The following is a 57,671-nucleotide window of genomic DNA, read 5'->3' as shown; positions in this document are numbered from 1 at the left end:
CCTTGATAAAGGAAGGGGTTATGTTTCTACAGTTCTTGTACAGGGTGGTACGCTTAAACTGGGAGACTACGTTCTTGCAGGTAAGCATCACGGTAAAATTAAAGCAATGCATGATGAACGTGGCCATAATGTGAAGGTTGCAGGTCCATCTACACCTATATCTATATTAGGTCTTGATGGCGCTCCTACAGCAGGTGACAAGTTCAGTGTGTTTGAAGACGAAAGAGAAGCAAAACAAATTGCGGCTAAACGTACACAGTTAATGCGTGAGCAGTCTGTGCGTACACAAAGACACATTACGCTTGCAGAGATTGGAAGAAGGATTGCGCTTGGACAATTTAAAGAACTTAACATTATCCTTAAAGGTGACGTGGATGGTTCGGTTGAAGCATTATCAGATTCGTTCTCTAAACTTTCTACAGAAGAGATCCAGATCAACATCATACATAAAGGAGTAGGTGCAATTACCGAATCTGACGTGTTGCTTGCTTCGGCATCTGATGCGATCATTATCGGATTTAACGTTCGTCCTTCTGCAAGTGCAAGAACTCTTGCTGATAAAGAAGAAATTGATATCAGGAACTACTCTATCATCTATGATGCAATTGATGATCTTAAGGATGCAATGGAAGGAATGCTTTCGCCTGAGCTTAAGGAAGAGATTACAGGTACAGCAGAAATCCGTGAGACATTCAAGATTTCTAAAGTTGGTACGATTGCAGGATGTATGATTACTGACGGTAAGATCTTCAGAAGTTCAAGAATCAGGCTTATCAGAGACGGTGTGGTTATATACACGGGAGAGCTTACAGCCCTTAAACGTTTCAAAGATGATGTTAAAGAGGTGTCTAAAGGCTATGACTGTGGTATACAGATCAAAAACTACAACGACATCCAGCAGCTTGATATAATAGAAGCGTATCAGGAAGTTGAAGTGAAAAAGAAACTTAAGTAATTAGGTTTACCTTATAAATAAATCCCGGCTGTTTTAACAGCCGGGATTTTTGTTTTAAAGCAGTTAGGTTTTTGTTTAAAATAAATATATTTTTGATTGGTTTGTAAACTGTGATGCCTGCTTATATATTATGAAGATGGTAGAGTGCTGAATTGATCTTTTGGTGTGCTTAAATAAAAAAGGATGATTGACATTGAAAAAGTAAAAAACTTTATACTCAATAAGCAGGAGAACGAATTTCCTGATGGTTTGTATTATCACAATGTTGAGCACGTAACCGATGTGTATGAGGCCGTGATAAGGCATATTACCGCAGCACAAATTGGGGATCAGGATGCATTGCTTCTTAAAACAGCTGCCTTGTTTCATGATTCGGGTTTTATTCTAAGGGCTAAAGGGCATGAAGAGGTTTCGTGTGATTTTGCAAAAGAATATCTTCCGGGTTTTGGATATGGCGCTGTGCAGATAGAAAAAATCTGCGGAATGATAATGGCAACAAGGATACCCCAGTCTCCCTCTAATTATCTTGAAGAAATCTTGGCAGATGCCGATCTTGATTACCTTGGCAGGGATGATTTTTTTACCATTTCTGCGAGGCTTTACAAAGAGTTAAGTGAAGCGGGAGTCATAACGGGCGAAGGTCAATGGGATAAAGTGCAGGTAGAGTTTTTTACTAATCATCATTATTTTACAAACGAAGCAAAACAATGGAGGCAGTATAAAAAAGATGCGCATCTGAAAATTTTAAAATCAAAACTAACCGACAATAATTAATGAGTACCACAACTACTAAAATCAGCATTAAAGATTCTGTTACCGACTACCTGTTTATAATAGCAGGAATTTTATGCCTGAATTTTGCGCTAAAGGGGCTTCTTGTTCCTAATCATTTTTTTGATGGAGGTGTTACAGGTCTGTCGCTTCTGCTTCATGAAACGTATCATATTAATATAGCATTGCTGATAATTGGGATTAATATACCATTGATCATTTTGGGATCAAGGATAATAGGGAGGAAGTTCGTTATAAAAACATCCATATCTATTATCGTTTTGGGTATGTGCCTTCTCTGGCTGCCGGTACCCATGATTACACACGATAAGCTGATTGTGTCTGCTTTCGGAGGATTGTTTATAGGCTTAGGTGTTGGCTTTGGTATGCGTGGCGGCTGTGCATTAGACGGTATCGAAGTGCTTGCTGTATATACCGGAAAAAAAGTTGGTTTCACTATGAGTGAGATCATACTTGGGCTTAATATAATTATCTTCTCTATAGCAGCTATTTTCTTTGGCTTAGAAAAGGCTTTTTATTCGATGCTAACCTATTTTGTAGCATCAAAAACTATAAATTATGTGGTGGAAGGTATTCAGGAATTTACCGGCGTTACCATTATTTCGGCCAAGAGTGAAGAAGTAAAATCATACCTTGTGCTGCAAATGGGTAAGGGTATTACTGTTTACAAAGGAGAGAGGGGCTTTATGAAAGATAGTTTTGAAGTGAGTACAGAATGCGATATAATATATACTGTTGTTACGCGTCTTGAGGTGAGAAGGCTTAAGGCAGCGGTACATGAAATTGATGTAAAAGCGTTCATATTTTCAGGTCCGATTAAAGAGACAGCAGGAGGCGTTCTTAAAAAGAAAGCCGAACATTAAAAAAAATCCCGCAATTGCGGGATTTTTTGTGTTTGTATGCTACTTATTTGGCTTAATTAATAGTGCGTAAGGATATTTTTTCTTGATGTCAACAAGTCGTTTTTCGGCGTCAATTTTCGATTTGAAATTGCCAACCCAAACCTTATAAGTCGGGCTTTCATATATAATTGTTCCGTCAAGGTTTTTAAATTCTTTTTTAAAATCCGCTAACGTTTTGCGGGCAGCGCTATTGTCCCCATAAAATATCTGCACTTTATAGCGGTCATTTACAGTGATAGATGGATTTATTTTACGTTTTTCCTTTAAAAGCTGCTCAAACTTTGGGTCCTGAGAGACAGAAACATTGCCCTCCTGGGCAAGGCAGGAAAGGCTAGCTAACGTAAGGAATAAGAAGGTTGTTTTGTAAGGTTTTAGGTTTAAAATTCTCATAATGAACTGTGTTTAATGCAAAAGTACAACATATTATTTTACTGGGATTAGCTGGATTTATTTAGAATCTTTATAAATTATGTATTAAGGTTTATTTAAGGTTTGAGAATAATTCTTAAGTCGTATTTTTGTGGAGGTTTTTAAAAAGGCATGGTGTGTCTGCACTATACTTTAAAAACCATACCAAATTAAGTCGATAATCATTTTTAATATGAAAAAAGTGGGTAACCATACTTCGTTTTCAAGAATTTTATTGTTCTGTCTGGCGTTATCGCTGTCATTTTCCGTTGCTTCTTATGCTCAGGAAGCTGCTGCTCCGGCAGCGGCCGAACCAGCTGCGGCAGCCGCTCCTGCTGAAGGTGCCGGCGACCCTGCAAAGGGTAAAGAGTTATTCAATACTCTTTGTGCTGCATGTCACAAGCTTGATGCAAGATCTACCGGTCCTGCGTTAAGAGGTGTTGCTGATAAGCATGACCGTGCATGGATCTACAAGTGGGTAGCGAACAGTAGTGCAATGATCAAATCAGGAGATCCTGAGGCTGTTAAGCTTTTTGCAGAGAATAACAATGCAGTGATGACTCCGTTTCCTCAATTATCAACAGGTGATATAGATAATATCATGGCGTACACTTCGGCGCCTGCTCCTGTTGCTGAAAAGCCTGCTGGTGCTGTTGCCGGTGCTGCTGGTGCTTCAGATTCAGGTACTTCTAATAACGTGGTTTTAGGGCTTCTTATTGTGGTGCTTGGTGTGCTTATCTTTATGCTTGTTTTAGTGAACAAGACGTTGAGAAAAGTTTCTGCGGCTAATGGAATAGAGGTTCCGGGTAAAGATTCTGGTGTTTCTTTATGGAAAGCATACGCTAAAAACCAGTTCCTTGTCTTGGTTACTGTTATTCTTTTAATGCTTGCTTCTTCATATTTCCTTTATGGTTATCTGATGCAGGTGGGTGTTGATAAAGATTATCAGCCAATACAGCCAATCCACTTCTCGCACAAAATTCACGCAGGCGATAATGGTATTGATTGTAAATACTGTCACTCTTCTGCAAGGGTAAGTAAAACTTCGGGTATACCGTCTCTTAACGTGTGTATGAACTGTCACAAGAATATCAATGAATTCCAGGGGGATAAAGATTCTACGTATGTAGATCACTCTAAAGAATTCTATTCTGGTGAGATCAAGAAATTATATGATGCTGTAGGATGGGATGCTACAGCTCAAAAATATACCGGAAAACAAAAACCAGTTAAATGGGTGAGAATTCATAACCTTCCGGATTTCGTTTACTTTAATCACTCTCAGCACGTTTCTGTAGCAGGAGTCGAGTGTCAGAAATGTCACGGTCCTGTAGAGACTTTTGAAGTTATGAAACAGCATGCTCCATTAACAATGGGATGGTGTATTAACTGTCACCGTGAGACTGATGTTAAGGTTGAAGGAAATGACTACTACAAGAAAATCCACGATGAACTTGCCAAGAAATATGGTGTAGTTAAGCTTACTGCTGCTAACATGGGTGGTACTGAGTGTGGTAAATGTCACTATTAATAAATTTTTAAGAAGCTAATATCTATATACAACATGGCATCAAACAAAAAATACTGGCAAAGTGTTGAAGAGCTGAACGAAAACAGCTCTATTGTTGAGACGCTAAGAAACAATGAGTTTGTTGAGCAGATTCCTACGGATGAATTTCTTGGCGACAAGGAAGCTCTTGCCTCTTCATCAACAAGCCGTCGTGACTTTTTGAAATATGTTGGGTTCAGTACAGCAGCTGCATCGCTTGCTGCTTGTGAGGGCCCGGTTATCAAGTCTATTCCTTACGTAGTTCAGCCGGAAGAGATCATCCCGGGTGTTGCAGATTACTATGCAACTACCATGAATGATGGTTTTGATTTCGCAAATATATTAATTAAGACGCGCGAAGGCCGTCCTATTAAAGTTGAGAACAATGTTCTTGCGGGTGCAAAAGTTGCAGCTAATGCAAGGGTTCATGCTTCTGTATTGTCTTTATATGACAGTATGCGTCTTAAGCAGCCGGTGATTGCAGGCAAGCCTGCGTCATGGGAAGAAGTAGATGCAAAAGTTAAGGCAGGCCTTGCTTCGGCGGGTGCTTCTCAGGTTGTTGTTCTTACAAGCACGACAGCTAGCCCGTCTACAGATAAACTTATTGCTGAGTTTGGTGCTAAATACCCGGGCTTTAAGCATGTAGTTTATGATGCTGTTTCTTCATCTGAGGCGCTGGATGCTTTCCAGGCTGTGTATGGTGAAAGAGCTCTTGCTGATTACGACTTTGGTAAAGCGGATGTTATCCTTTCTGTTGGCGCTGATTTCCTTGGCGACTGGCAAGGTGGAGGATTTGACGGCGGTTATACTAACGGCCGTATTCCTAAGCAGGGTAAAATGTCTAAGCATATCCAGATAGAGTCTAATATGTCGCTTTCGGGTGCTAATGCTGATAAACGTATTCCGTTGACTGTTACAGAGCAAAAATATGCTCTTGTTGCTATATATAATGCTATTACAGGTAATGCGGTAAGTGTTCCTGCAATTGCAAACAAAGCATATGCTGATGCTGTTGCTAATGCAGCTGCACAGGTTAAGGCTGCGGGTTCAAGAGGTGTAGTTGTTACAGGTCTTGATGATGTTAATGCTCAATTATTAGTAATTGCAATTAACAACGCTCTTCAGTCTGCTGCTTTCAATCCTGCAGGTGCGCGCCTTGTTCGTAAAGGTGATGCTAAAGCAGTTGCTCAGCTTGTTGCTGACATGAAAGCAGGAAGTGTTCACGCTCTTATCATGAATGGTGTAAATCCAATTTACACACTTGCTAACAGTGCTGACTTTGCTGAAGGTCTTAAGAAAGTAAAACTATCAGTTTCTTTCTCTCTTAAAGAAGATGAAACTGCTTCATTAACAACGATTGCTGCTGCGGCTCCTCACTACCTTGAGTCTTGGGGTGATGTAAGTATTGCAAAAGGATTCTATGCTGTAACGCAGCCTACTATCCGTCCGTTGTTTAATACAAAACAATTCCAGGATGCATTACTATCATGGTCTGGAAATGCTCAGGACTATTATGGTTACCTAAAAGGTGCTTCTGTTGCTTACACAGCCGGGAAAACCTGGAACCAATTAGTTCATGATGGTGTTGCTGTATCTGAAGTGGCTCCTGTAGCTGCTGCCGGAGCAGATTTCGCCGGAGCTGCTTCTAAACTTGCTGCTGCCAAAGCTGCAGGTGGTTTAGAGCTTGTTCTTTATACTAAAACAGGTATGGGAGATGGCCAGCAGGCTAACAACCCATGGCTTCAGGAGTTCCCTGACCCTATCACAAGGGTGTCTTGGGATAACTATGTAACAGTTGCTAAAGCTGATGCTGAAAAGCTTAACCTTGAAAACTGGAACGTGGCAAACGGTGGTCTTAATGGTAGCTATGTTACTATTGAGGTTAACGGTAAAAAACTCGAAAATGTACCTGTTATCATTCAGCCGGGTCAGGCTAAAGGTACAATTGGTCTTGCTTTAGGTTACGGCCGTAAAGCTGCCATGAAAAAAGAAATGGTTGTAGGTGTTAATGCTTACACATTATATAATAACCTTAACTCGTTCCAGTCTGCTAAGCTGACTAAAGAAGGTGGAGAGCATGAATTTGCATGTGTTCAGCTTCAGAGGACATTAATGGGTAGGGGAGATATCGTTAAGGAAGCTACGCTTAAAGAATTCAACGAGAAAGAAGTTTCTGAGTGGAATCCAATGCCGCAGGTTTCTTACGACCACAAAGAGGTAGCCGCTGCTTCAATTGACCTTTGGGAATCTTTTGACAGGACTACAGGGCACCACTTTAACTTATCAATTGATCTTAATGCATGTACAGGTTGTGGCGCTTGTGTTATCGCTTGTCATGCTGAGAATAACGTACCTGTTGTAGGTAAGTCAGAAATCAGAAGAAGCCGTGATATGCACTGGTTGCGTATTGACAGATATTATTCTTCTGAAGATACTTTTGCCGGAGATGTTGCGAAGAAAGATAGTGCTTCAGGATTATTAGAATCTAAGAGTACTTTTGAAAATCTTGAAGATCCTTCAGAGAATCCTCAGGTAGTATTCCAACCGATAATGTGTCAGCACTGTAACCACGCACCATGTGAAACCGTATGTCCTGTGGCTGCAACGTCTCACGGTCGCCAGGGTCAGAACCATATGGCATATAACCGTTGTGTGGGTACTCGTTACTGTGCAAACAACTGTCCTTATAAAGTACGTCGTTTCAACTGGTTCCTTTACAACAAAAACAGTGATTTTGATTACAACATGAATGACGATTTAGGCCGTATGGTTCTTAATCCTGATGTTGTTGTTCGTTCACGTGGGGTTATGGAGAAATGTTCATTCTGTATCCAGTCTACCCAGGCGGTTATCCTTAAAGCTAAACGCGAAGGAAGAACTGTTGCTAAAGGTGAATTCAACGATGCCTGTGCTTGTTCTGCAGCTTGCTCGAGCGGTGCTATGGTATTTGGTGATGTTAATGAGAAGGAAGATGCGATCGTTGCTCTTAAAGAGGACGAAAGGGCTTACCACCTTCTTGACCAGATTGGTACACAGCCAAATGTATTCTACCATGTAAAAGTTAGAAATACATAATAAGAAGTAATATTAATAAGAAACACTATAAAGGATTATGTCGTCTCATTACGAAGCACCCATTAGAAAACCTTTAATTATAGGTGACAAAAATTACCATGATGTTACCGTTGACGTTGCTGCTCCTGTTGAAGGAAGGGCTAACAAACAATGGTGGATCGCGTTTTCAATTGCGCTTGCCGCTTTCCTTTGGGGAGTAGCGTGTGTTAGCTATACAGTTGGAACTGGTATCGGTACATGGGGTTCAAATAAAACAATTGGCTGGGCCTGGGATATCACCAACTTCGTTTGGTGGGTAGGTATCGGTCACGCAGGAACACTTATTTCTGCAGTACTTTTATTATTCCGCCAAAAATGGAGAATGGCGATCAACCGTTCTGCGGAAGCGATGACCATCTTCTCGGTAATTCAGGCGGCTATGTTCCCTGTATTCCACATGGGTCGACCTTGGTTAGCGTACTGGGTTATGCCAATTCCGAATCAGTTTGGTTCACTTTGGGTAAACTTTAATTCACCGCTTCTTTGGGACGTATTCGCGATCTCTACCTATCTTTCGGTATCGTTAGTGTTTTGGTGGACTGGTCTTCTTCCTGACTTTGCGATGCTTCGTGACAGGGCTATTACTCCTTTTACTAAAAAAGTATATTCAGTTCTAAGTTTCGGTTGGAGCGGAAGAGCAAAAGACTGGCAGCGTTTTGAAGAGGTTTCTCTTGTACTTGCAGGTCTTGCTACTCCACTTGTACTTTCTGTACACACGATCGTATCTTTTGACTTTGCTACCTCGGTTATCCCTGGATGGCACACAACAATCCTTCCGCCATACTTCGTTGCGGGAGCTATCTTCTCTGGATTTGCAATGGTAAACACCCTTCTTATCATCATGAGAAAACTTTCTAATCTTGAAGCTTATATTACAATACAGCATATCGAGTTGATGAACATCATCATCATGATTACAGGTTCGATTGTAGGTGTTGCTTATATTACTGAGCTATTTATTGCATGGTATTCAGGTGTTGAATATGAGCAGTATGCTTTCCTTAACAGGGCTACAGGACCTTACTGGTGGGCTTACTTGTTGATGATGACTTGTAACGTTGTTTCTCCACAGGTGATGTGGTTCAAGAAAATCAGAACAAGTATCTACGTTTCTTTCGTAATTTCTATCGTGGTAAATATTGGTATGTGGTTTGAGCGTTTCGTAATTATCGTTACGTCACTTCACAGAGATTACCTTCCATCTTCTTGGACAATGTTCCAACCTACTTTTGTAGATGCTGGTTTCTTCATTGGTACTATTGGTTTCTTCTTTGTACTGTTCCTTCTTTATTCAAGGAGTTTCCCTGTAATTGCACAGGCAGAGGTTAAATCTATCATGAAGACTTCAAGCGAAACTTACAAAAAGTTAAGAGAGCAGGGAGGACACGACAATCATTCACATTCAGAAAATAATCATCACTAAGATCATGAGTAATAAAGTTATACATGTACTGTACAATGACGATGATATCCTTATGGATGCAGTAAGGCAAACACGTGCTGCGCATCATTACATTGAAGAAATTTATACGCCATTCCCGGTTCACGGACTAGATAAGGCAATGGGACTTGCTCCAACAAGACTTGCTATCTGTTCTTTCCTTTATGGTTTAGTGGGATTATCTGTTGCAACTGCAATGATGAACTTCATTATGATCCATGACTGGCCACAGGATATCGGTGGTAAGCCAAGTTTTAGCTATATCCAGAATATGCCGGCTTTTGTACCGGTAATGTTTGAGATGACAGTATTCTTTGCGGCCCACTTAATGGTTATCACTTTTTATATGAGAAGTAAATTATGGCCGTTTAAGAGCGCTGAAAATCCTGATGTAAGGACTACAGATGACCACTTCCTTATGGAAGTGCCTGTTCACGGCGATGAGAACGAGCTTGTTTCTTTCTTTGAGAATACAGGTGCTGTGGAAGTTAAAGTAATTGAAAAGCATTAAAAGAAGTATGAAAGCGTTATATAAAATAGCATTACTGGCAGTGGCGTCTACGTCGCTTACTGCCTGCTTTAACAAATCAGAGCCTAACTATCAGTACATGCCTAATATGTATGAGTCTGTAGGGTATGAAACGTATACTGAATCGGGTGCATTTGCAAACGGTAAAGAAGGTCAGCTTCCGGCTAAAGGTTCTGTTCCAAGAGGATTCACTCCTGAGGAATACGAAAACTCTACTGCAGGATATGAGCTTGCTAAAGCAAACCTTAAATCTCCTCTTGCTCCTGAACAGATTGACGAGGCAAAAGGAAAAGAACTTTTCACTATTTACTGTGCTATCTGCCATGGTGATAAAGGTGACGGAAAAGGAAACCTTGTTAAAAGGGAAAAATTCCTTGGTGTACCTAATTACAAAGACAGGCCTATTACAGAAGGTAGCATTTACCATGTAATAACTTACGGACTTAACTCAATGGGTTCTCATGCTAATCAGCTTTCTCAAACTGAGCGCTGGCAGGTTGTTAACTATGTGTTGAAACTAAAGAGTGAATAATAATTGTAGAACACTGAAAGCATAAATATATGTACACATTTTCAAGTAGATTAAAAACAATTGCATTCGTCCTGATGATCTTAGGTGTCCTTGGGATTGGCTATAGTTTTTTGACTGCACCAAAAACCGTTGAAGACGTTGAGAAAATACTAGAAGCTGACAGCCATCACGGTGGAGGTCATGCTGATGCAGCTCACCATGAAGGTGCTGCTTCTCATGATGCTCACGCTACTGCAACCGTAGAAGAAGCTCACGCCGCTCCTGCTGTTGAAGAGGCTCACGCTGAACCTGCACACGATACCGCTCATGCGGTAGTTGCTGCTGAGGCAGCTCATGAGAATCATGATACAGTTCAGGTTGTGGCTACTGTAGATGCAGCTCATGAAACTCACGCTGCTGAAGCTCACGCAGAAGCCGGTCATGATGCTCATGCAGCTCATGGCGAAGAAGTTCACGATGCACATGCAGAACACCAACACCATTTAGAACACGTTCTTGGCCAGTTACAAAACAAGCCTTGGTCTGCTGTTTATGTTGCTGCATTATTCTTTATGCTTATATCTTTAGGAGCTCTTGCTTTCTATGCTATCCAGAATGCCGCTCAGGCGGGATGGTCTCCTGTATTATTCAGGGTTATGGAAGGTATTTCAAGCTACCTTATACCTGGTGCTGTAATCGTATTCCTTTTATTAGTTGCTGGTACTTTAGATCTTCACAAAATCTTCATCTGGATGGATGCCAAGGTTGTTGCGGAAGATCACCTTATACAAGCTAAATCAGGTTACCTTAATAAAGTATTTTTCCTTATAAGGGCGGTTATCTTTATGGGTGGATGGATACTGTACCGTCAATATGCAAGAAAAAATTCTCTTGCTCAGGATGAGGCTACAGATAACAGCTATTACAAGAAAAACTTTAAAGGGTCTGCTGCATTCCTTGTATTCTTTATTGTGTCTGAATCTATCATGTCTTGGGACTGGATCATGTCTGTTGACCCGCACTGGTACAGCACACTATTCGGATGGTATGTATTTGCTAGTTTCTTCGTAAGCGGTATCACTGTAATTGCATTGGTAACACTTTACTTAAAATCTCTTGGCCACTTAGAATATGTTAATACGAGCCACATACACGATTTAGCTAAATTCATGTTTGGTATAAGTGTATTCTGGACATACCTTTGGTTCTCTCAGTTCATGCTTATATGGTATGCTGATATTCCTGAAGAGATCGTTTACTTTAAAATGCGTATAGAAAATTATAACCTTCCTTTCTTTGGTATGGTTGCAATGAACTTTGTATTCCCTGTATTGATCCTTATAAATACTGATTTCAAACGTCTGTCATGGATTATTGTTATGGCTGGTATAGTTATCCTTTGCGGTCACTATGTAGACTTCTTTAACATGATCATGCCGGCTACGGTAGGTGACCAGTGGTTTATCGGTGCAGGTGAAATAGGTGCGATATTATTCTTCCTTGGATTATTTATATTTGTTATTTTCACAGCCCTTACTAAAGCGCCGTTGTTAGCTAAACGTAATCCACTTGTTGAAGAAAGTAAGCATTTTCATTATTAATATTTAAAGAAATAAACAAATGACAAGTTTATTGATAATAGTAGTTTTAGTTTTATTAGGCATTGCAATATGGCAATTAACTAAAATATTTGACTTAACACAGGTTGGTGCTAACCGAACTGATGATGGAGATAGCGAAGTAGCTAATGACAGGGATAATAATGTTAATGGTTACCTGATGTTCGGCTTCCTTGGGTTTATCTACGTATTTACGATTTATTCTTTATGGAAATGGGGAGGACTTGTTTTAGGTACTCCGGCTTCTGAACATGGACCTCAATATGATAACCTTATGGCTATCTCTATGTGGCTTATCTTCATTACACAAACTATAACTCAGTTCCTTCTACACTATTTCAGCTTTAAATATAGAGGTGAAAAAGGCAAAGTAGCATTTTATTATGCTGATAACGATAAACTTGAATTTATCTGGACTATTATCCCGGTAATCGTTCTTGCAGGCCTTATCCTTTACGGACTTTATGCCTGGACAAACATCATGTTCATCGATGAGGAAAAAGAAGACAGTATACTTGTTGAAGTTTATGCAAAACAATTTAGCTGGGAAGTACGTTATGCCGGAGAAGACGGCGTACTAGGAAAAGCTAACGTAAGATATATTGAAGGTGTTAACACTTTAGGTGTTGATATGTCTGATCCAAATGCTCAGGATGATATCCAGGCATCTGAACTTCACCTTCCAAAAGGTAAACAGGTGATATTTAAATTCCGTTCTCAGGATGTATTGCACTCTGCTTATTTTCCTCATTTCAGGGCGCAGATGAACGTAGTTCCTGGTATGGTTACAGAATTTGCTTTTGTACCTACAGTTACTACAGATGAAATGCGTCAGGATGGCAAGATCATGAAAAAAGTGGCTCATATTAATGAGATCAGATCTAAAAAGAGCGCTGAACTTGTGGCAGAAGGTAAAACGGCTTTAGACCCTTATACATTTGACTACCTGCTTTTATGTAACAAGATATGTGGTATGTCTCACTACAATATGCAAATGAAAGTTGTTGTTGAAGACGATGCAGATTTTAAAAAATGGCTAAGCGGAAAAGAAAAATTATCTGCAGCTGTAAAAAAAGCAAAGGATGAAGCAGCAGCGGCAGCAGCTCCTGCTTCGGAAGCAGCACCTTCTAAACCGGCAGATTCGGCAGCAGCAAAAACCGATTCTACAACGGTAGCACAGGTTGAAAAAAAATAATTCTTTTTAAATATATTCAAATTAAAGAAATATGTCAGCAGTAGGACACGACGAAGTACACGGTCACGCAGATCACGGTCACCACGATGCTCACGAACATCACCATAAGGATACTTTTATAACTAAGTATATCTTTAGTATTGACCATAAGATGATCGCTAAGCAATACCTTATTACAGGTATTTTCATGGGAGTTATAGGGGTAATTATGTCTCTGTTATTCCGTATGCAAATTGCATGGCCGGAAGAGTCTTTCACAATATTTAAAGTTCTTTTAGGTGATAAATTTGCTCCGGACGGAGTAATGAAAAATGATATTTACCTGGCGCTTGTAACGATACACGGTACCATCATGGTATTCTTTGTATTGACTGCCGGATTGAGCGGTACGTTTAGTAACCTTCTTATTCCGTTACAAATTGGTGCAAGGGATATGGCATCAGGTTTTATGAACATGGTTTCATACTGGTTGTTCTTCCTTTCTGCTGTAATCATGATCGCATCTCTTTTTGTTGAAGCAGGTCCTGCATCTGCCGGATGGACAATTTATCCTCCTTTGAGTGCATTACCTCAGGCAATAGGTGGTTCTGGTACAGGTATGACGCTTTGGTTAGTTTCTATGGCTATCTTCATTGCATCATCGCTTATGGGATCTCTTAACTATGTTGTAACTGTAATTAACCTTAGGACCAAAGGTATGTCTATGACAAGACTGCCTCTTACTATCTGGGCTTTATTCATTACAGCTGTTATTGGTATCGTATCGTTCCCGGTACTACTTTCTGCAGCATTACTATTGATTTTTGACAGAAGTTTTGGTACTTCATTCTACCTTTCTGATATATTCATTTCAGGTGAGGTTCTTCACTACCAGGGAGGTTCTCCGGTATTGTTTGAGCACTTATTCTGGTTTTTAGGCCACCCTGAGGTTTACATTGTAATCCTTCCTGCGATGGGTCTTGTATCTGAAATCATGACATCAAATGCGCGTAAGCCAATCTTTGGTTACCGTGCGATGATCGCTTCTATATTAGCTATTGCATTCTTATCAACTATCGTTTGGGGTCACCACATGTTCATCTCTGGTATGAATCCATTCCTTGGTTCGGTATTTACATTTACGACATTACTTATTGCGATACCATCTGCTGTAAAAGCGTTCAACTGGATTACAACTCTTTGGAGAGGTAACCTTCAGCTTAACCCTGCGATGCTTTTCTCAATAGGATTCGTATCTACGTTCATTACAGGTGGTCTTACAGGTATTATCCTTGGAGACAGTACGCTTGACATCAACGTTCACGATACATATTTCGTTATTGCTCACTTCCACCTTGTAATGGGTATATCTGCCCTTTACGGAATGTTTGCAGGTATCTACCACTGGTACCCAAAATTATTCGGAAGGATGTTGAACAAAAACCTTGGTTATATCCACTTTTGGGTAACTGCAGTGTGTGCTTATGGGGTATTCTTTCCAATGCACTTTATCGGTATGGCAGGTCTTCCAAGACGTTACTATACAAACACCGCATTCCCATTATTTGATGACCTTGCAGACGTTAACGTAATCATCACAATGTTTGCCCTTGTAGGTGCAGCATTCCAGTTATTCTTCCTTTGGAACTTCTTCTACAGCATATTCAAAGGTAAGAGAGCGCCGCAAAACCCATGGAGAGCTAACACGCTTGAGTGGACTACTCCGGTAGAACACATCCACGGTAACTGGCCTGGAGAAATTCCTGAAGTGTACAGATGGCCTTATGACTATAGCAAACCGGGTCACGACGATGACTTTGTTCCGCAAACAGTTCCAATGAAAGAAGGAGAAGAAGAACTACATCACTAAGACTAATTCTCTCATACATACAAAAAAGAGGATGCCACATCGGTATCCTCTTTTTGTATATATGAAATTTATGACTGGTATCTCTAACCACCATAAGCGAAATACACCTACACTATTAAGTAAAGACTTAGGACTAATTGGTGCCGTGTTACAGATTATTGTTGCGTTACTGTTTATTGTTGGGGCGGGATTGCATAGGTTTTGGAAACAGTTGTAAAAACAAAAGGATGAACAACGTAGTCCATCCTAATTATTAAGTAATTATTTTCAACCTTAACAATTAATCTAAGTATTCCCTAATGGTTGAAATGTATATTTTGTTACTAACATCAAATTTTTTCATTAATAACATAGTTTCCCGCAGGGTCATTAAAAGACACATAGAACTTATTTTTAGAAAAAGTGTAAAGAACTGACATTTGTATATTTTTTTGTAAATTATTCTTCAGCACCCAATAATTTTCAGTATTATCACAAAAAGTCTTCTTTAATTCCGTTGTTGAATAATTAACGATATGTTTGTCCAATTTAAAAACGATACATCGTTCTTCATATTTCTTCAATATCGTTGCGTCTATTTTTAACTCATTGCTATATAATAAGCATACGAAATCTTCAAAACTAAAATCATTTTTATAATTGTTAAAATATATGTGTTGGAGCACGACATTATTAACTTGCATCATTTCTCCATTTTCCAAACTTATAAAGAAAATTAGAAATGCATTTGCTGGTGGTAAATCTGCATTTAATCCTTTAGAAAATGCTTTTAAATAATTTTGTGATTCCAAACATTTTTGTGACTCTGTTTTACAGCTAATCATACAAATAACTATAAAAATAAATACATATAATCTCTTCATAATTAGTCTTTAATCTCATTTTTATTTCTAACTTCAGGTTTGTACTGCCCATCAAAGGCATTTCCATTATTTGGTGGATTATCTAATTTATTAGGGTCTATTTCCTGTCCACCATATTTAGTTCTTTTAGGCAAGTCAAGAATTTTATTCATCCTATTTTGTGTCCAGACCGCTCTTATTTCTGCTGGGTCACCTGCTGTTGCCCCCTTTTTATCATTACTCATATTTCTAGTGTCCCAATCATACTGATGACGCATTTCGTGTGCTACGGTAGACATAGATTCTTCTTCGCTTTTATCTCCTGAAAAATCAAAATTCGCAATAGTTCCAACAGCATCATCTTTTCCAATTCCATACGGGTATGGGTCTACATCAGAACCTTGGCCTGCTATACCTTCTTGCATGAAATGCTTATTTTTAATTTTTTCCAAGGTTCTTAATTGATGCTTTAAAACGTCATCATCCGAAGCCTCAATAGCCCTATAGGCAGACAAGACAGTATACATTGTTTTACTCAAACCCTCTTTACCAGGATTATACCTTTTACCATTGCCATGATAAAAATTACCTCTTTTATAAGTTAATGTTTTTACTGCATTTCCTTTGTTATCTCTTATTACAAATATAAGTTCTTCACCATTTGGGTCAATCGCAATTGTTGGCATATTACCGACATATGCATACGGTGACCAATTTTTGTATTTTTCAGCTTTTGGGTCAATATTAAACCATCTTCCTATTGCAGGGTCATAATTCCTTGCTCCATAGTCATAAATGTTAAGCCCCAACTCGTCTTGCAGCTCTTTACCATTGTACTTAATCTTTTATTCCTTCGGCTTCGTTAAATAATACACAGGAATACCTGCAAGCATGATTAGCACGCCCCACCCGCAGGTGCTTGTTCGGTCCTTAAGCAGGAAGAAGCAAAAAGTAGCCGCCAGGATTATATAGATCATTGGTAATACTGGGTATCCAAAAGCTTTGTAAGGTCGTTCCGCGTTAGGTGTTTTTTTTCTTAGAATGAATATTCCGTAAATAGTCAGGATGTAAAAAATAACAACGATTATCATAACAAAGTCCAGCAGGTCGCCATATTTTCCGGTAAGGCATAAAGCCGATGCCCAAAAACACTGAAACCATAATCCCCATCCCGGTACGCTTGCCTTATTTAGGTGAGCGGCTTTTTTAAAGAAAAGGCCATCTTTTGCCATAGTGTAGTATACCCTCGCCCCAGCCATTATGAGTCCGTTATTGCACCCGAAGGTGGATATCATGATCATAATTGCTATTACGTAAGTGCCAACGCTTCCAAATATAGGATGCGAAGCCGCGATGGCTACTCGGTCTGATGCTGCAAATGCAATGGCATCGTCAGGCAGTACTGCTACATACATGATGTTAGCTGATATGTATATTATAGTTACTATAAGCGTGCCTAAGAAAAGACTGAGCCCTACATTACGTTGTGGATTTTTTATCTCCCCGGATATAAAAGTAACGCCGTTCCAGGCATCGCTCGAAAATAGTGAACCCACCATTGAGGCGGCAATTGCCGACATCAGCACGGTTCCGCCAATAGGAACCCATGAGTTGGTGTCTTTATTAAACGATTGTGCATTCCATGCATCTGTCCAGTTGGCGTTCCAGATATCTCCTTTTGCAGCAAGTACAAGTCCAAATACTATTAGACCGAACAGTGATGCAATTTTTGTGATCGTAAAGATGGTTTGTATATACTTTCCGTTCTTCACGCCCCTGCTATTGATATAACTAAGCAGTATGATTGTAGCAATTGAAACCAACTGTGCTGCATTCAGTTTAAAAGAGCCCAGATCCCACAGGATATTCTGGTCACTGAATGGCGGATAAATGTAGGCTGTAAATTTGGCGAATGCCACGCCTACAGCGGCTATTGTGCCTGTTTGTATTACAGCAAAAAAGCTCCATCCGTAAAGAAACGCGATGAGTTTATTGTAGGCCTCTTTAAGGTATACATATTGTCCGCCGGCTTTTGGGAACATGGCACTCAGTTCTCCGTAACTTACAGCGGCTATTATTGTCATAAGCCCCGATAATATCCATATCAGGATAAGCCAGCCTGTACTGCCTACATTACGCATCATATCGGCACTAACTATAAATATGCCGGATCCTATCATTGATCCTACTACCAGCATGGTGCCGTCAAGCAGGCCGAGTTCGCGTTTTAAATGGTTGTCTTCGTTATGTTCTTCCATGGTTGATGTTTGGTTTATGTCTGCTAAAGATATTTAAAATATTGTTTTTAAGACAGTAGTGGTAAATTATTGCCGACTGATAATGTATTGCCAACACTGATTTGGTATTTGCGTTATTAATTATACCTTTATTAAAAACCATACTATGAAAAATAACGGCGACAGCAATTTTAAGGTAAATGAGGAGGGAAGCCAGTTTGAGCTTCATGTACCGGGAGGTATTGCCTTTGTAGAATATTACCGTGAAGGTGAAAAGATCTTTCTTACGCATACCGAAACTCCCGAACAGCTTCGCGGAAAAGGAATTGCTGGGCGGCTTATTGAAAGGACGCTTCAGTGCATTAAAGATAATGGACTGACCCTTGTACCCCTTTGTTCTTTTGTTGCAAATTATATAAATGAACATGATGAATGGAATGATATTTTATCTGAAGGTTATCAGATGTAATACAATCCAAATTCGTTTATCTTTGCCGTATGAATGAGAATTTAGATCCTACCAACTCAAATTTTAATGCCGAAGAGCTGGACCTTGAAAAAAAATTAAGGCCACTCTCGTTTGATGATTTTACAGGACAGGCGCAGGTGCTTGAAAATCTTTTGGTGTTTGTGCAGGCTGCCAATATGCGTGGCGAAGCGCTCGACCATACGCTTTTTCACGGCCCTCCGGGTCTGGGTAAGACAACATTGGCAAATATACTTGCTAACGAGCTTGGAGTGGGAATAAAGATCACTTCGGGGCCGGTGCTCGACAAGCCCGGTGACCTGGCAGGACTGCTTACCAATCTTGACGAAAGGGATATCCTGTTTATTGACGAGATACACCGCCTTAGCCCTGTAGTAGAAGAGTACCTTTATTCGGCTATGGAAGATTTCAAAATTGATATCATGATAGAATCAGGGCCTAATGCCCGTTCGGTTCAGATAGGGCTTAACCCGTTTACATTAGTTGGCGCTACAACACGTTCAGGCTTGCTTACTGCTCCTATGCGTGCGCGTTTCGGGATATCAAGCCGACTACAATATTACACCACAGAACTGCTTACCACGATTGTAGAACGGAGCTCTGCCATATTAAAAATGCCTATTACTTTAGACGCAGCGATAGAAATTGCAGGCCGAAGCCGAGGTACACCTCGTATTGCCAATGCGCTTCTTCGCCGTGTACGTGACTTTGCCCAGATAAAAGGAAACGGCAGTATAGATGTGGAGATTGCACGTTACTCGCTTAAGGCACTGCACGTTGATGCCCATGGCCTTGACGAAATGGATAACAAGATACTAACGACCATTATCGACAAATTTAAAGGCGGCCCCGTAGGATTATCTACACTGGCAACTGCCGTATCTGAAAGTGGCGAGACGATAGAAGAGGTGTACGAACCATTCCTTATACAGGAAGGTTTTATCATCAGGACACCAAGAGGAAGGGAAGTTACCGAGAAAGCCTATAAACATTTAGGTAGGATGAAACTTGGCCCGCAGGGTGATTTGTTCGGATAATAAGATATTTAAAGTATATAGTTAGCTGTAAGTGATGAACTTACAGCTTTTTTTGTTTATCGAATTAACAGAATATTGACAGTGTGAACTGGTATGATCTCTACATTTGTAATACAAACAAAAGCAACAATTATGAGTAATGGAACCAAGATCGTAAACACCCGTCAGGAAAAAAACTGGTGGTAACGCATACTTTTGATGCTCCGGTGCAGGAAGTATGGCAGGCATGGACAGATAGTTCTTTATTAGATAAATGGTGGGCGCCCAAGCCTTATAGGGCAGATACTAAAGAACTTGACTTTAAAGTGGGAGGCAGATGGCTATATGCTATGGTTAGCCCGGAAGGAGATAAACACTGGGGCAGCGTAAAATTTACTGCAATTGAAAACGGCAGGAGCTTTAGGGCAGACAGTATTTTTAGTGATGAACGCGGAAATAAATTAGATGATTCCTCTGTAGGGCACTGGACAAATAGGTTTGAAGAAAACGACGGCAGGACGGATGCAATTATAGAACTTGCTTTTGACAATGAACAAGACCTGGAAAAAATAGTTGCAATGGGCTTTAAAGAAGGGTTTACTATGGGGCTCTCTAACCTGGACGAATTGCTCTCTCAATCGTAATCCGGATTTTAAATATACCGCTCCGCTATGGAGCGGCTTTGTTTTACAGAAGTTGCCTACCTTTGCAAAATATAGCGATGGGCGACGAGAGTGATAAACAACAAAGAAAAATATACTGCATTTATTAAGGCTGAGGCAAAACGCCTTGGTTTTATGTCGTGCGGCATTTCTAAAGCGGGTTTTCTCGAAGAGGAAGCGCCCCGTCTGGAAGCATGGCTTAAAGCCAACCGTAACGGGCAGATGTGGTATATGGAAAATAACTTTGATAAAAGGTTAGACCCTACACTGCTAGTGGATGACGCTAAAAGTGTTGTATCACTATTGCTGAATTACTACCCCCATGAAACTCAGGCCGATGATACCTTCAAGATATCAAAGTATGCTTACGGCCAGGATTATCATTTTGTGATCAAGGAAAAGCTTAAAGAACTGCTATTCTCTATTCAGTCAGAAATAGGGGAGGTAAGCGGAAGGGCTTTTGTAGATTCGGCTCCTGTGCTGGATAAAGCATGGGCAGCAAAGAGTGGGTTAGGCTGGATAGGAAAAAACAGCAACCTGTTGAGTAAACAGGTTGGCTCGTTCTTTTTTATTGCTGAACTTATCATTGATCTTGATCTGGAATACGACCATGCAGTAACCAATCACTGCGGAAGCTGTACTGCGTGCATAGATACCTGCCCTACACAGGCCATCATTCAGCCATATGTGGTAGATGGCAGCAAATGCATCTCTTATTTTACTATAGAACTTAAGGAAAACCTGCCTAACGAGATGAAAGGCAAGTTTGATGAATGGGCCTTTGGCTGCGATATCTGTCAGGACGTCTGCCCGTGGAACCGTTTTTCAAAACCGCATAGCGAACCGTTATTTAATCCTCACCCAGACTTACTTTCCTTAACCAAAAAAGACTGGGAAGAAATTACCGAAGATACATTCAGGGCTGTTTTTAAAAATTCGGCAGTAAAGCGTACAAAATTTGAAGGGCTTAAAAGAAACATAGATTTCCTCAAGCCCTGACAAGTCTAACTACTCAAAAAAGCACATCTCGAAAAGAATATAGTGCTCAATGCCAAATTCTGTTCCCCATTCCTCAATATCCTTACCGCTGCTTTCTACTGCGCAATAATATTTATTGCCTTTTTCCTGATAGGGTAAAATAAAAGCAAAGGCATAAAAAGGTTTTCCGGGTTTTACAGTAGCCAGCCTGTCAAGAATTCTAAGGCTGTATTCATCGGTGTCTACTGCCAGAAAATTGTTATGGATAGAAAGCCGGTCAAATAGAAACTCAACTTTAAGGCTTCTGTCACTCGACTTTCCTCCCATGACAGAAAAAGCAAGTGTATCGGTATTGATGGGCTCAAAATAACTGCTTTTTTGTGTATTAAAGAGTGTGTCTGTTTTCTTGATTTTTCCATTCCATATTTCTTTGGAAACAACATAGTAATACTTGCCTTTTAATTCTTTGCCCGAAAACCTTGCTTTTTCATAATGTATGCCCTGCCACGAAGCTAACCTATACATATCCTTACTGCCCCAAGGCTGCGGATCTCCCGTCATTTTAATAGAAGATTCCTTTTTTTGTGCTGTAGCTGCGACGCAAAAAAATAGAAGTATAAATAAATACTCTGTAAGATTTGTTCTTTTTTTCATGAGTTGGATGATTGGTTTGTAAGGCAAATGTATATTGCAGGATGATGCATTAAGGTTAATAAGTCTTTAACAGGGTTAATTAGTGTTAACAAAAACTCTTCTGCTGATTTTTAAATTCTATTTTTGATGCTGTATGAAAAGAAAAATTAGCATCATATTTATCCTTATGTCGCTTTGTGTTGTCATAATAACAGCGCTTCAGGCTTATTACAGCTACACTAACTACAGGGCAGCTGAAAAGGTATTTAAAAAAGATGCTAATGAAGCTTTGCAGGAGGCGGTGGATAGTGCTTTTAGCATAAGGCGCGAAATGGTAGTAAAAGAATTTGTTGGATGGCTTTCTGACACTACAATTATAAAGCTCAGCTGTAAGTGGAATCCTGATCAAAAAGCAACACAGTTTACTATAGAAGAAGTAAATCCATCGCCTAATGCCGTAGCACAGAATACGATCACTATGAGTATAAGTGATTTTTCCCAACAGCATGATACATTAACTACTGAGGCCAGAGAATTTTTTATTTCTCATATGGGCGGTGTTGTTCGGGATGAACTTAAAAAAGGTGTAGTTTGGTTTTTTACTTCGGATTTAGGCGAACGGCTTGATAAAGCATATATACAAACACCAATCAAAATTGAGCTTGTAGAGCAGCAATATAAACGGGCTCTAAAAAGAGCAGATATCACTCTGCCTTTTAGCTTTATTGCAAAAGGAAGGTCTAAAGACGAATTTGTTACCCAAAAAGTCAATATATCAACATCTAAAGCGAAACGACTTATAAGTGCTTCCTTTAAAGATACCGATGCCTATCTGCTTGGCAGGTTGAAATGGGTTATAATGACTTCTTTATTGCTTATAGTCATTACACTCGGCTGTTTTTGGTACACGCTCAGAACCCTTTTTAACCAGGAAAAATTCAGCAGGTTGAAAGATGATTTCATTAGTAATATGACGCATGAGATCCATTCGCCATTAAGTTCGGTTATGATAACGGCCGAAGCCATGAAGGAATTTGATATGACCAAAGAAGAACGCGACAGTTACGCAGATATCATTGTGCACCAGTCTAAAAAGCTGGCATCGCTTGCAGATGAAATACTCGCGGGCGCAAAATTGGAAAAGAAAGGCATAAGTTTAGAAGATACTATAGATTTGAAAAAACTTTTAGAAGAAGTTTCCAAATCCAATAATGGCAAAGCGGTTATACATCATTATGCCAATGCAGTTGTCTTAAAAGGCAATGAGGGGCATTTTGAGAGAGCAATAATCAATGTGGTTGATAATGCCGTAAAATACAATGAAAGTGATGAGATTAAGATTGCTGTCAGTGCTGTTAGTAAAGATGGCGTAATAGAAATAACTATTGCGGATAATGGGCCGGGTATTCCTGATGCGTATAAAACAAAAGTGTTTGATAAATTTTACCGTATACCTACGGGTAATGTGCATAACGTTAAAGGTTATGGCCTTGGACTTAGTTATGTAAAAAAAGTAATACTGGCACATAAGGGAACCGTTACAATAAAAGATAATAACCCTTCAGGCACCATATTTATAATCAGGATTCCGTATGAAGCATAGGATACTTTTAGCAGAAGACGAACCTTTTTTAGGAAAGGTGATAAAGGAAAGCCTTGAGAAAAAAGGTTATGACGTAATGTTGGCTTCAGATGGAAAACAGGCATGGAGCCTTTTTAGCACTCACGATTTTTCGCTATGCATTCTCGATGTGATGATGCCTTATAAAGATGGCTTTATGCTTGCCGTACAGATAAGGGAAGACAATCGTAAAATACCGATCATGTTCCTTACAGCAAAAGCAGATATAAAGGATGTCGAGCAGGGGTATGCCAGTGGCGGTAATGACTATCTTCGGAAACCCTTTAGCCTGGAAGAACTTTTTCTAAGAGTGGCAGAGCTGATAAAAAGAAGTACTATTACAGAACTAGATTCAGACGAGCTGAAAATAGGCAGTTATACATTTTTGCCCAAACGGCAGGAACTTATTAATGTTGAAAATGTGCCTGTAAAACTTTCGTATAAGGAATCAAGGCTATTAGAAATGCTTTTAGAAAACAGGAATAATGTGCTCGACAGGAAGGCGGCGCTCATAAAGCTTTGGGGCGACGATAATTTCTTTAACACCCGCAATATGGATGTATATATAACAAAGCTGCGCAAGAAACTGCAAAATGATGAAACAGTAGCAATAGTAAACATAAGGGGATATGGCTACAAACTTATCTGTTAAAACAAAAAATATGGGGTTCAAACATTTTTTCAAAGCTAAAGCTTATTGGTCTAAAGGCGAAAAAAGCGAAAACATAAAAACATACAGCAGAAACCATACTGTCATAATAGAAGGCAAGCCTGTTTTAAATATGTCGGCTGCAAAAGCATTTAAAGGCGATGCAGCATTATATAATCCTGAGGATATGCTATTGAGCAGTCTTGTTTCCTGCCACATGATGTCATACCTGTATGTGTGTGCGCAAACCGGAATTGAAGTACTCTCATACGCTGATGATGCTATAGCTACTCTTGTTGTAGAATCCGATGGATCAGGCCGTTTTACAGGCGTTACGCTAAACCCAAAAGTAATTATAGCAAATACCGAGAGGATTGACGAAGCACTGGAACTGCATAAAAAAGCAAATAAGTTATGCTTTATTGCCAACTCCTGTAATTTTCCGATAGAACATAATCCTATTTGCGAGACTGAATAAAAAATGCCCGGCTATAAACCGGGCATCTTCATTTTTATAAGTATTATTTTTTACTCGCTATCCATTTGTTAATTTTTCCCTCCAGTACTTTTAGCGGAAGGCATCCTGCATCAAGCACCTGGTTATGGAATTCTTTAATACTGAATTTTGAGCCTAATTCTTTCTCTGCTTTAGTGCGCAGTTCACGAATCTTCAGCTGGCCTATCTTATAGGATAACGCCTGCCCGGGAATGGCCATGTAGCGCTCAATTTCGGCGATGATGCTTTCGGCAGGTTCTGCTTCATTTTCCATAGAATATTTAATAGCCTGTTCCCTTGTCCATCCTTTAGTATGCAGTCCGGTGTCTACAACCAGGCGGATGGCGCGGTGCATTTCGGCACTTAGCATTCCAAAGTATTGGTAAGGATCGGTATATAAGCCAAGTTCTTTACCAAGGGATTCGGTGTATAATGCCCAGCCTTCGCCATAGGCATTAAACCATATTGTTTTCCTGAATTCCGGCAGGTCTTTGTTTTCCTGCTGAAGTGACACCTGGTAATGGTGTCCCGGAATTGCCTCATGAAGAAAAAGATCTTCATCGGCATAATAGTTGTATTTTTTTACATCGGGTATGGGTACATAAAAAATCCCCGGACGTGTACCATCTACAGAACCCTGGTTGTATTCTGCACTCGCCGATGCCTCGCGGAAGGCTTCTGTTCTCCTTACTTCAAAAGCTGTTTTTGGCTTCAGGTCAAAAAGCTTTTCAAGGTTGGGTTTCATTTTTTCGTGAATGGCGTTAAAGTTATCGATAACCTGTTGCGGCTCGTTAAAAGGCATAAGCTCTTTCTTGTTGCGAACATAGTTGAAGAAATCCTTAAGCGGACCTTTAAAGCCTACCTGTGTTTTTACCTTTTCCATTTCTGCCGAAAGGCGTGCCACTTCCTTAAGTCCTAACTGATGGATATCATCGGCATTCATATCGGTAGTGGTGTATCGTTTTATAAGATGTTTGTAATATTTGTCGCCGTCAGGAATGGCAGAGATGCCGCTGGTAGCACGGCTCACTTTTAAATAATCTGTGCTTGTATAATTATACAGATTTTTAAAAGATGGTATAAGCTTGTTTTTTAGGATAGCAGTAAATTTATCTGTCAGCTCTTTCTTTTCGGCATCGGTAAACGAATCAGGAAATTGTTTTACCGGGCTGTACAGCAAATGAGAGGCAGCATCTTCGTTTGCCATATCTTTTAACTGAGGGATCATCTTTTCGGTAAGCGATTTTGGCAACACATAACCTTTGGCAGCCCCTTCTTTCATGCGCTCTTGTACAGATTTTAGGTATCTATTAAAATCGTCCAGTCTTTCCAGCCAGTTGTTATAATCCTTTACAGTTTTAAAAGGCTGTGCACCGGCTCCGCTTCCCCATTGGCCCATAGTAAGTATCGGACTTGTAAACTGATTGATTGGAAGCAGCTGTTCATTAAAACTCCATTGTTCAAGGTTAAGGTCGCATTCCCAAAGCAAAAGTTCCTTAGTTATCCTGTCATTTTCAGATAATTCTTCGTCTTTAAATTTTGAAACACTATTCTTATATTTTGTAAAAAAAGCTTTTACATCTGCAATGTACGTATCACTTAGGGTATTAGGATAGCTGTCGTTGTAGCGGTCGTCACCCGCTGTTGTAGCTTCCCACGGGAACAGTTCCAGTCTTCCTTCGTGATATTCTTTGGCTAACATGTTCAGTTCCTTGTTAGGTAATTGCATTTCATCTTGCTTCTTTTCGCAGGAAAGTAAAATTATGCTAAGCGCAAAAAGCAATAAAAAAGTTTTTTTCATGGATAGTTGGCGTTAAAAATTTGCATAAAGGTACATTTTTCGCATAAAAAACGTGCGTAAAAAGAATAGCGTTAAAAATTTCACAATTCCGCCGATAGGGTTACCTTTGTCAGTTCCAGAAAAAACCGTATTCAAAAATGAACCAATACAGTAAACGAAGAGAAGCACTGCTTTACCATGCAAAACCGCATCCCGGTAAAATACAGGTAGTGCCTACAAAACCATACGCAACACAAAGAGATTTATCGTTAGCTTATTCTCCGGGGGTGGCAGAACCATGCCTTGAGATTGCTAAAGATGTAAATAACGTTTATAAATATACCGCTAAGGGTAACTTAGTAGCAGTAATATCTAATGGTACAGCAGTGCTTGGACTTGGCGACATAGGCCCGGAAGCGTCAAAACCTGTAATGGAAGGCAAAGGCCTTTTGTTCAAGATATTCTCGGACATTGATGTGTTTGATATCGAAGTAGACACTAAAGATATTGATGCGTTTGTTGAGACTGTAAAAAATATAGCGCCAACCTTTGGAGGTATTAACCTTGAAGATATAAAAGCACCGGAGTCTTTTGAAATTGAAAGAAGGCTTGTAGAAGAACTGGATATTCCTGTAATGCACGATGACCAGCATGGTACCGCTATTATTTCATCTGCTGCACTTATTAATGCTGCAGAACTGGCGGGTAAAAATATAGCAGATATCAAACTTGTGGTATCAGGAGCAGGATCGGCGGCGTTAGCGTGTGCCAACCTGTATATACTGCTTGGGGTAAAGACAGAGAACATCACTATGTTTGACATAGATGGTATGCTTGTTACCAGCCGTGAGAACCTGATGCCTATGCAAATGAAATATGCGCAGCCGGGGGAAGCTAAAACATTAGCAGAGGCTTTAGCAGGGGCAGATATGTTTCTTGGACTTTCTGTAGGTAACATTCTTAGCCCTGAAATGCTTTTAAGCATGAATCATGATCCTATAGTGTTTGCAATGGCAAACCCTATTCCGGAAGTTGATTACAATGTGGCTATCGCTACCCGCCCTGACATTATCATGGCTACAGGAAGAAGCGACCATCCTAACCAGGTTAATAACGTTCTTGGATTCCCTTACATCTTTAGGGGTGCGCTGGATGTGCGTGCTACAAAAATAAACGAGGCCATGAAAATGGCTGCGGTTCACGCGCTTGCAGAATTGGCAAAATCTCCGGTACCGGAACAGGTAAATATCGCTTATGGCGAGACCAAATTAAACTTTGGCCGTGACTATATAATCCCAAAACCTTTTGATCCAAGGCTTATTGCCGTTGTTGCGCCTGCTGTAGCAAAAGCTGCCATGGAAAGCGGGGTTGCAAAAAACCCGATACTTGACTGGGATAAATACACCGAAGAGCTTTTAGAGCGCCTTGGTAACGACAATAAAATGGTACGCCTGCTCACTAACAGGGCAAAGACCGATCCTAAACGCGTTGTGTTTGCAGAGGCAGACCATCTTCATGTGCTTAAGGCCGCACAGATTGTTATGGAAGAGGGTATTGGTACGCCAATATTGTTAGGTAACCGAGAAACCATAAACGAATTAAAAGAAGAAATAGGTTTTGATGCCGAAGTGGCTATCATTGACCCTAAGACAGATGAAGAAGATGAACGCAGGCTGCGTTATGCCCAATCGTATTGGGAAACCCGCCAGCGCCGTGGTGTAAATCTTCTTGATGCCCAAAAATGGATGAGGGAGCGCAACTACTTTGCGGCCATGATGGTAAATGAAGGTGAGGCAGATGCTATGCTTACCGGTTTTTCAAGGAGTTATCCTTCTACCGTAAAACCTGTTATGCAGGTAATAGAAAGGGCACACGGCATAAGCCGTATCGCTACTACAAACATGATGCTTACCAAGCGCGGGCCTATATTTTTATCGGATACGGCAATTAACCCTGATCCTTCGGCAGAAGACCTGGCAAAAATTGCAATAATGACGGCAAAAACGGTACGTATGTTTGGTATGGAGCCTGTAGTGGCAATGGTGTCGTTCTCTAACTTTGGGTCGTCTACACACCCTAATGCGGTAAAAGTAAGAAAGGCTGTAGATATTTTGCATAATGAATATCCTGACCTGATTGTAGACGGTGAAATACAGGCCGACTTTGCCCTGAATCCGGAAATGCTTAAAGATAAGTTTCCGTTTTCTAAGATTGCCGGCAAAAAAGTAAATACCCTTGTCTTTCCTAATCTTGAATCGGCTAATATAACTTACAAGCTTTTAAAAGAGCTTGATAAAGTGGTATCAATCGGACCGATAATGATGGGTATGGATAAAGCAGTGCATATATTCCAGTTAGGTGCAAGTGTAGAGGAGATGGTAAATATGGCAGCTGTGGCTGTTGTAGATGCACAGGAAAAAGAAAAACGCCTAAAAATGGGTAAAAAATAGTTTTTGGTAAAGGGTTAAAGAATTTTATTATTTTTGGGAACGGCTTAAGAAAAATTTATGATAGCACACCTTCAGGGGAGATTAGTGGAAAAAACACCTACCGATGTAGTTATAGACTGCAATGGTGTAGGGTATCACGTTAATATATCACTGCATACGTTTTCGCTGCTTCCCGACTCAGAAAATATAAAGCTCTATACTTTTTTACAGATAAAAGAAGATGCCCATACGCTTTTTGGCTTTGCCGAAAAGGCGGAAAGGGAACTTTTTAAGTTACTTTTATCGGTCTCGGGGGTTGGGGCCGGTACAGCCAGGACAATGCTTTCCTCTTTAGAGCCCAAACATATCATCCACTCTATAGGTATGGGAGATGTGGGTGTTATACAATCTATTAAAGGAATTGGGCTTAAAACAGCGCAGCGCGTTATACTTGATTTAAAGGATAAAGTGTTAAAACTATACGATTTAGAAGAAGTTTCGGGTGCAGGCTACAATACAAATAAAGAAGAAGCGTTATCAGCCTTGGAGGTATTGGGCTTTAACAAGAAATTGGCAGAAAAAGCCATCGAAAAAATTGTTAAGGAGAATCCGTCAGCCAGTGTGGAGACAATTATAAAACAAGCATTAAAAAATTTATAGTCCTTGAAAACAGAATACTCTAAAGATTTTTGCGGTAACTTAAAATACACCCTTTCTATATTATTCCTGTTCTTAGGTGTAGCTATTCAGGCCCAGGTGACTGAAGAGGATGAGGAAAAAAATGATACCTTAAAAGGATATAATACTGGAAAAGTTGAAATTCCAAACCCCAAAAGTATTGTTGAGGCTTATACGTATGACCCCGTAACAAACCGTTACATTTATACCAATAAGTTTGAAGGTTTTAATATCACAAACCCAATAATACTTACTCCTGAACAATATCATGAACTGGTGATAAGAGAGTCTATGCGCGAGTATTTTCAACAGAAATCTAACGCGATAGATGGTAAAGCTACCGAAGACGAACAGAAAAACCTGTTACCCCGGTACTATGTTAATTCCAGCTTTTTCGAAACATTATTTGGTAGTAATACGATAGATATCAAGCCGCAGGGATCTGTTGAGCTTGATTTGGGTATTAGGTATACCAAGCAGGATAATCCTTCTATATCGCCGCGAAACAGGAAAACTTTTACGTTTGATTTTGACCAGCGTATCTCAATGAGCCTTCAGGGTAAAGTAGGTACAAGACTTAATGTAACTGCAAATTATGATACAGAATCTACTTTTGCTTTCCAGAATCTTATAAAATTAGAATATACGCCAACAGAAGATGACATCCTTCAGAAGATAGAGGTAGGTAATGTGAGTTTTCCGTTGTCTAACTCACTAATCAGGGGTGCGCAGAGCCTTTTTGGTGTTAAGATGGCATTACAGTTTGGTAAAACTACCGTAACGGGTATTTTCTCTGAACAAAAATCCCAGACAAAGACAGTTACTGCCCAGGGAGGCGGTACGCTTCAGGACTTCCAGATGTTTGCCAATGAGTATGACGCTGATAAACACTTTTTCCTTTCTCAGTATTTCAGGAATCAATATAATGCCTCTTTAAAAAGATATTCTCAGCTTGCCACCAGGGTAAATATAACCCGTGTGGAGGTGTGGATAACCAACAGGCAGAACAGGATTAATGCCGCTGAAAATAATTCAAGAAATATCATAGCAATACAGGATATTGGAGAGGCTCCGTTAACAAAACCGGGGACAAACCTTGACAGAACGCTTGAAGCGGTAGGCTTTGGAGATGTGGCCGGATTTTTTGATAAACCTGTCAATTCACCGCCTGACAACTCCAATAATAAATTTGACCCTCAAAGAATAGGTACAGGACAAGGGTGGCTTGCGCAGAGCGTTAGGGAAATTGTTACTGTAAACGACGGAAGTTTCCAGGTTCCGGGAGGTCAGGTTAGCGAAGGGCGTGATTATTCTAAACTTGAAAATGCAAGGAAATTATCGGCCAGCGAATATAAATTGCATGAACAATTAGGTTATATTTCGCTTAATCAAAGGCTTCAGAATGATGAAGTTTTAGCGGTAGCTTACCAATATACCATAGGTGACCAGGTATTCCAGGTGGGTGAATTTGGTACGGATGGTGTTGATGCAACAGTAGTAAACCCTGCTACAACCCCGGATACACAGCCGATACCAAGTACACAGAGCCTTATCCTTAAATTGCTTAAAAGTAACCTTGTAAATGTTGAAGAGCCTACATGGGACCTGATGATGAAAAACATCTACCAGATCCAGGGTGGTTTTCAACTGTCTCAGGAAGATTTTAAATTCAATATCTTATATACAGACCCGTCTCCTTTAAATTATATTACGCCAGCAGCTAATGCTGACGGTTCTATACCGGATCCGCTTCCGGTTGATGATAATCTTCAGGATGACGATGATTCTGCCGTCGCTGATACTCCGCTTTTAAGGGTATTCCACTTGGACAGGTTAAACTATACAGGGGATATTCAGATAGATGGTGATGGTTTCTTTGACTTTCAGGATCGTATTACTATTGATGCTCAAAACGGACGTATAATATTTACTACCGTTGAGCCTTTTGGTGAATTTTTATATGATAAGCTTACGCCAAACGGCCAAACATCGCCGGATTACGCTATTACTCCTGAATCAGGCTACATAAGTGCCAATCAGAGAAAGTACGTTTACAGTAAATTGTATAAAAGTACCCAGGCAGACGCTTTACAGGACAGCCAGAAAAATAAGTTCCAGTTACGAGGCCGCTTCAAATCGACAGGTGGTGACGGTATATCGCTTGGTGCCTTTAACGTGCCGCAAGGATCTGTAGTGGTAACTGCAGGTGGAAGGGTACTTGTAGAAGGTGTAGATTATACGGTTAATTACCAAATTGGTAAAGTACAGATACTTGACCCGTCACTTCAGGCGTCAAACACTCCTATTGAAGTGTCGGTAGAAAATAACTCTGTGTTTGGACAGCAGACAAGACGTTTTGCTGGTTTTAACGTAGAACATAAATTTAATGATAAGTTCTTAGTTGGTGCTACTTTACTTAATATGTCAGAGAGGCCTTTTACAACTAAGACCAATTACGGGCAGGAGTCTGTAAACAATACCATAATGGGTGTTAATGCCAACTTTGCTACAGAAGTGCCATTCTTTACCCGTATGGTAAACAAACTTCCTAACATGGATACCGATGTGCCGTCTAACATCTCTTTCAGGGGAGAGTTTGCTTACCTTAAACCGGGCGCTTCTAAAGCTGACCAGTTTAATGGTGAGGCTACTACCTATGTAGACGATTTTGAGGGTACGCAAACAAACATAGACATGAGGTCGCCTCAGGGATGGACACTTTCCAGCGCGCCTGCTACTTTATTTAATAATGAGCAGGGACCAGCTCCAACTAATGACCTTTCTTATGGTTATAACAGGGCAAAACTGTCATGGTATAGCATTGACCCAATATTTTATGCAGGCACTACATTGCCCGATGGGATAACTAAAGATGATTTGTCTTCTAACAGGACAAGGCGCGTGTACTATGATGAGCTTTATCCTGCAAATGATGTTGCACCCGGGCAGAGCCGTGTTGTTAATACCTTAGACCTTAGTTATTTTCCAAAAGAGAGAGGGCCTTATAACTTTAACCCGGTACTTCCTGCGCAGAACTTTACTTTTAGTGATGCCCAGGCTGTGGACAACTGGGCGGGTATCATGCGAGCCATAAGCTCTACAAATTTTGAGCAGACTAACGTAGAGTATATGCAATTTTGGGTAATGGACCCTTATTCAGGTAATACCGGGGATGTTATTGCGCCGGACAATACAGGTATGTTTGAGATCAATCTTGGAGAATTGTCTGAAGATATATTAAGAGATAACAGGAAGCAGTTTGAGAATGGCCTTCCGGAAGCAAACAGCAACCAGCCTGTGTTTTCTACAGTGTGGGGAGATGTTCCTGTTTCGCAGTCGCTTATCTACGCATTTGATACGAATACGGCCAACCGTAATGTGCAGGATGTAGGTTTTGACGGTTTAACAGATGATGAAGAGCGAGTAAAATATGCAGAATTTGGAGGGCTTGAAGATCCATCGGGTGATAATTACCAGTTTTATCTTGCTGCGTCGGGAAATGTGCTTGACAGGTATAAAAATTATAATGGTACCCAGGGTAACTCGCCTGTGGATGTAGGCGATACAAACCGCGGCTCCACCACACAGCCGGATACAGAAGACATCAACAGGGATAATACCATGAATACTATTGATGCCTACTACAGGTATCAAATTCCAATACAGCCTAATGTACAGCCGGGTGATGGTTATGTTGTAGATATAAGACCTTTTGATGTTCCTACTTCTAATGGAACTAATGTAACAGGTAGATGGCTTCTTTACAAAATTCCTATTGATGCGGGAGAGGCTAAGGGCGGCATAAGCAGTATACGTTCAATCCGATTCATGAGATTGATGGTAAAAGGCTTTAAGGATGAAGTGACACTTCGTTTTGGAGCTCTTGATTTAGTGAGAGGTGAGTGGAGAAGATATGCCAGCAGCCTTGATGCCAATGATCCAAATATAGATGATCCTCAGGGAGAGGGTGATGGAGCTACAGGCTTTGATGTTGTAGCGCTTAATGTTCAGGAGAACGGATCCCGTACACCTATTCCTTATGTATCGCCACCAAGTGTGCGAAGGGAGCAGTTGTATAGTAACAATGCTGTAATACGCCAAAACGAGCAGGCATTATCGTTAAGAGCATATTCTGTGCCTTCAGGTAGTACTGCAGGTGGACTTGAAATAAACGATTCGCGGGCCGTGTTCAAAAATGTGAACGTGGATATGCGTCAATATAAAAAATTAAGGATGTTTCTTCATGCTGAGGCTCTGGCTACAGATAACGGAACAGGAAGAGACCTTCGTGATAACCAGATGAAAGGTTTCCTAAGATTTGGTAATGACTTTACAGATAACTTTTACCAGATAGAGAAAAGGCTTTTGGTAACACAGCCTAGCGTGGGTGCTGCAGCTACACCGGAAGAGGTTTGGCCGGAAGACAACGAAGTTATTGTTACGCTTGATGCACTTACAAGATTAAAGATCAATAAGCTTCAGGGTAATGTTCCTGATCCAGATGTTAACGGCATTACCTTCGTTCCTGCGCAGTCGCTTGACCCTTCGTTGAGCAGTACGCTTATGATTGGTATCAAGGGTAATCCTAACTTTGGTAACATAAGGACCCTTATGATAGGTATTAAAAATGCTACTGCTGAAGCAGATGGTGATTTTGATCCGGATCCTAAAGTAATACGAGGTGAGGTATGGTTTAATGAGCTGCGCCTTTCTGATATGGATAACAAAGGCGGATGGGCAGCTGTAGGTAGTATGGATACTAACTTTGCCGATTTTGCTACACTTTCTGCAACAGGTAGGATGAGTACCATTGGTTTTGGTACTATTGAGCAAAGTCCTAACGAAAGAAGCAGGGAAGATGTTAAACAATATGATATTGTTACTAATGTTAATATAGGTAAACTGCTTCCTAAAAAATGGGGTATCAACCTGCCGTTTAACTATGGTGTGGGCGAAGAGATAATTACGCCGGAATACGATCCGTTCCAACAGGATATAAAGCTTGAGCAGCTTATTGATATAACTACAGATCAAAATGAAAAAGATAACCTTCGCAACAGGGCGATAGATTATACGAAGCGTAAGAGTATCAACTTTATTGGTGTTAAAAAAGAAAGGCAGCCGGATAGGAAGGCTCACATCTATGATCCGGAAAACTTAACGCTTAACTATTCCTTCAATCAGACAGAACACCACGATTATGAAGTGGAAGACTTGCTTGACCAACAGATAAGGACAGGTGTGGATTACAATTTTGCATTTAAACCGAAACCTGTGGAACCACTTAAGAATGTTGGTTTCATGAAGAAGAGCCAGTACTGGAAACTGCTTAGTGATTTTAACTTTAATTACCTGCCTACCAATATTAACTTTAGTACAAATATTATAAGGCAGTACAACAGGCAGCAGTTCAGGAATGTGGAGGTTGATGGTATTCCTATCGATCCGCTTTACAGGAGAAATTATTTCTTTAACTATCAATACGGTTTCAATTATAATATTACAAAGTCACTTAGGCTTAACTATTCTGTAGCTACAAGTAATATCGTAAGGAACTATTTTGACGCTAACGGCAGGCCTTCGCAGGAACTTAATGTTTGGGACGATTTCTGGAACATAGGTGAGCCTAACACGCACACGCAGCAGTATGTACTTAACTACGATATACCTATTAACAAGATACCGGTATTTAGTTTTGTAAAATCTACGTATACCTATTCAGGCAGCTATAACTGGCTTCGTTCTAACGACGCGTTTGCTAATGCTGTTGTAGATAATCCTGATGGTACTATAAGCACATATGCTCTTGGTAATACAATCCAGAACTCGAACTCTCACAAGCTGAATACTACCCTTAACCTTGATCTGCTTTATAAGTATGTAGGCCTTACGGGTAAAAAACCTAAAACGCCTGTTGCGCCTAAAGCTGCACCAAAGCCGGGAGAGAAAGTTACAGCGGCTCCTAAACCGGCAGCAGGAGGTAATGTTTTTGTAGACGGTCTTATAGGTGTGCTTACAAGTGTGAAAAACATTCAGATCAACTACGCTGAGACTAACGGTACAGTGTTACCGGGTTACCTTCCATCAATAGGTTTCTTTGGTACAACCAGGCCTACAATGGGCTTTATCTTTGGCAGCCAGGACGATGTGAGGGAGGAAGCGGCAAGGCACGGTTATCTTACAACGTATCAGGAATACAACCAGAACTTTACGCAGGTTAATAACAAAACATTTAACCTTACGGCGTCGGTAGATCTTTTTCCTGATTTCAAAATAGATCTTACTGCTGACAGGACGTATGCAAAAAACCATTCTGAGCAATATGATATAGATCCTACATCAGGTAGTTATATGGCACGCTCTCCGTATGATTTTGGTAATTTCCAGATATCTACAGTATTAATAGCAACTTCATTTAGTGCAAGCGATGTGAATGGTTCTGAAGCTTTTGACCAGCTTAGGGCAAACAGGATAGTAATTGCCGACAGGCTTGCAGAGAAGTATTATGGAACTACAGCTTTTCCAAGATATGAAGGCGGTACTAATGCAAGTGATTTTGCCAGAGCAAATGCTGGTTATCCTGTAGGATTTGGTAAAAATAACCAGGCAGTATTGCTTCCTGCATTCCTTGCAGCATATTCTGGACAGGATGCCGGTAAATCTTCCACGGGTATCTTCAGGGATGTGCCGCTGCCTAACTGGGTGGTTAAGTATACAGGGCTTATGCGCTACAAGTTCTTTAAAGACAGGTTTAAGCGCTTCTCGTTACAACATAGCTATAAGGCCTCATATAACGTTAACTCGTACAGGTCTAACCTTGATTTTAATAACCCTGATAATCCTAATAACCAGGATAATAATGGCGAGGGTAACTTTATCAATAAGAACATCATTTCGAATATCAACCTAACAGAGCAGTTTAATCCGCTTATACGTGTAGATTTTGAGATGAAGAACTCTATCAAGATATTGGCAGAGATACGTAAGGACAGGACGCTGAATATGAGTTTTGATAATAACCTGCTTACAGAGGTTAGGGGTAACGAATATGTTCTAGGTCTTGGTTACCGTATTAAAGATGTTATTATTACGTCGAGCCTTGCTGATAACCCAACGAACACTATTAAGAGTGATATCAACTTTAAATGTGATTTTACGCTTAGAAAGAATGAAACGATCATCCGTTACCTGGATTATGATAATAATCAGTTAGGTGGTGGCCAGAACATATGGTCGGTTAAATTTACTGCAGATTATGCCTTCAGTAAAAACCTTACGGCTATCTTCTACTACGACCATTCGTTCTCTAAAGCAGTTATCTCGACGTCGTATCCGTTAACGAATATCCGTTCTGGATTTACGCTGCGATATAATTTTGGAAATTAATAAAAAAACATTTTAGAGTTACTCTTATAAAACATACATTTGCGAAAAACAAACTAATATGAATATTCCGGCAAACTTAAAGTACACAAAAGACCACGAGTGGGTTAAAATAGAAGGGGATGTAGCAACTGTAGGTATTACAGATTTTGCTCAGAAAGAATTAGGTGATATCGTTTACGTTGAAGTTGAAACGCTTGACCAGACTCTTGATAAAGACGAAGTTTTTGGAACGGTAGAAGCTGTTAAGACAGTATCTGACCTTTTCCTTCCACTATCAGGCGAGATAATTGAATTCAACGATTCATTAGAAACTACTCCTGAAAAAGTGAATACTGACGCTTATGGCGAAGGCTGGATGGTTAAAGTAAAAATTTCTAATGCTTCTGAAGTTGATGAACTTTTAAGCGACGAGCAATACAAAGAGCTTATTGGTGCGTAACCGGATTTTATTGGCAGCGTTTGCCTGGACGGTATTTATTGTATATGCCTGTCTTATTAATGCGGCCGATATTCCACAAGCTACATGGCTTGATATACCTAACAAGGATAAAATTGTTCATTTTACATTTTACTTTGTTTTCACCTTCTTATGGGTTCAGGCTATCAAAACAAAAAAGGAGCTTTCGCCTAAAAGGGTAAGAGCGGCAGTTTTCTTTTCGGCAGTTATTTTTGGTATTCTTATAGAAGTTTGCCAGGGAGTGTTTGCCAAAGAAAGAAGCCCGGATGTTTTAGATGCAATTGCAAATACTTGCGGTAGTGCTGTCTCAATTTTGTTGCTTTGGCTTTTAGATAAAAGAAACAATAAAATCAATGTCCCTTCCCATTAGTGGGGAGGGATTTTTTTATGTTATTATGGATATAAAACAATATTTAGATTCTACCTATTTAAAAACGGCAGATCAGGCAGGATTGTCGGAAGCTGACAATTTAGGAATAGTAAAAGCATCCATCGTTGAAGCTATAGAGGAAGGTTATAAGCTTATTATGATTCGTCCTGAAATGGTAGCTGTAGCTAAAGAAATGATTGCTGGTGCCTCTTCAAAAGTAACCATAGGCACGGTTATCGATTTTCCGTTAGGACAGGGGGCAACTGAAGTAAAACTTGCAGAAGCACAGCAGGCAATTCTTGACGGCGCTGATGATCTTGATTTTGTACTGGATTATGAAGGCTTTAAGGCTGGTAAAACGGATGCTGTTAGAGAGCAGGTTTTGGTATGTACAAAGCTTGGGCTTGAGAATAACAAGATAGTAAAATGGATCGTAGAGATCGCAGCGTTAAACGATCACGAAATTGTACAGTTGAGTGCATTGGTTAAGAATGTAGTGCTGTCTAATTTTGATGAGAGTACTTATAATCATGTTTTTGTAAAATCGTCTACAGGATTTTACAAAACGAGAGACGGTATTCCCAATGGCGCAACACTTTCGGGAATAAAACTGATGCTGGAAAATTCTTATCCGCTGCCGGTTAAGGCGGCAGGGGGAGTGCGCACGCTGGAAGAAGCCCAGCAAATGATTTCGCTTGGTGTTAAAAGAATAGGTACTTCGTCGGCAGCTGCAATTGTAAAAGGTTTTAAGGCATCCGGCGGATATTAGATAAAAAAGAAAAGCCTCCCCGTTAGGGAAGGCTGACCTCTTCATAGCAAATTTCGTTTGTGTAACTTATTTCTTTTTCATAGCAATGTTTCCCAACGAAATTTTTCTTTTTCAATAGCAACTTAACTCTCTGTATACCTCCTTGGAGTGGGTTTACATAAGTAAGATGCAGCAGGTTTAAAAAGGTTGCGTATAAAAGTTAAATTTTTTTCTAAATTTATTTTAGGGCTTCTTTTTCAGTGTATCTCTTTGAGTTAAACTTTTTTTTGGAGTATCTTTGCGCAAGTTTTGAAAACCCAATGAAAATCATTTTGAACGCTCAACAAAATCAGTTTTCCATTAAATCACTTTTTGCAGATTTCTTAGCAATCACAAAGGCCAGGCTGGCTGTAAGTGTTGTTTTTTCATCTGTGGCAGGATACCTGTTAGGTTTCTCTGATGATTATCCTTTTAGCTGGACTACACTTATACTTCTCACCATAGGGGGCTACTGCATGGTAGGTGCTTCTAACGTCTTCAATCAAATCATAGAAAAAGACCTTGATGCCTTGATGGACAGGACAAAGAACCGTCCGGTACCGGCAGGAAAAATTTCTGTAAGAAATGCTTTTATCATAGGGGCAGTGCTTACTATTGCAGGAATTGCTATTCTTTACAGCATAAATCCTAAGACTGCAATGTTTGGCGCTATTTCCATCTTTTTATATACAAGCATTTATACGCCGCTTAAAACGAAGACACCACTTGCTGTATTTGTAGGTGCATTTCCTGGAGCTATACCTTATATGTTAGGGTGGGTTGCGGCAAGAGGTACTTTTGGGATAGAGGCAGGTACTTTGTTTCTTATTCAGTTTTTTTGGCAGTTTCCTCACTTTTGGGCTATTGGCTGGTTCCTTTTTGACGATTATAAAAAAGCAGGCTTCTTTATGCTGCCTACGGGACGAAGGGATAAAAAGACGGCAAGGCAGACTATAATGTATACGATCTGGCTTATAGTAGCTTCCATATTGCCTGTTACAGGTTACACAGGAGAGCTTAGGCTGAGTATAGTGTCTGCGATATTGGTTTTTCTGGCAGGCTTATGGATGCTTGTGTATGCAGTTAAACTTTATAATAAGATGGATGCGGCTGCCGCAAGAAAACTTATGCTGGTGAGTGTCTCTTACATCTCGCTTATGCAGGTCATTTATGTAATTGATAAATTTATACATTAATATATGGAGTCAACAATGTCTCTTAAGGAACATAACGACAGGAACGCAAGATCTAAGAAGATGATACTATGGTTTGCCATGGTAAGTATGTTTATGATGTTTGCAGGTTTAACGAGCGCGTATGTAGTAAGTGCTTCAAGACCGGACTGGCTTAACGATTTTAAACTGCCTAATGCATTTTTAATTAGCACGGTCGTAATGGTTGCCAGCAGTGTTACTTTTCATATGGCTAAAGTGTCTATGAAAAAGGGCGAAAGGCAGGCGGTTACCATGTGGCTGCTTATTACGCTTGCTTTAGGTGTTGGCTTTGTTTTTACGCAGTTTTACGGCTTCGGCCAGGTTATAGAAAGCGGTTATTTTTTTACAGGGCCGGAGAGTACGGTAACAACATCATTTGTGTATATTGTAGTGATTGTACACCTTGCCCACCTGTTTGCAGGGCTTATTGTGCTGCTTATAGTAATTTATAATCATTTTAAACAAAAATACAGTTCTTCTCAAACCCTTGGAATAGAGTTGGGTGCAATGTTTTGGCACTTTCTGGATATTTTATGGGTATATTTGTTTTTATTTTTCTATTTCTATTAATAGAAAAAATAATGTAAATTTGGAAACTTTTTAACCAATAACTTTATATGGCAGCGACAGTTACTTCAACAGCTACTACAGGTAAAACATGGGACGGAGGAAACGAACCTATGGGCGCAAGTTATGGCAAAATGATGATGTGGTTTTTTATCGTATCAGATGCCCTTACGTTCTCAGGATTCCTTGCAGCTTACGGTTTTTCCCGATTTAAATTCATCGAAACTTGGCCAATAGCCGACGAGGTGTTTAATCACTTTCCATTTATGCACGGTGTTGATGCGCCGATGTATTATGTGGCTTTCATGACATTTATACTTATTTTCTCATCAGTTACTATGGTTCTTGCGGTTGATGCGGGTCATCACCTAAAGAAAACCAAGGTTGCTGTGTATATGCTGCTTACAATTGTAGGTGGTTTCATATTCCTTGGTTCTCAGGCCTGGGAATGGAAAAACTTCATTAAAGGCGAGTTTGGCGCTGTTGAAACAAAAGGTGGAGCGATCCTTCAGTTTGTAAAAGCAGGCGAAAACGGTAAATACGAAAGGGTAGCCCTTGCAGAATTTGCTGCTCACCTTCCTACTGAACGCGTAAACAAACTTAGAAGCAACGGTATTATATTTGAAGAGGGTGCTGCTTTACCAACATATTCTGTTGAAGAAGTAAAAGCCGGTCTTTTAGCACATCCTGAAGTTCTTATAAGAACTGAAAAGATAGTTAAAAAACACAAAGAAGTACTAACCAGAGAGCAATCGGTTAAGAAAATTGAAGAAGCTACTATCGTTGTAGAAGGTGCTAACCTTGTAAGAAACGAGTACGGACACAAATTGTTTGCTAACTTCTTCTTCTTTATTACTGGTTTCCACGGTTTTCACGTATTCTCTGGTGTAATGATCAATGTACTTATTTTCTTTAATGTACTTCTTGGTACTTACGAAAAGAGAAGAAGCTATGAGATGGTAGAGAAAGTTGGTCTTTACTGGCACTTTGTAGATTTAGTTTGGGTGTTTGTATTTACATTCTTCTATCTTGTTTAATTTTTAAAATTTAAAAGAATTTTATTATGGCACATTCTCACGAATCTAATACAAAAAGAATATGGCAGGTTTTTGGCCTGTTATCGATAATAACAATTGTAGAGGTTGCATTTGGTATTGTTAAACCTGCATTCCTTCACGATTCTCATCTGTTCCAGATGAACCTGCTTAACTGGTTATTCATTATCCTTACAATTGTAAAAGCGTACTACATTATGTGGGCGTTCATGCACCTTGAAGGAGAGAAAGCTAGCTTAAGATGGTCTATCGTAGCTCCATTAGTATTCTTAATTATCTATTTAGTGTTCATCTTACTGATAGAAGGTAATTATATTTTTGACGTGTTCAGGGATTCTCACTACAAGTGGATTTTCTAATACACATTCATTATAAAAAAGGCGGTTTTTAAACCGCCTTTTTTTAATTTTGCAAACGGAAACTTGTTCCCGATATCATGAAAAAAAAGATAGTTCTCATCGTCCTTTTAGTATTGCCGCTCTCGGCTTACATTTACTTCTCTTTAGCAAAGCATAATTCTCTTTTCCTTCCTGTAGTTACCAAGAATGTAGCAGAGCTGCCTCAGGGAACTACATTAGACAGCTCTCCTGTTGCAATGACGGACAAGATTACCATTCTTGGCTTTCTTGGAAATGATATGGTTAAGAAAAAGGAAACCATATTCAATATAAACGAAAAGATAAACGCAAAGTATAAAGACTTTACTGATTTCCAGATCGTGATGGTTATGCCGGAGGGTGAGGAAGAAGAGGTGAAGAAAATAACAGCCGATATAAAGATCATGGCAGATATCTCTAACTGGAGATTTTTGTTCACAAAGCCCGAAAACATTAAACCTTTTTACGAAACCCTAAAGGTTAAAGAACCTCTTGATGGCGATATGGGTACTTTTAATCTTTTTATAATAGATAAAAAGAGGAGTCTCAGGGGTAGGACGGGAGATAGTCCTAAAACAGGTAAGGAAGAGTTTAAGGATGCTTATAATTCGTTGATTGTTTCTGAACTTCACAATGAGATGACAGATGATATCAAGATACTTTTAAGAGAATATCGCCTTGCTCTTAAAAAGAACCATAACGAAGTTAAGAGGGAAATATAATCATGAAAAAATCATATTCATACGTAGGGATATCATTTATAGTGCTCATATTTGGAATATGGGCAGTGCCTAAGATCGTTGATAAGTTTGGGAAGTCAGATCTTATAGAAATTGGCCCTGTGCCATCTTTTGAACTTACAGACCAGGATAATAAAAAGATATCGGATAAAGATTATTTGGGAAAGGTATATGTGGTGGAATTCTTTTTCAGTACGTGCCCAACCATTTGCCCGGTAATGAACAAAAATATGTTGCTGCTCCAAAAAGAGTATTATGGTAAGCCTGATTTTGGGATTGCTTCGGTAACCATAAATCCGGAATATGATACTCCTAAAGTTTTAAAAGAGCACGCTGAGCAGTTAGGTGTTAAGCATTACAACTGGCATTTTTTAACCGGTGACAGGGATTATATATTTAATCTTGCTCAGGGTTTTAAAATGTATGCGGGGGTAAATCCTAAAGCTGCCGGTGGCTTTGAACATTCTGGTGTATTTGCACTGGTAGATAAAGAGGGTAATATACGATGCAGAAAAGATCAATACGGCAATCCTATATTGTATTACGACGGACTTGAGGATAGCGGCGTGAAAGCAATTAAAGAAGATATTAAAAAATTACTTGAAGAATAATAATGGAAAAGATAATAAATTCTGAAGCAGTAGAGCAGAAATATAAAAAATGGATCATACTTTTATCGGTAGTTATTCCTATAGCTGTGGCCCTTCTTTTTGGTGTTAATCTGCAAAAACTTGGCTATGATGTTGAACCACTTTCATTTCTTCCGCCTATTTACGCAGGTATAAACGGTGCTACTGCCATTGTACTTATTATAGCGGTTTGGGCCATAAAAAATGGTAAACAGGACTTGCATGAAAAGCTTATGAAGTTTGCAATTTGCCTGTCAGTTTCTTTTCTGGTAATGTATGTTGCCTATCACATGACCTCTATTTCGGCTGTGTTTGGTGATGCAGACCATAATGGCGTTTTAAGTGCCACTGAAAGCGAAAAGGTTGGTTATGTAAGAAGCCTTTATATATTTATACTGCTCACGCATATTGCGCTTTCGGTAATTATCATACCGTTTGTGTTATTTACGTATGTAAGGGCTTTGTCGCAGAGCTTTGTAAGACATAGAAAACTGGCAAGGATAACTTACCCAATGTGGTTATATGTAGCGGTTACGGGCGTAATAGTCTATTTCATGATTTCTCCATATTACACACATTAATACCTTAATGTTATGAACGTAAGAGTAAAACAAATTATGGCAGCGTTAACGCTGTTGTTATCTTCCACAGGAATTAATGCACAATGTGCCATGTGCCGTGCTGCATTGGCGGGGAGCGAAGGCAATGTAAAGGCAGAGGCGGTAAACGATGGTATAGTTTACTTAATGATATTTCCTTACCTGCTTGTAGGGCTTGTAGGGTATGCGGTATATAAACTGCGTAAGAATGCAAAAGATAAAAAGACTGAAACAGCAGAATAAAAAAATATTTGACTGTAGTTATGATATAAAAAAGCCCAAAGCTGTTATTGCTTCGGGCTTTTTTGTGAGTGTGTACTATTTCATTCCGTCTATTTTCAGGTCTATTTTTCCCGATCCTTTTATAAAGGCAATGATAGCATTGTTTGTAAGTTCCACTTTGTCGAATTCAAAATCGTTAAGGGTCCCGTTTACAAAAACACCCGGCATAGGGGAGTAGTTGCTAACGTATGGCAGCAGGTTTTTCTTGCCTTGCTCTAAATTGTCTTTAATCGAGTAACGGCAATTCTCCTGTATTTTTTTCAGTATCATCCCTTCAGCAAGCCAGTTGGCTGTTCTCATCAAAACACTTTTGGTGTTGAGTACATAGTCCATCTGGTCAAAATAGATCTCCTTGGTAACGGAGTTGTAATTAGGATACCCCGTTAGGTATATGGTTCCATTGATACTTCCTGTCATATCAAGGGCTACGACCATTTTACCGTCTTTGCTCCATAGGTCAACCTTTTGAACTGTCACTTTTTTACTTCCGCTGCCAAATTCCTGTCCCTGGAAGTTTTTTGTAATTACTTTAGATGCGCTTTCATAAGTAGATACTGCGGCAACGACTGCGCTTACGCTTTCGGGCATTTTCTTTACAGGCTTAAGCACCACATCTTCTTTTTTAAAGGTATTCTTTGGCTTTTGGCCTACCATGGTAAGCATGCTGCATTTAAGTCCCATGTCAAGGGTTACCTGTTTTTTTGTAAGCACGGCATCGGTAACATAAAGCTCAACGGGGTTAAGTTTAAACCATGTTTCATATTGTTCACTTGTCAGGAACGGGGTGCTCAGTTTATCAAGAGCATCCAGTACCTGCGGTTTAAAATCCATAGTTTTTGCCATGGCATCATCAAGCTTGTTCTCAATTTTGTTTTTGAAAAGCTTTACCGCAGGGTTTATAAGGTAGGTTATGGCAACTTTTTTTCCGGCAATGGTTACTGTAGGGCTCTCGTTCCATTCAAGAAATTCAATTGATGTATCGGTTGAAACCTTCCAATTAGAGAGTCCAACTTTGCTTGTAAAAGTAACCACTCCGTCAAGGTTAACCTCGCGCGTATCATAAAGGTTCATGCCAAGGGCAGATGTTCCGTAACGCAGATTAGCAGTAATTTTAATAGGAACAACCGATTTTAATTTACCATTCTGTTCAGAAAATTTAATGGGCGCGGTTTTAAAAACCTGCATAGCAATATTGTCGTCTTCTATGTTTTTGTCTTCATATACAAGGCTGGGCAGCAGTTTGTTTACCTGTGCTTCAATATCTACTATAGTTATAGACACTGGCAGGTTAATAAAAGATGTAGTGCTTTGGTACACTATAGGTGCATTGTTGCTGGGCTCAGGTTTTAAAGCTTCAATTCTTTTTGTTGTAGAGCAGCCGATAAGTAAAGCCGAAAAAGCAATTACTCCGCTAAGTAGTAAGGTTCTCATTTTATGTGTTGTAAAAAAATAACCCGGCAAAATTAGCTTTTTATTTGTAACAAAATTGGCAGGAATTAGTCTAATAAAAATATATTTAGCGTATTATCGTTAGATAATTTGGGTAAATTTGTAAACTCATCAATCAAATCTATGAAAAACAAATTATGCAGAATAACCATTCTTGCAGTTTTGCTTTTGGGCGGCTTTGCTAACGCACAGGTCAAAAAGTGGACGCTGGAAGAATGTGTAGACTATGCTATAAAGAACAATATCTCCATAAAGCTTAGTGCGCTAGATGCGCAAACTACTCTTGTTGCAAAGAGTGATGCCTGGGGTGCGTTACTGCCAACAGCAAATATTCAGGGATCGCATTCCTGGAATATTGGTCTTAACCAGAATATCACAACGGGTTTACTTGAAAACCAGACAACCCAGTTTACATCGATAGGATTAAACATGGGAATTGATATTTATAACGGACTCCAAAACCAAAACCGTTTAATTAGAGCCCGTCTTGCCATAGTGGCTGCGCAATATAAGCAGACCAAGATGGAAGAAGACACTGCACTTAATGTTGCTAACGCATACTTACAGATTCTTTTCAATAAAGAGAATTTAAGGGTGCAGGAGCAACAATTGGCTTATGATACCAAACAAATGGAAAGGACGGAGCAGCTTGTAGAAGGCGGCGCTGTACCGCGTGGCGATCTTTTAGACATTAAAGCTACTATTGCCGCCGATAACCAAAAGAAGATTGCTGCCGAAAATGCACTGCTTATTTCTAAGCTTAGCCTTGCACAGCTTATGCAGCTTGATGATTTCCTTAATTTTGATACTGCTGACAGTGACTATCCTGAAGATAAAAGCAGTGTTATGATGGAAAAGCCTGCTACAATTTATGATAAGGCAAAAGGTATACGTACCGATCTTAAGGCGGCCCAGGCTGATGTTGATGTTGCTGAAAGGGATGTTAAGATTGCAAGGGGTGCTTACCAGCCGAGACTTACCGGCTTTTACAGCTTCACTACCCGTGCAGCCTATTCGGATAAGATAATCGGTTTTCAGCCAAATACTTCGAGCCCAACAACCGTAATAGGTTACGTTGAAGGTACAAACCAAAATGTACTTCAGCCAAATTCTGAACCTATTTTGGGTAAAAGGGATCCTATTATTGACCAGTTCAATGATAATAAAGGTCACTCATTTGGTGTGCAGCTAAGTATACCTATTTTGAACGGTTTCTCTGCGCGAAATAACGTGGAGCGCTCTAAGATAGAACTTGAACGTTCTAAGATTACGCTGCAGCAAAAAGAGTTAGATCTTGAAAGAAACGTTTACACGGCCTATACTGATGCCCAGGGCGCACAAAAAGCGTATGATGCCGCGGTATCTGCTGCAAATGCAAGAGATGAGTCGCTTAATTATGCTAAAGAGCGCTATGAGGTGGGGCTTATTAATGTATTTGACCTGAACCAGGCGCAAACGCTTGCTGTAAATGCACAATCTGAAGTGCTTAGAACAAAATACGACCTTATATTCAAAGTAAAAATACTGGAGTTTTATTTCGGAATTCCTATCTACCAAAAACAATAGCCATGTCAAAGAAAACCATTTATATTATAATAGGCGCAATAGTGCTTTTAATTGTAGGACTAGTTGTTCTTAAACAAACAGGAGCTGTAGGTGCCAAAGATGAAGGAAAAGAAGTGGAAACTGCAGCTGTAAAAGAAATCAATCTTATAGAAACGGTTTCGGCTACAGGAAAGATACAGCCGGAAATTGAAGTGAAAATATCATCTGAGGTTTCAGGCGAGATCATTGAACTGCCTATTAAAGAAGGTCAGCCTATTAAAAAAGGAGATCTTTTAGTTCGTATTAATCCTGACTTATATGAATCAGGACTTAGCAGGACCGCTGCATCGTTATCTACTGCAAAAGCTGGCTTGAGCCAGTCTGAAGCGCAGCTTAAAGAAGCCAAAGCAAATTATGACCGTAACAAACGCCTGTTTGATAAAGGTGTTATCTCTAAGTCAGAATGGGATAAGATAGTTTCTTCTTATGAGGTGGCACAGGCTTCTAAACAATCATCTTATTACAATGTAGCGAGTGCTAATGCAAGCGTTACTGAGGCAAAAGATAACCTTAACCGTACCACCATATATGCACCGGTAGATGGTACGATCTCTAAACTGGATGCCGAACTGGGCGAGAGGGTAGTGGGTACGCAGCAAATGACGGGTACAGAAATTTTGAGGGTTGCAAACCTTAATAATATGGAGGTTGAAGTAGATGTTAATGAAAACGACATTGTTAAGATAGAAATTGGCGACGAAGCAAATATTGAAGTAGACGCTTATCTTAAAAAACAATTTAAGGGTATTGTAACCAGCATATCAAACTCAGCAAGCAGTGAACTTACAGCAGACCAGGTTACAAACTTTAAGGTTAAAGTAAGGATTCTTAAAGAATCTTATGAGGATATGACAAAGGGCAAACCTGCCAATTATTCTCCTTTCAGGCCTGGAATGACTGCTACTGTTGATATCATTACAGAAAATAAGACTAATATATTAGCCGTGCCTATTAGCGCAGTAGTTGTTAAGTCTGACACCACAGCTGTTAAGCAGGATGTTGTTGCGCAGCTTGAAGAGAAAGAAAAAGAAGCTAAAGAAGGCGTGGTGGCTAAAAAATACGAATGCGTATTTGTTAAGTCAGGCGATAAAGCAGTCCTAAGGCCTATCATTACAGGTATACAAGACGATACCAATATTGAGATCATAAAAGGACTTAAAAAAGGAGATGAAGTTATAATAGGTCCTTATGCACTGGTTTCCAAAGAGCTTAATCCAAATGATAAGGTTAAAACCAAACCTAAAGACAACGGAAAAAAATAAATAATGGCTTTTATTTTAAATATTGAAACGGCTACAAAAAATTGTTCTGTATGTCTTGCAAAAGACGGCATTCGTGTTGCTGTAGCCGAATATGCAGGAGAAGGTTATACACACGCAGAAAAACTGCACGTGTTTATTGAAGATGTATTGCAAAAAGGCAATATTACATTTAAGGATCTTTCGTCTATTGCTGTAAGCATGGGCCCGGGTTCTTATACAGGATTACGAATAGGTGTTTCGGCGGCTAAAGGGCTTTGCTATGCGCTTGGAATCCCTTTGATAGCTATTGATACCCTTGAGCTTCTTGCTCGAAGGGTAAAAGTTGATGATGGGGTTATCATTCCTATGATAGACGCGAGACGTATGGAAGCCTATACGGCTATTTTTAATAAAGAATACGTCAAGCTGAGAGATACAAAAGCAGAAGTTGTTGACGCTGATACTTATAATGGTACAGAAGGAACAACTATACATCTTGCAGGTGACGGTGCGCCTAAATTTCGCGAAGTTTTATCAGGGGACAGGTTCGTATACCATGAGGAGGTAGTCTATCCTTCTGCGGCAGAAATGGCACCCCTGTCTTATGATAAGCATAAAAAAAGCGACACCGTAGATGTCGCTTACTTTGAACCTTTTTATTTAAAAGATTTTATCGCCGGAAAATAATTACAGGACAGTGTCCAGATAAGTTCCTAATTGCTGAAGATCTGTTTCTTTTTCAAGATCCAGTTTATTCTTTTTGATGAATTCAAGTACCTCTTTACTCTTTGCAGGTACTAATTTCGCAAGCTCTTTTTTACTTGAGAAGTATACAGCATCTGCACCTTTTAGGCTGATGTAAAATTCATTATCCAGTTTTTTATAATTGGCAGGCTTATAGGTAGAATAGCTATTTGCCGGAAAAACTTCTGGCTGAAGGTGTATTCTTTCACGTTTAAATATCTTAACATTTGGCTTGTCGCTAACGATGCTCAAATAACCTGTTTTTTCTTCATCATCTTTAGTCTTATACTGCTGCAGGCTATATTGTGTTCCTGTAGAAGTTAGCGTTATCGTAACATCTTTTTGTGTAGGCAGTATAGAGTTTGTTCCTGCTAAGGGATCGCTAAGCTCAAAATGATCAGAGTAAGCATTGTAACGTACAAGTACTGTTTTATCATAACTTGATATCCTCGCAGGCATAAACTTATCATTAGCAAACATTGATCCTGTTGCTGCCTGGCTTTTTTCTTTAGAAAGGATAATCTGGTTACCGCCACCGTGTACAGGAGTCTGCTGGATTTGAGCAGTTGCTGCTACAGATGCGAAGGCAAAAGCAGCTGTGTAAAATAAATTTAAATTTTTCATTCTTGTAATTAATAGTTATTGCAATTTTTTTTAATAGGCGTCAAATATACTTTTTTTCAGGCATATTTGTGTGATATTTTTTTGACATATTATTGTTTTCAAAAAATATGCCACACCATCTAACGCTTTGAAATTAAAATTATTGCAGAAGTGCTTTTACCTTGTCTCCGCCTATGATATGTATGTCTCTTTGCGGGAATGGCAGCTCAATTCCTTCTTTTTCAAAGGCTTCTTTGATACTTTCATAAAAGTCAGATACTACAGCGCCATGATTACCGCGTTCTGACCACATCATTATATTCAGTGTGATTGCATTTTCTGCAAGATCTTTTACTTCAACGGCAGGGGCAGGGCTGCTTAAAACCTTAGGGTCGCTCTTCATGACACGGTATATCACATCCTTAACCTGAGAAAGGTTACTATTATATCCAACACCTATTAATATGTCGGCCCTGCGAAGTGGCTCCTGCGAAAAGTTTTTGATTGTGTTGTTAGATAAGGTTCCGTTAGGCAGGTATACTACCTGGTTTGTAGAAGTTATAATTCGTGTGCTGAAAATTTGTATGCTGTTTACTGTTCCTGCCTGTCCCTGCGCCTCTATATAATCGCCCACCCTGAAGGGCTTGAAGAGAATGATTAAAAGGCCTCCCGCAAAGTTAGAAAGTGAACCCTGTAATGATAGACCAACAGCGATACCTATGGTACCAAGCAGTGCCATCAGCGAGGTGGTTACTACGCCTAGCTGATCAAATATTGATATTATAAGTACCACCCTGAATATCCAGGTACATACGTCTAATACAAATTTTAAAAACGTCGGATCCATTTCCCGGCTCGTCATCAATCGGGTCATTATTTTTCTAAAAATTTTTATTCCCACTATCCCTGCTACCAGTATCACGACAGCAACGATTAAATTTGGTATAAAAACAACCACGTGATCTACAAACCTGTCTATATAAGCGTCTAAATTTTTTATTTGTGCGATGAATAATGGAATCATACCTTTTTTAAATCATTTAATGTTTCTTGAATAGTGTTTTTTGGAAGCCCGCAAGCCCTGTTTTGGCAAATATAAAACAGGTTCTCATTGTTTACAAAACGATTTGCAAGGAAAGGTATTGTGCTTTCCTTAACGCTTCCTGCTATGATTATGTGCGGCAGGTAGTTACTGTTGATTTCTTTTAAAGATTCAATTGCATCAGGACCGCATACTGCCAGTTCTTTGTTTTTTTCTGAAAGGTCAAGCCATAAGTTTAGCCAGTTTGAAAATGCCGAAGGATAATCAAGGTTTGGTATTATAAGATAAAGCATTTGCAGGGCTGTTTTCTCATAATATTCATTGTCAAAAAGGATGCTGAGTTTATACAGCACATTAGCCATAACGGAGTTTGAAGCTGGAATCACGTTGTCTTCAGTTTCAAAATGCTTAGCGATAAGCTGCTCTTCTTTTGCAGAGGTGTAAGCAAAGAACTGCTGCTTTTCGTCGTAAAAGTTTTCGAGGCAGTAATCAGTAAGCTGCTTGGCATAGATTAACCATTTTTCTTCAAGGGTAGCTTCATACAATGTGATGAAAGCGTCAGCTGTCAGGGCATAATCTTCCAGAAATGCCTTTATTTTTGCATCTCCGTTTTTATAGGTACGCCATAAATGCCCATCAGGATGCCATAGTTTACTGCATATAAATTCTGCATTACGTACTGCTATTTTAATGTATTCTTCGTTTCCTAAAGCTTTATATGCGTCGGCGTAGCCTTTTAGCATAAGCGCATTCCATGAGGTTAATATCTTGTCGTCAAGCCTTGGTTTTGAACGGCGCTCGCGTACTTCATAGAGCAGTTTTTCCCAGTCCTGTTTTTTAGATTTAAGCGTTTCCAGAGTAAGTCCTGCGTTGGCTGCGATATTTTCGGGTGCATCGTTTTGGATCAGCACAAAATTTCTATCTTCCCAGTAGCCAAATTCATTTATATTGAATACGGTTGCAAAGAGCGTAAAATCGTCCTTTAGCAAATCCACAAGCTCTTGTTTTTGCCAAACATAAAAAGCACCCTCCTCGAGGCGGCCTTTTTCGTTAAGGCTGTCGGCATCCAGTGCGCTGTAAAAGGCGCCTTCTGCGGTAGTAAGTTCTTTCTGCAGGAAAGCGTGGGTTTTCTCGATAACCTCGCGATATAGCGGATCTTTAGTGCGTTTGTAAGCTTCGGCATACAGGCTCATAAGCTGTCCGTTATCATAAAGCATCTTTTCAAAATGCGGAACGTGCCATTTCATATCTACCGAATAGCGTGAAAACCCGCCATCAATAGTATCAAACAGTCCACCCCATGCCATGCGGGTAAGAGTAATATCTACAAATTCCAATATGTCGGCTCTTTTCTCCTGAAAGCCATAGCGTTGCAGGAAGAGGTAATTGTTTGGCATCATAAACTTCGGTGCCCTGGCATGGCCTCCAAACTCCCAGTCAAAACTCTTTGACCATTTTTCAATTATCGGTTTTATATTTTTTGGATTGGCAATTTCGTTGGAGGTATTTTGCCCCAGCAGTACCAGCGACTGTATGCCGCCCAAAAGTTTTTCGGCATATTCTACCATTTTTTCCGGCTGCTCAATATAAAGCTGCTGCAATTGCTCTAACGAATCTATCCAATTGGCTTTCTTAAAGTAAGTACCGCCCCAAACCGGCCTTCCATCGGGCAATAAAACGGCATTCATAGGCCAGCCGCCCTGTCCGGTCATGATCTGCACGGCTTTCATGTAGGTAGCATCAACGTCAGGGCGTTCTTCACGATCTACTTTTATAGAAATAAAGTCTTTGTTCATTATGTCGGCAACTTCATTATCTTCAAAGCTTTCATGTTCCATGACATGGCACCAGTGGCAGGCAGAATAGCCAATGCTTACTATAATAAGTTTGTTTTCCTCTTTGGCATTTGCCAATGTATTTTCGGTCCATGCTTTCCAATGGATAGGATTGTTGGCATGCTGTAATAAATAAGGGCTGGTTTCAAGATGAAGCTCGTTCATGGTTTTATTTTAGATAAAGCCAAAGTTACTAAAACCAAAAAGGGAGTCAAAGGTATTTTGCAAAACAAAAGTTTTAAAAACTATGACGCATAGGTAAAAAGCAATCAGTTAAGCTAAGAAATTTAATACACTAGTGATTTAATTTGTAGTTGATAATAAGTATATTAGTATTGAAAAACGTAGCTTATGAATACATCTTTACTTTATCAGACTCCGGGTTACATAATCGTATCACTGCTTTTCGTAATGATGCTTTTGTTTAATCGTATTGGTTTTAAAATTCATCAAAGGCAAACAGCAAAAAATGATGAAAGTGTATCGGCAGGTTTGGGTCCGGTAGAAGGGTCTCTTTTAGGATTGCTGGCACTGCTCTTGTCTTTTACTTTTGGTATGTCGGCTTCCCGCTTTGATGAACGCAGGAGTGTGATTGTGCAGGAAGCAAATGATATAGGTACTGCCATATTGCGATGCGACCTGTATACTGATAGCGATAGAAAAGAACTACGGGAAGATTTTAAACTGTATGTGGATGCCAGAGTTGCTTATTATAATGCAGGGAACAGCAAACAAAAAAATAGCGATGCGATAAAGGAAAGCGAAAAGCAATCAGGAAGAATATGGAATAAAGTAATGATGCTGTCTCAGGATAAGGAGAATACATTGCGTTCACAGCAAATGATACCGGCTGTTAACAGCATGATCGACATCGTGACAACCGGTCAGGCGGCAAGATATGCAACAGTGCCCGATTCTATTTTGTGGCTATTGTTTGTACTTATATTGACAGCGAGCCTTATAGTTGGCTACAGTAACAGCAACAAAAAAATAAATCATGTAATTGTAAGCGGGTTTGCGTTGATGACAGTGCTGACCGTGTACTTAATACTTGATCTTGACCGCCCAATGAGAGGAATAATAACTACAGATGCCTCCGTACAAAAAATAATTGAACTAAAGAATCTTTTTCAAAATGAGTAAAATGACAAATGAGTAACGCCCGTCATTGCGGGCGTTACGGTAAGGGATTGATATATTAATTATATCCTGTGAATAGAAGTAATATAAGGTTTTCCTCCGTCAAGCGGTTGAAAAATTTCAACGATCGCTTCCCATACTACCTGTGCAGGCGGCATAGACGCAGTGCATCTGTAACGGTAGTTAGTTCCTGCAACAACTTGTGTTGCAACCTGAGTAGGTGTGTACGTTACACCCACGAAGCCTTTTAATGCTTCATCAAATACTTTTTTGTCTTCCGGGCTTAGGTCATGGTAAGGTGTCCATCCGCCTAATAAAATCTGTTCTTTTGCTTCTGCTGTTTGTGACATAATGTTTTAGTTTTAAATAGTTTTTCCTACTCGTAAGGTTTTTCGGAAAACACCCCGTTGATTAATGTGGTTGCTGACTCCACTGTTGGTTTGATAAGTGCAAGCTAAATTTTATTTTAAATGAAAAATCAGGGGTAAATACTGATTTTTTCTGTCACGTATAAATACGTGGTTTGTAAACAATCCCTTCCTGCTTTCTAGTGGAAGGGATTATCTTTTAAATTATATCCTCTGGATACCTGTAATGTATGGTGCTCCGGTTAAAGGCTTGTAGATAGATATTATAGCCTCCCATACAGCGTTTGACGGCGGCATTGAAGCAGAACACATAAAACGATAGTTTGTGCCATTTACTAATTGCGTAGATACTTTTTTCGGAGTGTATTTTACTCCTAGAAGGTTGTGTTTAGCTTCATCAAATACCTTTTTGTCTTCTGTGCTCAGGTCATGGTATGGTGTCCATCCACCTAATAAAGTCTGATCTTTTGCTTCTGCTGTTTGTGACATAATTTTTTAATTTAATTGTTTTTCCTACTCGTAAGGTTTTTCGGAAAACACCCCGTTGATTAATGTGGTTGCTGTCTCCACTGTTGGTTTGATAGATGCAAGCTATAATTAAAACATCTTCAAGATACAGGCGTATATACCTGTTTTTTGCCAGAGTAATAGTACGGGTATTTATGAAGTTGTTGAGGTGTGGTCTGGTAGATAAGCAGGAGTTATCTGCCGTTTAACCGAATTTTTTGGTTAATAGCCAAAAGGAGTGGTACAGATAACCACTGAATAAAATACAGCTTGAGTGCCGTAAAGATTTGTTTCTACACAGCCTGAGTAAATTCTGGGCAGTCCAGCCTCAAATCTTTTGTGTGTAATGGTTGCTTAAGCAGATTGCAAAAATAGGTAGTGCCGCCTGTAGTAAGGTAAATGCAGTTATTACAGGACCGCTGAACGGTTACAACACCCTGCCTATTTAGTTTTGCAATTAAATTTGATATATTCTCCCAGATAATTTCCTTATCAATTTCGCTAACGCCTGATATTATATCGGCTACCGGATCTGTAAATTGTTCGGTTTCTTTTATTATCCTTTTTCCCTCTATAGTAGGCTTAAGATAATAACTCCGGAAATCACTGCTGTCGTTATATTTAGCAATAAGTTTTTTTTGTTCAAGTACCTTTACGGCGTCGCTTACTGTGGGTTTTGTAACATTAAACTCTTTAGCAAGGTAGCTAACAGTATTTTTTTCGTCAGAATGATATTGGGTAAACAAAAGTATCTGGATTTGTATTGGGCTTAGGCCAAATTCTTTTGCCTTTTCCCATAAAAGTGTCTTAAATACATGAGAAAGCCTTTCCAGCCCGGCAACAATTTTGTTGCCTGTATTCTCGTTTTGTATGTTAAGATTAAATATCGACATAGTTAGTTTGCTTCAAAATAATCAAGTATGCTATACATACGCTCATTATTTTCTACAATAAGTTGTTTTTGGGCTGCAATATAATCCGGCTGTTGTGTAAATGGGCTGCCGTCTATATCTTCTTTGCCAAAAGTAAGCATTTGGGCTAAAGAATCGTCGGTTACTTCAAAATGAAATTGAAGTCCTAAAACAGTATTTCCATATAAAAATGCCTGGTTTATACATGCTTCGCTTGATGCCAGTAATATACTGTTGTCAGGCAGGTCAAACGTTTCTCCATGCCAGTGAAATACGTTGTACTCTTTTTCGTCGTGGAACAAAAAATTATCTGCGGATGCTGTATTGTTGATTGGAAACCATCCTATCTCCTTTTCTTTGTTCTTATAAACACCGGCGCCAAGTACAGATGCGATAAATTGCGATCCAAGGCATATGCCTATTACTGTTTTGCCTGTGTTGATAGCGTTAAGAATAATTTTTTTTTCGGTATTTATCCAAGGATATTTTTCAGAGTCATTAACACCCATTGGCCCACCCAGAATGATCAGCCAGTCAATCTGGCTTAAGTCAGGAAAGGATTCGTTGCAATACAGTTTTGTTGAAGTAAGAACATGGTTTTTTGTCTCTGCCCATTGCGCAATGCATCCAGGGCCCTCAAAGGCTGCGTGTTGCAGATAGTGTATTCTTAAAGGTTTCATTTTACGTCTTTATTTTCATTCCAGTAATAACTGTCAGGATATATCCTGTCGCCAAAAATGGCTGTGCCTACCCTTACAATGGTAGCGCCTTCTTCTATAGCGGTTTCAAAATCATGACTCATACCCATGGACAGTTCCCTAAGGTCAAAGTTTGGCAGGCCAAGTTCTTTAATTTGCAATTCAAGTTTCTTTAAGAGCCTGAAACATTGTCTCACTTTTTCTGTTTCAGCACTAAATAAGCCTATTGTCATGAGTCCTTTAACTCTAAGGGTGTCATATTTCGACATTTCGCGGGCAAGCTGTATTGCTCGTTCCGGGCTTACGCCAAATTTACTCTCCTCATAAGATGTATTTACCTGTAGCATGACATCTGCGCTCCGGCCTTCATGCTGCAGCCTTTGATCCAGTTTTTCCATCAGGCTTATTCGGTCTACAGACTGTATGCAATCTGCAAATTTAAGTACATCTTTTACTTTATTGGTCTGCAAATGCCCTATGAAATGAAATTCTGCATCTATAACCGAAAGGTAATCATATTTTTGTCTTAGTTCCTGAACCTTATTTTCGCCAAGCAACAATCTTTTGCCGGCAAAAGCACTAGTAATTTTTTCTGCAGCAACGGTCTTAACCGCGAGAAGCAGCCTGACAGATTCAGGATCTCTTCCTGAATTTGCTGCTGCTCTTTCCATACGCTGCTTTATGCTGCTTATATTATGCTGAATGTCATTCACAGCCTTCCATTTCTATGATGTAATATCCTTTGCCGGCTATTGACTGCTCGATTTCGGGAGTGGCTTGTTCTATATGGCAAAAACTGCATTCTTTTGCGCTCAGTGAGCTTTCGGCTTCATTTTTTGAAGATAAATAATCTTTACCAAAAGCATATATTGTTTCTAGGTCGTTAATATGATCTGGTGCAAGAATGTCAAAATGCATTTCGCTGCCATCTTTTTTAGATACGTAGATATCCCAAACTGCTATTTTCATGATTTTAAATTTTTAGATTGAATAAATGAAACAGCGGGAGTGGCCCAGCAACCGCTGTTTCTAAAAATGTGTTATGCCTTTACGTCTTCTATTGACGCGCCAAAGTTAATGTGCAGCACGTTTCCTGTAGGAGTAACCAGGGCAGGAACTGATTTTACGCCTAGAGCTTCAGCTTCGGCTATTCTGTCTTTAGCATTGCCAAAGTGAACGATCTCCACATTTTCCTCTCCGATAAGATTAACGATGTCGTGTTCTGCGCTGATACATACGGGGCATCCTGCATGATAAAAAACTGATTTTTTCATTTTAATTGTTGTTTTATGTTTGCCGGCATTATTACCACAACAAATATAGTAAGGAATCCTAACTAAAAAAATATGGCGCAATCATTTTTTTTGATAGGAACATAAAGGCTGCCTATAGGGTTGATATTTGCTTATTACAAAAGTGTTAGTAATTCTGCAAAAAAATAAAAGGCCTCTTGCAGATGCAAAAGGCCTTTTGTGGTACCTCCAGGAATCGAACCAGGGACACATGGATTTTCAGTCCATTGCTCTACCAACTGAGCTAAGGTACCATTATGTAGTTTGTAAAAGCCAAAGATGGCTTTTCGAATAAAAAAGCCCCTGAGATGTCAAGGGCTCTTTTTTTGTGGTACCTCCAGGAATCGAACCAGGGACACATGGATTTTCAGTCCATTGCTCTACCAACTGAGCTAAGGTAC

General features: G+C 39.7%; 53 protein-coding genes and 2 tRNA genes (1 of these 55 running past the window's edge). 36 read left to right on the top strand and 19 right to left on the bottom strand.

Annotated elements, in window-relative coordinates; translation table 11 throughout:
* From infB to R1T16_RS17855, 3 genes are all read left to right on the top strand, one after another.
* On the top strand, window positions 1-955 hold the 3' end of the coding sequence (gene infB, locus R1T16_RS17865; RefSeq protein ID WP_317502498.1) for a translation initiation factor IF-2. The gene continues 1,949 nt to the left of window position 1, outside the view; the window shows 955 of its 2,904 coding nt (coding positions 1,950-2,904); its start codon lies off the left edge, out of view; the stop codon is at window positions 953-955.
* A 183-nt stretch (window positions 956-1,138) separates the two neighbouring features.
* A complete protein-coding gene (locus R1T16_RS17860) occupies window positions 1,139-1,729 on the top strand; it encodes an HD domain-containing protein (RefSeq protein WP_317502497.1) in 591 nt (196 codons plus the stop codon).
* Window positions 1,729-2,610 carry a YitT family protein gene (locus R1T16_RS17855; protein ID WP_317502496.1) on the top strand — a complete coding sequence of 294 codons (882 nt, stop codon included), beginning with the start codon at window positions 1,729-1,731 and terminating at the stop codon, window positions 2,608-2,610. The genes R1T16_RS17860 and R1T16_RS17855 overlap by 1 nt, the downstream gene beginning before the upstream one ends.
* A 39-nt stretch (window positions 2,611-2,649) precedes the next feature.
* Here R1T16_RS17855 and R1T16_RS17850 read toward each other — a convergent pair whose 3' ends face one another.
* Complete coding sequence (locus tag R1T16_RS17850) at window positions 2,650-3,039, bottom strand: SPOR domain-containing protein (RefSeq protein ID WP_317502495.1); 390 nt, start codon at window positions 3,037-3,039, stop codon at window positions 2,650-2,652.
* A gap of 211 nt (window positions 3,040-3,250) precedes the next feature.
* On the opposite strand from R1T16_RS17850, the gene R1T16_RS17845 reads away from it, so the two are divergent.
* Genes R1T16_RS17845 through R1T16_RS17810 form a run of 8 tightly spaced genes read left to right on the top strand, consistent with a single transcriptional unit; the run spans window position 3,251 to window position 14,864 of the window.
* Complete coding sequence (locus R1T16_RS17845; protein ID WP_317502494.1) at window positions 3,251-4,588, top strand: c-type cytochrome; 1,338 nt, start codon at window positions 3,251-3,253, stop codon at window positions 4,586-4,588.
* A gap of 33 nt (window positions 4,589-4,621) precedes the next feature.
* The gene (locus tag R1T16_RS17840) at window positions 4,622-7,681 is read left to right on the top strand and encodes a TAT-variant-translocated molybdopterin oxidoreductase (RefSeq protein ID WP_317502493.1); all 3,060 of its coding nucleotides are present in this window, start codon (window positions 4,622-4,624) and stop codon (window positions 7,679-7,681) included.
* 37 nt (window positions 7,682-7,718) lie between these two features.
* Window positions 7,719-9,143, top strand: coding sequence for an NrfD/PsrC family molybdoenzyme membrane anchor subunit (gene nrfD, locus R1T16_RS17835; RefSeq protein ID WP_317502492.1), 1,425 nt, complete (start codon window positions 7,719-7,721; stop codon window positions 9,141-9,143).
* Window positions 9,144-9,147: 4 nt separating this feature from the next.
* Window positions 9,148-9,672, top strand: coding sequence for a DUF3341 domain-containing protein (locus R1T16_RS17830; protein WP_317502491.1), 525 nt, complete (start codon window positions 9,148-9,150; stop codon window positions 9,670-9,672).
* Between the two features lie 7 nt (window positions 9,673-9,679).
* Window positions 9,680-10,222: a cytochrome c gene (locus tag R1T16_RS17825; RefSeq protein ID WP_317502490.1), complete on the top strand. Its 543-nt coding sequence runs from the start codon at window positions 9,680-9,682 to the stop codon at window positions 10,220-10,222.
* 29 nt (window positions 10,223-10,251) lie between these two features.
* Window positions 10,252-11,802 (top strand): quinol:cytochrome C oxidoreductase, encoded by a 1,551-nt coding sequence (locus R1T16_RS17820; RefSeq protein ID WP_317502489.1) that lies wholly within the window; start codon window positions 10,252-10,254, stop codon window positions 11,800-11,802.
* A 19-nt stretch (window positions 11,803-11,821) separates the two neighbouring features.
* Window positions 11,822-13,015: a cytochrome c oxidase subunit II gene (locus tag R1T16_RS17815; RefSeq protein WP_317502488.1), complete on the top strand. Its 1,194-nt coding sequence runs from the start codon at window positions 11,822-11,824 to the stop codon at window positions 13,013-13,015.
* 31 nt (window positions 13,016-13,046) lie between these two features.
* A complete protein-coding gene (locus R1T16_RS17810; protein WP_317502487.1) occupies window positions 13,047-14,864 on the top strand; it encodes a cbb3-type cytochrome c oxidase subunit I in 1,818 nt (605 codons plus the stop codon).
* A 329-nt stretch (window positions 14,865-15,193) separates the two neighbouring features.
* Here the strand turns inward: R1T16_RS17810 and R1T16_RS17805 are convergent, their stop codons facing one another.
* The 3 genes from R1T16_RS17805 to R1T16_RS17795 are packed head-to-tail and all read right to left on the bottom strand — an operon-like array spanning window position 15,194 to window position 17,964.
* On the bottom strand, window positions 15,194-15,727 hold the full coding sequence (locus R1T16_RS17805) for a hypothetical protein (RefSeq protein WP_317502486.1): 534 nt from the start codon (window positions 15,725-15,727) through the stop codon (window positions 15,194-15,196).
* 2 nt (window positions 15,728-15,729) lie between these two features.
* The gene (locus tag R1T16_RS17800; protein WP_317502526.1) at window positions 15,730-16,548 is read right to left on the bottom strand and encodes an RHS repeat-associated core domain-containing protein; all 819 of its coding nucleotides are present in this window, start codon (window positions 16,546-16,548) and stop codon (window positions 15,730-15,732) included.
* Window positions 16,549-16,551: 3 nt separating this feature from the next.
* Window positions 16,552-17,964 (bottom strand): APC family permease, encoded by a 1,413-nt coding sequence (locus R1T16_RS17795; protein ID WP_317502485.1) that lies wholly within the window; start codon window positions 17,962-17,964, stop codon window positions 16,552-16,554.
* 145 nt (window positions 17,965-18,109) lie between these two features.
* Here R1T16_RS17795 and R1T16_RS17790 point away from each other — a divergent pair, with 145 nt between their 5' ends.
* From R1T16_RS17790 to queG, 4 genes are all read left to right on the top strand, one after another.
* Complete coding sequence (locus R1T16_RS17790) at window positions 18,110-18,412, top strand: GNAT family N-acetyltransferase (RefSeq protein WP_317502484.1); 303 nt, start codon at window positions 18,110-18,112, stop codon at window positions 18,410-18,412.
* Window positions 18,413-18,441: 29 nt separating this feature from the next.
* The gene (gene ruvB, locus R1T16_RS17785) at window positions 18,442-19,467 is read left to right on the top strand and encodes a Holliday junction branch migration DNA helicase RuvB (RefSeq protein ID WP_317502483.1); all 1,026 of its coding nucleotides are present in this window, start codon (window positions 18,442-18,444) and stop codon (window positions 19,465-19,467) included.
* 179 nt (window positions 19,468-19,646) lie between these two features.
* Window positions 19,647-20,090, top strand: coding sequence for an SRPBCC domain-containing protein (locus tag R1T16_RS17780; protein WP_317502482.1), 444 nt, complete (start codon window positions 19,647-19,649; stop codon window positions 20,088-20,090).
* A gap of 90 nt (window positions 20,091-20,180) precedes the next feature.
* Window positions 20,181-21,107 carry a tRNA epoxyqueuosine(34) reductase QueG gene (queG, locus tag R1T16_RS17775; RefSeq protein WP_317502481.1) on the top strand — a complete coding sequence of 309 codons (927 nt, stop codon included), beginning with the start codon at window positions 20,181-20,183 and terminating at the stop codon, window positions 21,105-21,107.
* A 9-nt stretch (window positions 21,108-21,116) separates the two neighbouring features.
* On the opposite strand, the gene R1T16_RS17770 is transcribed toward queG, so the two are convergent.
* Window positions 21,117-21,740, bottom strand: a complete 624-nt coding sequence (locus tag R1T16_RS17770; RefSeq protein ID WP_317502480.1) for a hypothetical protein — start codon at window positions 21,738-21,740, stop codon at window positions 21,117-21,119.
* 133 nt (window positions 21,741-21,873) lie between these two features.
* Here R1T16_RS17770 and R1T16_RS17765 point away from each other — a divergent pair, with 133 nt between their 5' ends.
* From R1T16_RS17765 to R1T16_RS17755, 3 genes are read left to right on the top strand one after another with little or no spacing between them, the layout of a single operon-like run.
* Window positions 21,874-23,322, top strand: coding sequence for a HAMP domain-containing sensor histidine kinase (locus R1T16_RS17765; protein ID WP_317502479.1), 1,449 nt, complete (start codon window positions 21,874-21,876; stop codon window positions 23,320-23,322).
* Complete coding sequence (locus R1T16_RS17760) at window positions 23,312-23,992, top strand: response regulator transcription factor (protein WP_317502478.1); 681 nt, start codon at window positions 23,312-23,314, stop codon at window positions 23,990-23,992. Before R1T16_RS17765 ends, R1T16_RS17760 begins: the two co-directional genes overlap by 11 nt.
* Before the next feature lie 10 nt (window positions 23,993-24,002).
* Window positions 24,003-24,467: an OsmC family protein gene (locus R1T16_RS17755; RefSeq protein WP_317502477.1), complete on the top strand. Its 465-nt coding sequence runs from the start codon at window positions 24,003-24,005 to the stop codon at window positions 24,465-24,467.
* A 43-nt stretch (window positions 24,468-24,510) separates the two neighbouring features.
* Here the strand turns inward: R1T16_RS17755 and R1T16_RS17750 are convergent, their stop codons facing one another.
* Window positions 24,511-26,286, bottom strand: coding sequence for a DUF885 domain-containing protein (locus R1T16_RS17750; RefSeq protein WP_317502476.1), 1,776 nt, complete (start codon window positions 26,284-26,286; stop codon window positions 24,511-24,513).
* Between the two features lie 137 nt (window positions 26,287-26,423).
* Here R1T16_RS17750 and R1T16_RS17745 point away from each other — a divergent pair, with 137 nt between their 5' ends.
* From R1T16_RS17745 to R1T16_RS17680, 14 genes are all read left to right on the top strand, one after another.
* On the top strand, window positions 26,424-28,715 hold the full coding sequence (locus tag R1T16_RS17745; protein ID WP_317502475.1) for an NADP-dependent malic enzyme: 2,292 nt from the start codon (window positions 26,424-26,426) through the stop codon (window positions 28,713-28,715).
* Window positions 28,716-28,772: 57 nt separating this feature from the next.
* Complete coding sequence (ruvA, locus tag R1T16_RS17740; RefSeq protein ID WP_317502474.1) at window positions 28,773-29,354, top strand: Holliday junction branch migration protein RuvA; 582 nt, start codon at window positions 28,773-28,775, stop codon at window positions 29,352-29,354.
* 3 nt (window positions 29,355-29,357) lie between these two features.
* The gene (gene sprA, locus R1T16_RS17735) at window positions 29,358-36,758 is read left to right on the top strand and encodes a cell surface protein SprA (RefSeq protein WP_317502473.1); all 7,401 of its coding nucleotides are present in this window, start codon (window positions 29,358-29,360) and stop codon (window positions 36,756-36,758) included.
* Between the two features lie 58 nt (window positions 36,759-36,816).
* Window positions 36,817-37,197 (top strand): glycine cleavage system protein GcvH, encoded by a 381-nt coding sequence (gene gcvH / locus R1T16_RS17730; RefSeq protein WP_317502472.1) that lies wholly within the window; start codon window positions 36,817-36,819, stop codon window positions 37,195-37,197.
* A gap of 10 nt (window positions 37,198-37,207) precedes the next feature.
* Window positions 37,208-37,585, top strand: a complete 378-nt coding sequence (locus R1T16_RS17725) for a VanZ family protein (protein ID WP_317502471.1) — start codon at window positions 37,208-37,210, stop codon at window positions 37,583-37,585.
* Window positions 37,586-37,610: 25 nt separating this feature from the next.
* Window positions 37,611-38,354 (top strand): deoxyribose-phosphate aldolase, encoded by a 744-nt coding sequence (deoC, locus tag R1T16_RS17720; RefSeq protein ID WP_317502470.1) that lies wholly within the window; start codon window positions 37,611-37,613, stop codon window positions 38,352-38,354.
* 311 nt (window positions 38,355-38,665) lie between these two features.
* Complete coding sequence (gene cyoE / locus R1T16_RS17715) at window positions 38,666-39,568, top strand: heme o synthase (RefSeq protein ID WP_317502525.1); 903 nt, start codon at window positions 38,666-38,668, stop codon at window positions 39,566-39,568.
* 3 nt (window positions 39,569-39,571) lie between these two features.
* Window positions 39,572-40,156, top strand: a complete 585-nt coding sequence (locus tag R1T16_RS17710) for a heme-copper oxidase subunit III (protein WP_317502469.1) — start codon at window positions 39,572-39,574, stop codon at window positions 40,154-40,156.
* A 47-nt stretch (window positions 40,157-40,203) separates the two neighbouring features.
* A complete protein-coding gene (locus tag R1T16_RS17705) occupies window positions 40,204-41,190 on the top strand; it encodes a cytochrome c oxidase subunit 3 (RefSeq protein ID WP_317502468.1) in 987 nt (328 codons plus the stop codon).
* 26 nt (window positions 41,191-41,216) lie between these two features.
* Window positions 41,217-41,567, top strand: a complete 351-nt coding sequence (locus R1T16_RS17700; protein ID WP_317502467.1) for a cytochrome C oxidase subunit IV family protein — start codon at window positions 41,217-41,219, stop codon at window positions 41,565-41,567.
* A 77-nt stretch (window positions 41,568-41,644) separates the two neighbouring features.
* Window positions 41,645-42,307, top strand: coding sequence for a hypothetical protein (locus R1T16_RS17695; protein WP_317502466.1), 663 nt, complete (start codon window positions 41,645-41,647; stop codon window positions 42,305-42,307).
* A gap of 2 nt (window positions 42,308-42,309) precedes the next feature.
* Window positions 42,310-42,936 (top strand): SCO family protein, encoded by a 627-nt coding sequence (locus R1T16_RS17690; protein ID WP_317502465.1) that lies wholly within the window; start codon window positions 42,310-42,312, stop codon window positions 42,934-42,936.
* A 2-nt stretch (window positions 42,937-42,938) separates the two neighbouring features.
* Entirely contained in the window at window positions 42,939-43,535 is a 597-nt protein-coding gene (locus R1T16_RS17685; RefSeq protein WP_317502464.1) for a DUF420 domain-containing protein, read from the top strand.
* A 12-nt stretch (window positions 43,536-43,547) separates the two neighbouring features.
* Window positions 43,548-43,796: a hypothetical protein gene (locus tag R1T16_RS17680; RefSeq protein WP_317502463.1), complete on the top strand. Its 249-nt coding sequence runs from the start codon at window positions 43,548-43,550 to the stop codon at window positions 43,794-43,796.
* A gap of 75 nt (window positions 43,797-43,871) precedes the next feature.
* On the opposite strand, the gene R1T16_RS17675 is transcribed toward R1T16_RS17680, so the two are convergent.
* On the bottom strand, window positions 43,872-45,266 hold the full coding sequence (locus tag R1T16_RS17675; RefSeq protein WP_317502462.1) for a DUF4403 family protein: 1,395 nt from the start codon (window positions 45,264-45,266) through the stop codon (window positions 43,872-43,874).
* A gap of 141 nt (window positions 45,267-45,407) precedes the next feature.
* Here R1T16_RS17675 and R1T16_RS17670 point away from each other — a divergent pair, with 141 nt between their 5' ends.
* From R1T16_RS17670 to tsaB, 3 genes are read left to right on the top strand one after another with little or no spacing between them, the layout of a single operon-like run.
* Window positions 45,408-46,850 (top strand): TolC family protein, encoded by a 1,443-nt coding sequence (locus R1T16_RS17670; RefSeq protein ID WP_317502461.1) that lies wholly within the window; start codon window positions 45,408-45,410, stop codon window positions 46,848-46,850.
* Window positions 46,851-46,852: 2 nt separating this feature from the next.
* Entirely contained in the window at window positions 46,853-48,151 is a 1,299-nt protein-coding gene (locus R1T16_RS17665) for an efflux RND transporter periplasmic adaptor subunit (RefSeq protein ID WP_317502460.1), read from the top strand.
* 3 nt (window positions 48,152-48,154) lie between these two features.
* Window positions 48,155-48,817, top strand: a complete 663-nt coding sequence (tsaB, locus tag R1T16_RS17660; protein ID WP_317502459.1) for a tRNA (adenosine(37)-N6)-threonylcarbamoyltransferase complex dimerization subunit type 1 TsaB — start codon at window positions 48,155-48,157, stop codon at window positions 48,815-48,817.
* Here the strand turns inward: tsaB and R1T16_RS17655 are convergent, their stop codons facing one another.
* From R1T16_RS17655 to R1T16_RS17645, 3 genes are all read right to left on the bottom strand, one after another.
* Window positions 48,818-49,498, bottom strand: a complete 681-nt coding sequence (locus R1T16_RS17655) for a hypothetical protein (protein WP_317502458.1) — start codon at window positions 49,496-49,498, stop codon at window positions 48,818-48,820.
* Window positions 49,499-49,637: 139 nt separating this feature from the next.
* Window positions 49,638-50,501, bottom strand: a complete 864-nt coding sequence (locus R1T16_RS17650) for a mechanosensitive ion channel family protein (protein WP_317502457.1) — start codon at window positions 50,499-50,501, stop codon at window positions 49,638-49,640.
* Window positions 50,498-52,519 (bottom strand): thioredoxin domain-containing protein, encoded by a 2,022-nt coding sequence (locus R1T16_RS17645; RefSeq protein WP_317502456.1) that lies wholly within the window; start codon window positions 52,517-52,519, stop codon window positions 50,498-50,500. The genes R1T16_RS17650 and R1T16_RS17645 overlap by 4 nt, the downstream gene beginning before the upstream one ends.
* A 186-nt stretch (window positions 52,520-52,705) precedes the next feature.
* Here R1T16_RS17645 and R1T16_RS17640 point away from each other — a divergent pair, with 186 nt between their 5' ends.
* Window positions 52,706-53,497: a hypothetical protein gene (locus tag R1T16_RS17640; protein ID WP_317502455.1), complete on the top strand. Its 792-nt coding sequence runs from the start codon at window positions 52,706-52,708 to the stop codon at window positions 53,495-53,497.
* 59 nt (window positions 53,498-53,556) lie between these two features.
* Here the strand turns inward: R1T16_RS17640 and R1T16_RS17635 are convergent, their stop codons facing one another.
* The 9 genes from R1T16_RS17635 to R1T16_RS17595 form a co-directional block, all read right to left on the bottom strand.
* Entirely contained in the window at window positions 53,557-53,844 is a 288-nt protein-coding gene (locus R1T16_RS17635) for a hypothetical protein (RefSeq protein WP_317502454.1), read from the bottom strand.
* 222 nt (window positions 53,845-54,066) lie between these two features.
* Window positions 54,067-54,351, bottom strand: coding sequence for a hypothetical protein (locus R1T16_RS17630; RefSeq protein WP_317502453.1), 285 nt, complete (start codon window positions 54,349-54,351; stop codon window positions 54,067-54,069).
* Between the two features lie 311 nt (window positions 54,352-54,662).
* Window positions 54,663-55,262 carry a MarR family winged helix-turn-helix transcriptional regulator gene (locus R1T16_RS17625; RefSeq protein WP_317502452.1) on the bottom strand — a complete coding sequence of 200 codons (600 nt, stop codon included), beginning with the start codon at window positions 55,260-55,262 and terminating at the stop codon, window positions 54,663-54,665.
* A 2-nt stretch (window positions 55,263-55,264) separates the two neighbouring features.
* Complete coding sequence (locus R1T16_RS17620) at window positions 55,265-55,960, bottom strand: type 1 glutamine amidotransferase (RefSeq protein ID WP_317502451.1); 696 nt, start codon at window positions 55,958-55,960, stop codon at window positions 55,265-55,267.
* Window positions 55,957-56,691, bottom strand: coding sequence for a YggS family pyridoxal phosphate-dependent enzyme (locus R1T16_RS17615; protein WP_317502450.1), 735 nt, complete (start codon window positions 56,689-56,691; stop codon window positions 55,957-55,959). Before R1T16_RS17615 ends, R1T16_RS17620 begins: the two co-directional genes overlap by 4 nt.
* Window positions 56,684-56,947, bottom strand: coding sequence for a DUF2024 family protein (locus R1T16_RS17610; RefSeq protein WP_317502449.1), 264 nt, complete (start codon window positions 56,945-56,947; stop codon window positions 56,684-56,686). The genes R1T16_RS17615 and R1T16_RS17610 overlap by 8 nt, the downstream gene beginning before the upstream one ends.
* Before the next feature lie 71 nt (window positions 56,948-57,018).
* Window positions 57,019-57,252, bottom strand: a complete 234-nt coding sequence (locus R1T16_RS17605) for a thioredoxin family protein (RefSeq protein ID WP_317502448.1) — start codon at window positions 57,250-57,252, stop codon at window positions 57,019-57,021.
* Window positions 57,253-57,451: 199 nt separating this feature from the next.
* Window positions 57,452-57,524, bottom strand: a tRNA-Phe gene (locus R1T16_RS17600).
* A gap of 75 nt (window positions 57,525-57,599) precedes the next feature.
* Window positions 57,600-57,671 (bottom strand) — tRNA-Phe (locus R1T16_RS17595).

The organism is Flavobacterium sp. DG1-102-2, from assembly GCF_033042555.1.
In the GTDB taxonomy this organism is placed as follows: domain Bacteria; phylum Bacteroidota; class Bacteroidia; order Flavobacteriales; family Flavobacteriaceae; genus Flavobacterium.
The sequence above is the reverse complement of the archived record's forward strand: the minus strand, read 5'-3'. Positions and strand labels throughout refer to the sequence as shown.

Excerpts from the sequence above, each read along its gene's own strand:
- R1T16_RS17830 (WP_317502491.1), top strand. The coding sequence starts at position 9,148 with ATGAGTAATAAAGTTATACATGTACTGTACAATGACGATGATATCCTT.
- R1T16_RS17810 (WP_317502487.1), top strand. The coding sequence starts at position 13,047 with ATGTCAGCAGTAGGACACGACGAAGTACACGGTCACGCAGATCACGGT.
- R1T16_RS17855 (WP_317502496.1), top strand. The coding sequence starts at position 1,729 with ATGAGTACCACAACTACTAAAATCAGCATTAAAGATTCTGTTACCGAC.
- R1T16_RS17630 (WP_317502453.1), bottom strand. The coding sequence starts at position 54,351 with ATGTCACAAACAGCAGAAGCAAAAGATCAGACTTTATTAGGTGGATGG.
- nrfD (WP_317502492.1), top strand. The coding sequence starts at position 7,719 with ATGTCGTCTCATTACGAAGCACCCATTAGAAAACCTTTAATTATAGGT.
- R1T16_RS17765 (WP_317502479.1), top strand. The coding sequence starts at position 21,874 with ATGAAAAGAAAAATTAGCATCATATTTATCCTTATGTCGCTTTGTGTT.
- R1T16_RS17695 (WP_317502466.1), top strand. The coding sequence starts at position 41,645 with ATGAAAAAAAAGATAGTTCTCATCGTCCTTTTAGTATTGCCGCTCTCG.
- ruvA (WP_317502474.1), top strand. The coding sequence starts at position 28,773 with ATGATAGCACACCTTCAGGGGAGATTAGTGGAAAAAACACCTACCGAT.
- deoC (WP_317502470.1), top strand. The coding sequence starts at position 37,611 with ATGGATATAAAACAATATTTAGATTCTACCTATTTAAAAACGGCAGAT.
- R1T16_RS17680 (WP_317502463.1), top strand. The coding sequence starts at position 43,548 with ATGAACGTAAGAGTAAAACAAATTATGGCAGCGTTAACGCTGTTGTTA.
- R1T16_RS17770 (WP_317502480.1), bottom strand. The coding sequence starts at position 21,740 with ATGAAAAAAAGAACAAATCTTACAGAGTATTTATTTATACTTCTATTT.
- R1T16_RS17840 (WP_317502493.1), top strand. The coding sequence starts at position 4,622 with ATGGCATCAAACAAAAAATACTGGCAAAGTGTTGAAGAGCTGAACGAA.
- R1T16_RS17665 (WP_317502460.1), top strand. The coding sequence starts at position 46,853 with ATGTCAAAGAAAACCATTTATATTATAATAGGCGCAATAGTGCTTTTA.
- R1T16_RS17645 (WP_317502456.1), bottom strand. The coding sequence starts at position 52,519 with ATGAACGAGCTTCATCTTGAAACCAGCCCTTATTTATTACAGCATGCC.
- R1T16_RS17610 (WP_317502449.1), bottom strand. The coding sequence starts at position 56,947 with ATGAAAATAGCAGTTTGGGATATCTACGTATCTAAAAAAGATGGCAGC.
- ruvB (WP_317502483.1), top strand. The coding sequence starts at position 18,442 with ATGAATGAGAATTTAGATCCTACCAACTCAAATTTTAATGCCGAAGAG.
- R1T16_RS17705 (WP_317502468.1), top strand. The coding sequence starts at position 40,204 with ATGGCAGCGACAGTTACTTCAACAGCTACTACAGGTAAAACATGGGAC.
- R1T16_RS17625 (WP_317502452.1), bottom strand. The coding sequence starts at position 55,262 with ATGTCGATATTTAATCTTAACATACAAAACGAGAATACAGGCAACAAA.
- R1T16_RS17790 (WP_317502484.1), top strand. The coding sequence starts at position 18,110 with ATGAAAAATAACGGCGACAGCAATTTTAAGGTAAATGAGGAGGGAAGC.
- R1T16_RS17710 (WP_317502469.1), top strand. The coding sequence starts at position 39,572 with ATGGAGTCAACAATGTCTCTTAAGGAACATAACGACAGGAACGCAAGA.
- R1T16_RS17700 (WP_317502467.1), top strand. The coding sequence starts at position 41,217 with ATGGCACATTCTCACGAATCTAATACAAAAAGAATATGGCAGGTTTTT.
- R1T16_RS17605 (WP_317502448.1), bottom strand. The coding sequence starts at position 57,252 with ATGAAAAAATCAGTTTTTTATCATGCAGGATGCCCCGTATGTATCAGC.
- R1T16_RS17685 (WP_317502464.1), top strand. The coding sequence starts at position 42,939 with ATGGAAAAGATAATAAATTCTGAAGCAGTAGAGCAGAAATATAAAAAA.
- R1T16_RS17650 (WP_317502457.1), bottom strand. The coding sequence starts at position 50,501 with ATGATTCCATTATTCATCGCACAAATAAAAAATTTAGACGCTTATATA.
- R1T16_RS17850 (WP_317502495.1), bottom strand. The coding sequence starts at position 3,039 with ATGAGAATTTTAAACCTAAAACCTTACAAAACAACCTTCTTATTCCTT.
- R1T16_RS17760 (WP_317502478.1), top strand. The coding sequence starts at position 23,312 with ATGAAGCATAGGATACTTTTAGCAGAAGACGAACCTTTTTTAGGAAAG.
- tsaB (WP_317502459.1), top strand. The coding sequence starts at position 48,155 with ATGGCTTTTATTTTAAATATTGAAACGGCTACAAAAAATTGTTCTGTA.
- R1T16_RS17755 (WP_317502477.1), top strand. The coding sequence starts at position 24,003 with ATGGGGTTCAAACATTTTTTCAAAGCTAAAGCTTATTGGTCTAAAGGC.
- R1T16_RS17825 (WP_317502490.1), top strand. The coding sequence starts at position 9,680 with ATGAAAGCGTTATATAAAATAGCATTACTGGCAGTGGCGTCTACGTCG.
- R1T16_RS17640 (WP_317502455.1), top strand. The coding sequence starts at position 52,706 with ATGAATACATCTTTACTTTATCAGACTCCGGGTTACATAATCGTATCA.
- R1T16_RS17820 (WP_317502489.1), top strand. The coding sequence starts at position 10,252 with ATGTACACATTTTCAAGTAGATTAAAAACAATTGCATTCGTCCTGATG.
- R1T16_RS17675 (WP_317502462.1), bottom strand. The coding sequence starts at position 45,266 with ATGAGAACCTTACTACTTAGCGGAGTAATTGCTTTTTCGGCTTTACTT.
- R1T16_RS17745 (WP_317502475.1), top strand. The coding sequence starts at position 26,424 with ATGAACCAATACAGTAAACGAAGAGAAGCACTGCTTTACCATGCAAAA.
- gcvH (WP_317502472.1), top strand. The coding sequence starts at position 36,817 with ATGAATATTCCGGCAAACTTAAAGTACACAAAAGACCACGAGTGGGTT.
- R1T16_RS17635 (WP_317502454.1), bottom strand. The coding sequence starts at position 53,844 with ATGTCACAAACAGCAGAAGCAAAAGAACAGATTTTATTAGGCGGATGG.
- R1T16_RS17795 (WP_317502485.1), bottom strand. The coding sequence starts at position 17,964 with ATGGAAGAACATAACGAAGACAACCATTTAAAACGCGAACTCGGCCTG.
- R1T16_RS17860 (WP_317502497.1), top strand. The coding sequence starts at position 1,139 with ATGATTGACATTGAAAAAGTAAAAAACTTTATACTCAATAAGCAGGAG.
- R1T16_RS17750 (WP_317502476.1), bottom strand. The coding sequence starts at position 26,286 with ATGAAAAAAACTTTTTTATTGCTTTTTGCGCTTAGCATAATTTTACTT.
- R1T16_RS17815 (WP_317502488.1), top strand. The coding sequence starts at position 11,822 with ATGACAAGTTTATTGATAATAGTAGTTTTAGTTTTATTAGGCATTGCA.
- R1T16_RS17845 (WP_317502494.1), top strand. The coding sequence starts at position 3,251 with ATGAAAAAAGTGGGTAACCATACTTCGTTTTCAAGAATTTTATTGTTC.
- R1T16_RS17670 (WP_317502461.1), top strand. The coding sequence starts at position 45,408 with ATGAAAAACAAATTATGCAGAATAACCATTCTTGCAGTTTTGCTTTTG.
- R1T16_RS17805 (WP_317502486.1), bottom strand. The coding sequence starts at position 15,727 with ATGAAGAGATTATATGTATTTATTTTTATAGTTATTTGTATGATTAGC.
- R1T16_RS17690 (WP_317502465.1), top strand. The coding sequence starts at position 42,310 with ATGAAAAAATCATATTCATACGTAGGGATATCATTTATAGTGCTCATA.
- R1T16_RS17620 (WP_317502451.1), bottom strand. The coding sequence starts at position 55,960 with ATGAAACCTTTAAGAATACACTATCTGCAACACGCAGCCTTTGAGGGC.
- R1T16_RS17655 (WP_317502458.1), bottom strand. The coding sequence starts at position 49,498 with ATGAAAAATTTAAATTTATTTTACACAGCTGCTTTTGCCTTCGCATCT.